54 protein-coding genes and 5 pseudogenes (1 of these 59 cut by a window edge) are annotated in these 57,226 nt (G+C 64.8%); 28 read left to right on the forward strand and 31 right to left on the reverse strand.

Features of this window, described 5'->3' with window-relative positions:
- Positions 1-700, reverse strand: a 700-nt coding sequence (locus AB0H00_RS27530; protein WP_357271920.1) for an FAD-dependent monooxygenase, incomplete at its 3' end; no start/stop codon positions are given.
- On the opposite strand from AB0H00_RS27530, the gene AB0H00_RS27535 reads away from it, so the two are divergent.
- The gene (locus tag AB0H00_RS27535; RefSeq protein ID WP_357272053.1) at positions 591-914 is read left to right on the forward strand and encodes a hypothetical protein; all 324 of its coding nucleotides are present in this window, start codon (positions 591-593) and stop codon (positions 912-914) included. The genes AB0H00_RS27530 and AB0H00_RS27535 overlap by 110 nt on opposite strands.
- 87 nt (positions 915-1,001) lie before the next feature.
- Here AB0H00_RS27535 and AB0H00_RS27540 read toward each other — a convergent pair whose 3' ends face one another.
- Positions 1,002-1,790, reverse strand: coding sequence for an SDR family oxidoreductase (locus AB0H00_RS27540; protein ID WP_357271923.1), 789 nt, complete (start codon positions 1,788-1,790; stop codon positions 1,002-1,004).
- A gap of 73 nt (positions 1,791-1,863) precedes the next feature.
- Between AB0H00_RS27540 and AB0H00_RS27545 the strand changes: the two genes are divergently transcribed.
- Positions 1,864-2,478: a helix-turn-helix domain-containing protein gene (locus AB0H00_RS27545; RefSeq protein WP_357271926.1), complete on the forward strand. Its 615-nt coding sequence runs from the start codon at positions 1,864-1,866 to the stop codon at positions 2,476-2,478.
- A gap of 135 nt (positions 2,479-2,613) precedes the next feature.
- On the opposite strand, the gene AB0H00_RS27550 is transcribed toward AB0H00_RS27545, so the two are convergent.
- A complete protein-coding gene (locus AB0H00_RS27550; protein WP_357272045.1) occupies positions 2,614-2,952 on the reverse strand; it encodes a hypothetical protein in 339 nt (112 codons plus the stop codon).
- Between AB0H00_RS27550 and AB0H00_RS27555 the strand changes: the two genes are divergently transcribed.
- Complete coding sequence (locus AB0H00_RS27555) at positions 2,869-3,321, forward strand: hypothetical protein (protein ID WP_357272055.1); 453 nt, start codon at positions 2,869-2,871, stop codon at positions 3,319-3,321. The two genes, AB0H00_RS27550 and AB0H00_RS27555, sit on opposite strands and share 84 nt — an antisense overlap.
- A gap of 260 nt (positions 3,322-3,581) precedes the next feature.
- Entirely contained in the window at positions 3,582-3,797 is a 216-nt protein-coding gene (locus AB0H00_RS27560; RefSeq protein WP_357271928.1) for a hypothetical protein, read from the forward strand.
- A 204-nt stretch (positions 3,798-4,001) separates the two neighbouring features.
- Here AB0H00_RS27560 and AB0H00_RS27565 read toward each other — a convergent pair whose 3' ends face one another.
- A complete protein-coding gene (locus tag AB0H00_RS27565) occupies positions 4,002-5,225 on the reverse strand; it encodes an FAD-dependent monooxygenase (RefSeq protein WP_357271930.1) in 1,224 nt (407 codons plus the stop codon).
- Between the two features lie 36 nt (positions 5,226-5,261).
- Here AB0H00_RS27565 and AB0H00_RS27570 point away from each other — a divergent pair, with 36 nt between their 5' ends.
- Together AB0H00_RS27570 and AB0H00_RS27575 are read left to right on the forward strand one after the other, a co-directional pair.
- Complete coding sequence (locus tag AB0H00_RS27570; protein WP_357271932.1) at positions 5,262-5,876, forward strand: hypothetical protein; 615 nt, start codon at positions 5,262-5,264, stop codon at positions 5,874-5,876.
- Positions 5,877-6,552: 676 nt separating this feature from the next.
- Positions 6,553-8,358: an acyl-CoA dehydrogenase family protein gene (locus AB0H00_RS27575; RefSeq protein WP_357271934.1), complete on the forward strand. Its 1,806-nt coding sequence runs from the start codon at positions 6,553-6,555 to the stop codon at positions 8,356-8,358.
- 435 nt (positions 8,359-8,793) lie between these two features.
- On the opposite strand, the gene AB0H00_RS27580 is transcribed toward AB0H00_RS27575, so the two are convergent.
- Positions 8,794-9,318, reverse strand: coding sequence for an alpha/beta hydrolase (locus AB0H00_RS27580; RefSeq protein ID WP_357271936.1), 525 nt, complete (start codon positions 9,316-9,318; stop codon positions 8,794-8,796).
- 423 nt (positions 9,319-9,741) lie between these two features.
- Positions 9,742-10,197: pseudogene (locus AB0H00_RS27585) on the reverse strand (cytochrome P450); the annotation flags it as partial.
- A gap of 631 nt (positions 10,198-10,828) precedes the next feature.
- Between AB0H00_RS27585 and AB0H00_RS27590 the strand changes: the two are divergent.
- Together AB0H00_RS27590 and AB0H00_RS27595 are read left to right on the forward strand one after the other, a co-directional pair.
- Positions 10,829-11,998, forward strand: a complete 1,170-nt coding sequence (locus AB0H00_RS27590; RefSeq protein ID WP_357271939.1) for a cytochrome P450 — start codon at positions 10,829-10,831, stop codon at positions 11,996-11,998.
- Positions 11,997-12,077, forward strand: a pseudogene (locus AB0H00_RS27595) (hypothetical protein); the annotation flags it as partial. The gene AB0H00_RS27590 and the pseudogene AB0H00_RS27595, both read left to right, overlap by 2 nt.
- A 304-nt stretch (positions 12,078-12,381) precedes the next feature.
- Here the strand turns inward: AB0H00_RS27595 and AB0H00_RS27600 are convergent.
- Positions 12,382-12,885: a GNAT family N-acetyltransferase gene (locus AB0H00_RS27600; RefSeq protein ID WP_357271941.1), complete on the reverse strand. Its 504-nt coding sequence runs from the start codon at positions 12,883-12,885 to the stop codon at positions 12,382-12,384.
- Positions 12,886-13,234: 349 nt separating this feature from the next.
- Here AB0H00_RS27600 and AB0H00_RS27605 point away from each other — a divergent pair, with 349 nt between their 5' ends.
- The 3 genes from AB0H00_RS27605 (at position 13,235) to AB0H00_RS27615 (ending at position 15,852) form a co-directional block, all read left to right on the forward strand.
- Positions 13,235-13,870, forward strand: coding sequence for an LLM class flavin-dependent oxidoreductase (locus AB0H00_RS27605; protein ID WP_357271943.1), 636 nt, complete (start codon positions 13,235-13,237; stop codon positions 13,868-13,870).
- On the forward strand, positions 13,801-15,195 hold the full coding sequence (locus AB0H00_RS27610) for a choice-of-anchor P family protein (RefSeq protein WP_357271946.1): 1,395 nt from the start codon (positions 13,801-13,803) through the stop codon (positions 15,193-15,195). The genes AB0H00_RS27605 and AB0H00_RS27610 overlap by 70 nt, the downstream gene beginning before the upstream one ends.
- A gap of 456 nt (positions 15,196-15,651) precedes the next feature.
- The gene (locus AB0H00_RS27615; protein WP_357271948.1) at positions 15,652-15,852 is read left to right on the forward strand and encodes a hypothetical protein; all 201 of its coding nucleotides are present in this window, start codon (positions 15,652-15,654) and stop codon (positions 15,850-15,852) included.
- A gap of 772 nt (positions 15,853-16,624) precedes the next feature.
- On the opposite strand, the gene AB0H00_RS27620 is transcribed toward AB0H00_RS27615, so the two are convergent.
- The gene (locus tag AB0H00_RS27620) at positions 16,625-17,839 is read right to left on the reverse strand and encodes a lipase family protein (protein WP_357271950.1); all 1,215 of its coding nucleotides are present in this window, start codon (positions 17,837-17,839) and stop codon (positions 16,625-16,627) included.
- Between the two features lie 615 nt (positions 17,840-18,454).
- Between AB0H00_RS27620 and AB0H00_RS27625 the strand changes: the two genes are divergently transcribed.
- From AB0H00_RS27625 to AB0H00_RS27635, 3 genes are all read left to right on the forward strand, one after another.
- Positions 18,455-19,906 (forward strand): alpha/beta fold hydrolase, encoded by a 1,452-nt coding sequence (locus tag AB0H00_RS27625; RefSeq protein ID WP_357271954.1) that lies wholly within the window; start codon positions 18,455-18,457, stop codon positions 19,904-19,906.
- Positions 19,907-20,519: 613 nt separating this feature from the next.
- Entirely contained in the window at positions 20,520-22,496 is a 1,977-nt protein-coding gene (locus tag AB0H00_RS27630) for a neutral/alkaline ceramidase (RefSeq protein ID WP_357271957.1), read from the forward strand.
- A gap of 500 nt (positions 22,497-22,996) precedes the next feature.
- Positions 22,997-23,266: an HAD family phosphatase gene (locus AB0H00_RS27635; protein WP_357271959.1), complete on the forward strand. Its 270-nt coding sequence runs from the start codon at positions 22,997-22,999 to the stop codon at positions 23,264-23,266.
- Positions 23,267-23,269: 3 nt separating this feature from the next.
- Here AB0H00_RS27635 and AB0H00_RS27640 read toward each other — a convergent pair whose 3' ends face one another.
- Positions 23,270-23,800, reverse strand: a complete 531-nt coding sequence (locus AB0H00_RS27640; protein ID WP_357271961.1) for a hypothetical protein — start codon at positions 23,798-23,800, stop codon at positions 23,270-23,272.
- A 188-nt stretch (positions 23,801-23,988) separates the two neighbouring features.
- On the opposite strand from AB0H00_RS27640, the gene AB0H00_RS27645 reads away from it, so the two are divergent.
- A complete protein-coding gene (locus tag AB0H00_RS27645) occupies positions 23,989-24,126 on the forward strand; it encodes a hypothetical protein (RefSeq protein WP_357272057.1) in 138 nt (45 codons plus the stop codon).
- Positions 24,127-24,163: 37 nt separating this feature from the next.
- Here the strand turns inward: AB0H00_RS27645 and AB0H00_RS27650 are convergent.
- The 5 genes and pseudogenes from AB0H00_RS27650 to AB0H00_RS27670 form a co-directional block, all read right to left on the reverse strand.
- Positions 24,164-24,375, reverse strand: a pseudogene (locus AB0H00_RS27650) (IS1634 family transposase); the annotation flags it as partial.
- Positions 24,376-24,650: 275 nt separating this feature from the next.
- Complete coding sequence (locus AB0H00_RS27655) at positions 24,651-25,388, reverse strand: HAD-IA family hydrolase (protein WP_357271963.1); 738 nt, start codon at positions 25,386-25,388, stop codon at positions 24,651-24,653.
- Positions 25,295-26,263 carry a BadF/BadG/BcrA/BcrD ATPase family protein gene (locus AB0H00_RS27660; protein WP_357272046.1) on the reverse strand — a complete coding sequence of 323 codons (969 nt, stop codon included), beginning with the start codon at positions 26,261-26,263 and terminating at the stop codon, positions 25,295-25,297. The genes AB0H00_RS27655 and AB0H00_RS27660 overlap by 94 nt, the downstream gene beginning before the upstream one ends.
- Positions 26,260-27,567: a class I SAM-dependent methyltransferase gene (locus tag AB0H00_RS27665; RefSeq protein WP_357271966.1), complete on the reverse strand. Its 1,308-nt coding sequence runs from the start codon at positions 27,565-27,567 to the stop codon at positions 26,260-26,262. Before AB0H00_RS27665 ends, AB0H00_RS27660 begins: the two co-directional genes overlap by 4 nt.
- On the reverse strand, positions 27,567-28,472 hold the full coding sequence (locus AB0H00_RS27670) for an NAD(P)-dependent oxidoreductase (RefSeq protein WP_357271968.1): 906 nt from the start codon (positions 28,470-28,472) through the stop codon (positions 27,567-27,569). The genes AB0H00_RS27665 and AB0H00_RS27670 overlap by 1 nt, the downstream gene beginning before the upstream one ends.
- Before the next feature lie 148 nt (positions 28,473-28,620).
- Between AB0H00_RS27670 and AB0H00_RS27675 the strand changes: the two genes are divergently transcribed.
- Positions 28,621-29,841: a glycosyltransferase family 4 protein gene (locus AB0H00_RS27675; RefSeq protein WP_357271970.1), complete on the forward strand. Its 1,221-nt coding sequence runs from the start codon at positions 28,621-28,623 to the stop codon at positions 29,839-29,841.
- A 592-nt stretch (positions 29,842-30,433) separates the two neighbouring features.
- On the opposite strand, the gene AB0H00_RS27680 is transcribed toward AB0H00_RS27675, so the two are convergent.
- A complete protein-coding gene (locus tag AB0H00_RS27680; RefSeq protein ID WP_357271972.1) occupies positions 30,434-30,712 on the reverse strand; it encodes a DUF5994 family protein in 279 nt (92 codons plus the stop codon).
- Between the two features lie 368 nt (positions 30,713-31,080).
- Here AB0H00_RS27680 and AB0H00_RS27685 point away from each other — a divergent pair, with 368 nt between their 5' ends.
- Entirely contained in the window at positions 31,081-32,364 is a 1,284-nt protein-coding gene (locus AB0H00_RS27685) for an MFS transporter (RefSeq protein WP_357271974.1), read from the forward strand.
- A gap of 544 nt (positions 32,365-32,908) precedes the next feature.
- Here the strand turns inward: AB0H00_RS27685 and AB0H00_RS27690 are convergent.
- Positions 32,909-33,100, reverse strand: coding sequence for a hypothetical protein (locus AB0H00_RS27690; protein WP_357271977.1), 192 nt, complete (start codon positions 33,098-33,100; stop codon positions 32,909-32,911).
- Between the two features lie 135 nt (positions 33,101-33,235).
- Here AB0H00_RS27690 and AB0H00_RS27695 point away from each other — a divergent pair, with 135 nt between their 5' ends.
- Positions 33,236-33,379, forward strand: coding sequence for a hypothetical protein (locus AB0H00_RS27695; RefSeq protein WP_357271979.1), 144 nt, complete (start codon positions 33,236-33,238; stop codon positions 33,377-33,379).
- 576 nt (positions 33,380-33,955) lie between these two features.
- Entirely contained in the window at positions 33,956-35,536 is a 1,581-nt protein-coding gene (locus tag AB0H00_RS27700; RefSeq protein WP_357271981.1) for an IS1182 family transposase, read from the forward strand.
- 332 nt (positions 35,537-35,868) lie between these two features.
- Here AB0H00_RS27700 and AB0H00_RS27705 read toward each other — a convergent pair whose 3' ends face one another.
- From AB0H00_RS27705 to AB0H00_RS27720, 4 genes are all read right to left on the reverse strand, one after another.
- Entirely contained in the window at positions 35,869-36,213 is a 345-nt protein-coding gene (locus tag AB0H00_RS27705; protein WP_357271983.1) for a hypothetical protein, read from the reverse strand.
- Between the two features lie 184 nt (positions 36,214-36,397).
- Positions 36,398-37,759 (reverse strand): cytochrome P450, encoded by a 1,362-nt coding sequence (locus tag AB0H00_RS27710; RefSeq protein WP_357271985.1) that lies wholly within the window; start codon positions 37,757-37,759, stop codon positions 36,398-36,400.
- A gap of 80 nt (positions 37,760-37,839) precedes the next feature.
- Positions 37,840-38,910: a hypothetical protein gene (locus AB0H00_RS27715; protein WP_357271987.1), complete on the reverse strand. Its 1,071-nt coding sequence runs from the start codon at positions 38,908-38,910 to the stop codon at positions 37,840-37,842.
- Between the two features lie 30 nt (positions 38,911-38,940).
- Complete coding sequence (locus tag AB0H00_RS27720) at positions 38,941-40,026, reverse strand: polyprenyl synthetase family protein (RefSeq protein WP_357271989.1); 1,086 nt, start codon at positions 40,024-40,026, stop codon at positions 38,941-38,943.
- 670 nt (positions 40,027-40,696) lie between these two features.
- On the opposite strand from AB0H00_RS27720, the gene AB0H00_RS27725 reads away from it, so the two are divergent.
- Positions 40,697-41,758: an IS110 family transposase gene (locus AB0H00_RS27725; protein ID WP_357272048.1), complete on the forward strand. Its 1,062-nt coding sequence runs from the start codon at positions 40,697-40,699 to the stop codon at positions 41,756-41,758.
- Positions 41,759-42,239: 481 nt separating this feature from the next.
- Here AB0H00_RS27725 and AB0H00_RS27730 read toward each other — a convergent pair whose 3' ends face one another.
- Positions 42,240-42,425 carry a hypothetical protein gene (locus tag AB0H00_RS27730; RefSeq protein WP_357271991.1) on the reverse strand — a complete coding sequence of 62 codons (186 nt, stop codon included), beginning with the start codon at positions 42,423-42,425 and terminating at the stop codon, positions 42,240-42,242.
- A gap of 1,290 nt (positions 42,426-43,715) precedes the next feature.
- Between AB0H00_RS27730 and AB0H00_RS27735 the strand changes: the two are divergent.
- Together AB0H00_RS27735 and AB0H00_RS27740 are read left to right on the forward strand one after the other, a co-directional pair.
- Positions 43,716-43,961 (forward strand): annotated as a pseudogene (locus tag AB0H00_RS27735) (alpha/beta hydrolase); the annotation flags it as partial.
- A complete protein-coding gene (locus AB0H00_RS27740) occupies positions 43,958-44,206 on the forward strand; it encodes a hypothetical protein (RefSeq protein ID WP_357271993.1) in 249 nt (82 codons plus the stop codon). The pseudogene AB0H00_RS27735 and the gene AB0H00_RS27740, both read left to right, overlap by 4 nt.
- Before the next feature lie 16 nt (positions 44,207-44,222).
- Here AB0H00_RS27740 and AB0H00_RS27745 read toward each other — a convergent pair whose 3' ends face one another.
- Complete coding sequence (locus AB0H00_RS27745) at positions 44,223-44,459, reverse strand: hypothetical protein (RefSeq protein WP_357271995.1); 237 nt, start codon at positions 44,457-44,459, stop codon at positions 44,223-44,225.
- A 107-nt stretch (positions 44,460-44,566) separates the two neighbouring features.
- Between AB0H00_RS27745 and AB0H00_RS27750 the strand changes: the two genes are divergently transcribed.
- Positions 44,567-45,355, forward strand: coding sequence for a hypothetical protein (locus AB0H00_RS27750; protein WP_357271997.1), 789 nt, complete (start codon positions 44,567-44,569; stop codon positions 45,353-45,355).
- Between the two features lie 158 nt (positions 45,356-45,513).
- Here the strand turns inward: AB0H00_RS27750 and AB0H00_RS27755 are convergent, their stop codons facing one another.
- From AB0H00_RS27755 to AB0H00_RS27765, 3 genes and pseudogenes are all read right to left on the reverse strand, one after another.
- Complete coding sequence (locus AB0H00_RS27755) at positions 45,514-46,395, reverse strand: IS5 family transposase (RefSeq protein WP_357271999.1); 882 nt, start codon at positions 46,393-46,395, stop codon at positions 45,514-45,516.
- Positions 46,396-46,541: 146 nt separating this feature from the next.
- The gene (locus AB0H00_RS27760; RefSeq protein ID WP_357272001.1) at positions 46,542-46,916 is read right to left on the reverse strand and encodes a hypothetical protein; all 375 of its coding nucleotides are present in this window, start codon (positions 46,914-46,916) and stop codon (positions 46,542-46,544) included.
- A gap of 33 nt (positions 46,917-46,949) precedes the next feature.
- Positions 46,950-47,792, reverse strand: a pseudogene (locus AB0H00_RS27765) (IS5 family transposase).
- 431 nt (positions 47,793-48,223) lie between these two features.
- Between AB0H00_RS27765 and AB0H00_RS27770 the strand changes: the two are divergent.
- Positions 48,224-49,144 (forward strand): chromosome condensation regulator, encoded by a 921-nt coding sequence (locus AB0H00_RS27770; RefSeq protein WP_357272003.1) that lies wholly within the window; start codon positions 48,224-48,226, stop codon positions 49,142-49,144.
- 650 nt (positions 49,145-49,794) lie between these two features.
- On the opposite strand, the gene AB0H00_RS27775 is transcribed toward AB0H00_RS27770, so the two are convergent.
- From AB0H00_RS27775 to AB0H00_RS27785, 3 genes are all read right to left on the reverse strand, one after another.
- Entirely contained in the window at positions 49,795-50,049 is a 255-nt protein-coding gene (locus AB0H00_RS27775) for a hypothetical protein (RefSeq protein ID WP_357272005.1), read from the reverse strand.
- 924 nt (positions 50,050-50,973) lie between these two features.
- A complete protein-coding gene (locus AB0H00_RS27780; RefSeq protein ID WP_357272007.1) occupies positions 50,974-51,459 on the reverse strand; it encodes an SRPBCC domain-containing protein in 486 nt (161 codons plus the stop codon).
- A gap of 2 nt (positions 51,460-51,461) precedes the next feature.
- Positions 51,462-51,818, reverse strand: coding sequence for a metalloregulator ArsR/SmtB family transcription factor (locus AB0H00_RS27785; RefSeq protein ID WP_357272008.1), 357 nt, complete (start codon positions 51,816-51,818; stop codon positions 51,462-51,464).
- A gap of 365 nt (positions 51,819-52,183) precedes the next feature.
- On the opposite strand from AB0H00_RS27785, the gene AB0H00_RS27790 reads away from it, so the two are divergent.
- Entirely contained in the window at positions 52,184-52,372 is a 189-nt protein-coding gene (locus AB0H00_RS27790; protein ID WP_357272010.1) for a hypothetical protein, read from the forward strand.
- Positions 52,373-52,683: 311 nt separating this feature from the next.
- Positions 52,684-53,184, forward strand: coding sequence for a hypothetical protein (locus AB0H00_RS27795; protein WP_357272012.1), 501 nt, complete (start codon positions 52,684-52,686; stop codon positions 53,182-53,184).
- 300 nt (positions 53,185-53,484) lie between these two features.
- Here the strand turns inward: AB0H00_RS27795 and AB0H00_RS27800 are convergent, their stop codons facing one another.
- The 3 genes from AB0H00_RS27800 to AB0H00_RS27810 all read right to left on the reverse strand — a co-directional run bounded on the left by AB0H00_RS27800 (position 53,485) and on the right by AB0H00_RS27810 (position 55,803).
- On the reverse strand, positions 53,485-53,847 hold the full coding sequence (locus AB0H00_RS27800) for a transposase (protein WP_357272014.1): 363 nt from the start codon (positions 53,845-53,847) through the stop codon (positions 53,485-53,487).
- A gap of 59 nt (positions 53,848-53,906) precedes the next feature.
- Positions 53,907-55,103 (reverse strand): ISL3 family transposase, encoded by a 1,197-nt coding sequence (locus AB0H00_RS27805; RefSeq protein WP_357272016.1) that lies wholly within the window; start codon positions 55,101-55,103, stop codon positions 53,907-53,909.
- 67 nt (positions 55,104-55,170) lie between these two features.
- Positions 55,171-55,803, reverse strand: a complete 633-nt coding sequence (locus AB0H00_RS27810) for a TetR/AcrR family transcriptional regulator C-terminal domain-containing protein (RefSeq protein WP_357272018.1) — start codon at positions 55,801-55,803, stop codon at positions 55,171-55,173.
- Between the two features lie 75 nt (positions 55,804-55,878).
- Between AB0H00_RS27810 and AB0H00_RS27815 the strand changes: the two genes are divergently transcribed.
- Positions 55,879-56,766, forward strand: a complete 888-nt coding sequence (locus AB0H00_RS27815) for an alpha/beta fold hydrolase (RefSeq protein WP_357272020.1) — start codon at positions 55,879-55,881, stop codon at positions 56,764-56,766.
- 16 nt (positions 56,767-56,782) lie between these two features.
- Positions 56,783-57,226, forward strand: the beginning of a protein-coding gene (locus tag AB0H00_RS27820; protein ID WP_357272022.1) for an AMP-binding protein. The gene runs 1,581 nt beyond the window's last position; only the first 444 of its 2,025 coding nucleotides appear in the window; its start codon is at positions 56,783-56,785; its stop codon lies beyond the right edge, outside the window.

A 57,226-nucleotide genomic window follows, 5' to 3' on the forward strand; every position in this document is an offset into this window, starting at 1 on the left:
GAGTGCCCGCGAAGGCGTAGATCCGGTTGCCCGCCATCGGCAGGATGCCGAACTCGGCCCGATACCCGAACACCAGGCCCACCCACTCCGGCGGCCGAGCGTCGACGATCCATCGCCAGCCGGTGATCCCGGTGTGCCGGACCGCACCCGCCTCCGGCCAGATTTGGCAGCGGGTGAGACTGTGCATTCCGTCCGCCGCGACCACGAGGTCGAATTGGTTAGTGCCCTCGGCGGTTTCGATTTCTCCGGACGCGTCGACTCGGATAACCCTGGACCCGGGACGCAAACACTCCGACGGAAGCGCGTCGACCAGAACAGCGATGAGATCGGCGCGATGGACCACCACGAGATCGTCGCCGCCGATTACCTCACGCACCCGTCCCCACACCAGTTCGCGCCCATGCCGGCTACGGAGCCCGCCGATGTGGTCCGTCATGGCCTCAGCCCGGATGGGTTCGCCCACCCCGATCAGATCGAGGGCAGCTAGCACGTTCGAGGTCAGCATGACCCCGGCTTCGACCTCGGTGAACTCGGCGGCTCGCTCATAGACCGTCACCTCCCAGCCAGCCGCTCGCAACGCGATCGCCGCGGTGAGCCCGCCGATTCCGCCGCCGACTATCCCTGCGCGCCTGATACTTTTGGCCTCCGGCGCGCTCGCGCGACGAACAGGAATCCTGCTCACGCCCGAGGAAGCCCGCATCCCTGTGATCGTCGCCAGATCCGGGCAACTCGCTGACGCCATTCGCAACGAGCTTCCGGCCCAGGCATGGCGTGCGGCACTGACCGAGGAGACCGCGATCGCCATCCATCAGGCATTCCTCGCCTATGGCCCCAGCTCACTGACCGAGATCGCGCCGCAGCAGCATCGGCAGCGAAGAAGTACGAGGAAGCCTCGACTGCGGTCGGTGACCTGATCGAGCTGACGAACGCGGAGCAGATGGCGCTACTGCGTGACCCTGAACACATCCGGCGCACCTAGGGCGACGCAGGAGCAGCGCCCGCTAACGGCGGGCCATCCGGCCCATGAACCGGACGATCAGGCGGCGCGGCAGGAACTTGCTGGCGAGGGCCAGCGGGCGGCCGTTGGTGATCACCGACGGGGGCGCGGAGCGGCGGTCGAGCGTGTCGAGGGCCGTCCTGACGACGTCGGCAGGGGTGGCTCGCTTCGCGCCGTAGTCGGCCGACTGGCTACCGGCGGCGTCGAAGAACTCGGTCTGCATGGCGCCGGGGCACACGGCGAGGACACGTAGACCGGTGTCGCGGTTCTCTTCCCACAGCGATTCGGTGAAGCTGAGAACGAAGGCCTTGGTGGCGCCGTAGACGCTCATGTACGGGGTCGGCTGGAAGCCCAGCAGGCTCGCGACGTTGATCAGGACGCCGGTGTCGGCGGAGGCCAGCGGATCGATGTAGGCGCGGCTGAGGTCGACCAGCGCGCTGACGTTCAGCGCGATCATGCTCTGCAGGCGGTCTGGATCCTCGTCGGTGAGGGCGTCGTGGGTGCCGAAGCCGGCGTTGTTGACGAGTCCGGTGGCGTAAATACCGCGGGATTCGAGTTCGGCGCGCAGCGTGCGACCAGCGTCGGGCAGGCCGAGGTCGCGGGCGACGACGGTCACCGTGACGCCGTGGGCGCGGGTGAGTTCGTCGGCCAGGTTCTCGAGCCGGTCCGCTCGGCGGGCGACGAGTACGAGATCCGAGCCGCGACAGGCCAACTGGCGCGCGAATTCCGCGCCGAGCCCGGAACTCGCTCCGGTGACGATGACGGTCTGGTGGCGATAGTCAATTTTGCTCATGACATGCACTCTACGCACATTATTGCACGGCGTGCAAGTTATTACATAGCACGAAGAGATGTACCATCGGTGCATGGCTCAGAAACCGGCACCTCTTCGTGAGCAGACCCGCTCGGTGGTCCGCTCGCTACTCGCCCGAACCGCCCTCGATCTGTTCGCCGCCAAGGGGTACGACGACACGACACTCGAGGAGGTCGCCGCCGCAGCGGGTGTCTCTCGGCGAACCTTGTTCAACTACTTCCGCAACAAGGAAGACCTCGCACTCGGTGGCCTGTCCGAACAGGGCGAGCTGATCGCTGCCCGCTTCGCCGAGCGCCCGGCCGATGAGGACCCGTGGACGTCGCTGCGCGCGGCGTTCCAGGTGCTCGGGGAGATCGACATGAGTGTCGAGCGCCGGCTCGAGATGACCACGCTGCTGTTCGGCAATGAGAGCCTGCGCGCTGGGCACGCCGAGAAGCAGGCTCGCTGGCAAGACCTGCTCGCGCCGTTGATCGAGCCGCGACTGCCCGACTCCGACCGCCGCACCCTGCAGGCGCGCGCGATCGCGGCCGCGGCGATCGCCTGCCTTCAGGCAGCAACAGACGAGTGGATGCGCCTGGGCGGACGGGGCGACCAGTTCGACCTGTACGACGCGGCCGTACAGGCGATCCGCCGTCCCACCTCACAACCAGAGAAGAAGGCAACATGACCGATCGCCTGCCCGCGGCGGACCTACCGAACATGGTCGCCGCCCTCCGCGCCGAACGCGCCGAGATGCTGAACTTCACCACCAGCCTCACCGACGAGGAATAGACCGCGCCCAGCGCCGCAGCTGGATGGCGCATCACCGACGTCGTCGCCCACATCGGTGCGACGGCGCGGAACTTCTACACACCCGCCGGGCTGCGCACGACCTTCGCCGCCAGCCTCGAACAGCTGAACGAAGACCCCGTCGACCGACGGCGAGACTGGAGCCGTGCCGATGTGATGGCCGAGTACCAGCGCGCCAGCCGTCGAGCCACCACGCTCCTGGACGTCGTGAGACGCACGCCCGCCACCCGAGTGCGGGTACGGCTGGGCCGAACTCGGTCGCTACCCCATGGGTCCGCCGGTACAGCTCGGCGCTGTCGCGCAGGGACTGTGCGATGCCCTCCAGTCGAGGGTTGCCGCAGCCCGCGATCAGTGCCCGATGGAACTCGCGGTGATGTTCCGGCCATTCCTCGTTGACCGTCTCGCCGTCCGGGTGCATGGTCGGGGTTCGATCCAGGATGTGGCGGGTCGACAAGATACCCGTTTCCCAGCACTGCACGACACCCACTGGCAAGCCGCGCACTGGTATCGACGCACTCAGCACACGCGGGTGCGCCTGCCGATCCACCGCGACCTCCTTGATGACGACCCAGAAGGACAACCTCGTGCGCGGGTCCGCGACCCGCCGCTCAGCTTCGATCGGGTCCGCCGCGAATACGGCTGGCGCACAGTGGTCGAGGACTTCACCCAGGAAGTCGCGGTAGCATCCCACTGGATCAAGGAGGGGACGTCAACATGGTGACCGCGCTCGTGGCGGCATTCGCCGGCATGTTCGGTATCGCAATCGGCCGGTTCTGGGACACCCGAGCGGAGTCGGCGCGTTGACGTCGAGATCAGCGCGCCACCAGCTATCTTCGGATTGCCGAAGCCTACTGGGGCATCCTGCGTGAGCAGGACGGGATCGCAGGCGCGAGTATTACTCAGCATCCGAGAGACCCCCGAAATTGGGCGCTACTGAGTCCCAGCGGGTTAGCTGCCCTGGATCAAGGGAACGGCGCATTCATGTCCGTTCTGGTGCACGGATCGCCCGGCGTCGCCCACGCCGCCAAGCTTGTCGACGACCTCATTGATGTTTGCGGAACCAAAGCCGCGACCGCACATCATGATTGGGACTCATGGACAGCTGAGATCAGACCCCTCGAGGAGTCCTTTCAGAAGCTGCTGGCGGCGGCCATTCGAAACGATCTCGAACTCCAGCCCCACACTTCGGCGTTCTAGCTCGCCTCCTGCGTCGATCAGTGGAGCCATCGCAGGACCGCGACCGGATCCTTCAGACCGTGGCATCACCGGATGGTCTGAGCCACAGCAGGTCTCACCTGCAGGCCCACCGCGCCGGTTCGGTCAGCACGGTGTGCGGCATGAGCGGACGTAGTCCGGCGGGCCTACCGCAGCGTCGTCCCTGTCGACACGTCGATGTGACGTCTACGGCTTGGCCGACGAGGTGATCGGCGGTTCGGCCGGGGCCCCGGAGTCCGGCACCCCTGCGAAGTCGGGCAGCTCGATGCCGTTGATCGCACGCTCGATCAGCTCGAGATCCCATTCGACGTCGGGCTCGGTGCCCGGCTCGACCTGCGGCGCGGGGACGGTGAGGCTACGAGCGTGCAACCGGCCGATCTCCTGGTTGGCCTCGACGAACGAGCGCATCCGCCGCTCGTAGCCGGCGAACCCGGCCTGCGGGTCCCATCCGGCGGCGGCCAGCTCTCCGGCCAGCAGGTAGGCGCCGACAAGGGCCAGCCCGGTGCCCTGCCCGGACATCGGCGACGAGCTGAACGCCGCGTCCCCGAGCAGCCCCACCCGCCCGTTCGACCAGCGGTCCATCACCACCTGGGCGACCTGGTCGAGGTAGAAGTCCGGGGTGTCGTCCAGGTGCGCGAGGATGTGCGGGGTCAACCAGCCCATGCCGGCCATCCGCTCGCGCAGCAGGCGCTTCTGGGCCTCGACGTCGCGGTAGTCGACGTCGAAGTCCCCCGAGGGGAAGGAGAACATGGCCATCGCCCGGGTGGCGTCCTGGATGGGCCGCAGGCCGGCGGAGCGCCCGGACTCGTGATAGTCGATCAGCCAGCGGTCCAGCCCGAACTCGTTGGGCACACTGTAGAAGGCCAGCACGTGCCCGAGATGGCGGACAAACCGCTCCCGCGGCCCGAAGACCATCGCTCGCAGCGCCGAGTGCAGCCCGTCCGCCCCGACCACCAGGTCGAAGCGCCGCCGGTCGCCGCCTTCGAAGGTCACGTCGACCCCGTCCGCGTCCTGGGTGAGCTCGGCGATCCGGTCGCCGAAGATGTACTCGACACCGTCGCGGGTGTCGTCGTGGAGCACCCGGGACAGGTCCCCGCGCAGGATCTCGATCTCCGCGATGTACCCATCGCCGCCGTCGTCGTCCGCGCGGAAGATCTCCAGCACGTTCCCATCCGCGTCCACGGTGTGTGCGCCGGCGGTCTCGGTGCAGGCCGCGCGCACCGCTTTGTCCAGCCCCATCCGCCGGATGACCTCCTTGGTCACCCCGCGCGCGTCCACCGCCTGCCCACCGGGACGCAGCTCGGGGGCCCGCTCCACCACGGTCACCTCGGCCCCTCGCCGGTGCAGCCAGTGCGCCAGCGCGGGCCCCGCGATGCTCGCCCCCGCCACCAGCACCCTGGGACTGCTCACTGCGCCCCCCTGCTCACCCGTCCGGACCGTTTGCTCGTGCGCAGGTTTGTCGACGCTCATCATTGCCTCCATGTGGTTCCTTCCGCACTGGAACAGTCCCAGCACAGGCCCACCGCTGTCGGTGTATCCAGCGGTATCGACGGCGGATCCACACAAAATTCATCGGTGCAGCCGAGATCGTGTCCACGCTCCTGCGAACACCCTGAACTCGGCTACTTAAGACTGGTGCCAGGGCGAATCGGCGTCGAGGTCGCGGTGGCAGGCCTGGCTGCCTTCCTGGCCGTCGATGAAGCGGTGCTGATCGTGGTCGGCTCCGCCAAGGTGGTTGCACCAGTCATGGTGACAGCAAGCGAGGGAAACCAGCGGCTGGTCGACGTGGTGGCCGTTGTTCATGCCCAGAAGATCGAGGACGGCAGGACGGTGCTGGACGTGTCGGCATCGACTGCTGCCGTCGGCATCATCGCCGCTCCGCTGCCCCTACCGCCGACGGCAGAACGTCGAGCGGGCAACCTGCGTTGTTCCGAGGCCGAAGGACTGGCTGAACCCGAACCCGAGCAACTGAATCTCAGCCCAGCCAAGCTTGCTCGTTTGCGGCTGTTGGTCAACCGCGCTCCGGCAACCAGTGGGACGACCGGCCGATGCGGTCGCTGACTGGTGTCTTTGTGGGCCGGTAGGCGATCAACCTGAGCCGGGATAGGATCTGGGTGCTCGGCGGGGTGGGCGCGGGCAATGTCGCCGGTGGGTTGGTGTTCGATGTCGCCTCGATTGCGAAGCCCGCCCCTGTGAACCCCGCCTATCATCCGTGGGCCCGGTGCGCCGGTAGCCCGATAGCCGCAGGTCGCTCGGTGTCGCAGCCCGCGACATACCGACACCCTGCGGCCGGGCGACAGCCACAGGATTCCAAGGGCCTGGATTGGTACACACGGTGCGGCCCTCGTCGCCGAAATAGTTTGTAGCAGAACATCTTTGATGAACAAAGTCGCGTCGCACTTTGCGACACAACGCATTCCAGCTGACGGGATCCGCTTACCCTACCGCTCGAATAGACCCCAAAGACCCAAAGGGCCCCTCGCCACACTCCGCACTTCGATGAGCTGGGCAGAGTGGTGATAGTCAGGCGTGCTGAGACCGTTTTCGTGCTGTGATGGGACATTCTGTGGCACAATATGTTTCGTGTCCTGACCAACCTATATGACGAGTTTACTGCCCTGGCGTCGCGAGCTGGAATGATCGCGCGCGTGACCGAGCAGGACACACGGATGGCGGAGTTGAAGACCGAGGTCGTCGAGTTGCGGCCGAGGTCGACAAATGGGTGGAAGGTTGACCTATGTCTACAAATTCAAGCGAAACTGCAAATAACCTCGCGGTTCTATTGTTCGGCAATCGACACGCCGCATCCAAGCGTTGGAACAAGTTATTTAGCGATCCAGTATTCGAGCAGAATTGGTGGGCTGCCAAGGAGCGCCCGGGGGACAGGGCTTATGAACGGTACATGTGGCTGCTCCCGTACCTGCAAGCCACCGAGATCACGTCCGATCTTTCGGAACTGGTGGCGTTACATGAGCAGGCCACTATCGTTGATCCCCATTTCGGCTCTCTGCTGACGGTGCAAGTGAACCTCGTACTGGGGACTCTGCTGGAACAACACTCGCGCGACGGCGACGTTGCGGCGGCTTTGACAGAGCTGCTGCAGGGCCAGGCGGTGGGTGCGTATGTGCTTACCGAACTCGGTCATGGCAGTGACTTGAACAACCTGGAAACAACCGCGGTGTACGACCCGTCCGATGGTGGAGGATTCGTGCTGCACACGCCGACGGACACGGCAGCGAAGTTCATGGGCACCACCGCTCCGCCGCCGCTGCCCGGCGTAGCGCGGTTCGGCATCGTCTTCGCCCGGCTGATCCTGGGCGGAGTCGACCGGGGTACATATCCGTTCCTGGTTCGGCTGACCAATGCGGATGGAACCCTTCGACCGGGCATCACCATCCGGCGCTTGCCTGAAAAGGGACTAGGGATGGACAACTCGTTGACTCGCTTCGACGGTGTGCGCGTGTCAGGCGAGTGCCTGCTGTCTCATACAGGGACCCGAATCGACGAAGATGGCGAATTGGTCTCACCTATTCCCTCCGACAACCAGGCGTGGCGCGCGATCAGTCGGGTGCGGTTGGGACGGCTATGTATATCGGCCATGGCTGCGGCCGTTTCTCGGGCCGCCCTATCTATCGCCGTGCGCCACGGTACGCAACGGGACATCGCGAGCATGGCCGGCGGCCGCGTTCCGCTATCAGAGGTTCCCGCGCATCGTGATCGGCTGTTGGATGCTGTAACCGACACCTACGTCGCCACCAGTGCCGTGCGGCTAGCCATCGACGCTTTCGAGGCAGCCACCGACGACGAACAAGCGCCACCGATCACCGACCTTGTTTCGTTGACGAAGCACTTCACAACCTCCACAGCAGTGCACGTATGCAACGAAGTGCGCGACAGACTCGGCGCTCAAGGAGTCTTCGCACACAACAAGGTCGTGGAGTATCGCGATCTCCGTGACGCTGCGGCTACTGCCGAAGGTGACAGCTACGTGATCGCGCTACAAGCCGCCTACCGACGACTATCCCTCCCCGATGAGTGGACACCAGGATGCTTGGACAACCTCCAGCCCTGCGATATTGACACCCCCGACAGCTGGCTGGAATGGATGGCCGCCCGTGAACTCTACCTTCAGCACAGAGCGCTGGAAGCATACAAGAACACCGCTAGCGACCGCCAGACACGTTGGGACAGTGCCTATCACCTGGCCCTGGCCGCGGCTGAAGCGCACCTCGTATACCGGGCAGTGAAGGCACTCGCCGACCACGCCAGTCGGCTTCCCGTCGGCCCCCGACGTGTAGTGGAGAACATCATTACCCTCTTCGGCATCCGCCAGTGCCTAGCCCATGGCGCGGCGATGCTACCTGATGGTCCGTTCCCCAAGACGTCAAGACCGTTGCCGGACATGCTGACCGAGGTGCATGACCTGCTGGCTCCGCACCTTCTCGACCTCGTCGGTGCGTTCGACATCCCTACAGGGCTCCTTCGCACGCCTTTCGAGGCAACGAACACGTTCGTAACGCAGTACACGAACACTTTGAGCTGAAACCATCCCTCGCCGTGACCATGGTCACGACGAGGGAAACTGTTGCAGCAGAAGCAATCTCGAAACGATCAAGTCCAGGGTGACAGGGCGACGTCGAGGCGGTCAGCGACTTCCGGCAGCTTCTCGCCGAGTTCATTGAGCATGCGATCATGTCGGCCAGCAACCGATTCCCCATCAGTGTGGTCGGGCCGAGGAGCATCAGCCGCTGGCCTACCACCGAATGCAACAGAGATCGCACCCACAGCCACGACGCTTTGGGGCAGACGCTCGTAAGGTTGCGACGGACCCCCGGCTGGGTCGGTCTCGCGGACCGACCCAGCCGGGGTGGGTCAGGCCACCTCAACCTGGATGGCGAAAATCGCAGGCCATCATCGAGGTGGTGACTTGAAAAGGATTGTGATGCTGCTGCAGCGGATGCCTACCTGGAGGGGTTAGTTAGGACTGGTCTGCCAGAGCGAAGAGCTTCTCCAGATGCGGCGCCACCAGATCGGCTTGTTCGAGCGCCACCGAGTGGCCGCCTCGCGGGACTGTCACATGACGGCCTCCGGTCGCTTTGGCGACGCCCTCCCCGGAAATATCCGCCGGGTAGGCCTGGTCATCGTCGCCGGCGATGCCTAGCACTGGCACGTTGCATCCGCCCAGGCGCTCGGGCAGGGCGGGCCGGTCGACGACCTGAAACGCGGCGTCGCCGATAGTCTTGTCGAGCCGCCGGAAGTTGTTCTGCCAGGCGGTGATCAGCGACTTATGGTGGGTCATGCTCCAATTGCCGAACATGATGTAGGTGACCGTGTCGAGCACATCTTGTGGCCCTTGCTCGGTCTGGATCTCGCCGGCGACGCCGTGCTCGCTGAGGTGGTCGATCAGCGGGTCGAACTCGGGGCGCCGGTATTCGATTTCGGCTGAGGACCCGAGCGTGGCGACGGAACGGACGAGGTGCGGATACAGCGCGAGCAGCCACAACGCGACCATGCCGCCCTGGCTGTTGCCGAAGTAGTCGACCTTTCCCAATCCGAGTTTTGGATGAATGCCGCGTTGTCCTCAGCGAGCTTGGGCATGGTCAACTGTTCTCGCGGGGCACGGGCGCTCTCGCCCTGTCCGCGATGGTCCAGGACGTACACCCGATGCCCGCGCCCGGCGAGACGGTGCATCAGCGGGTACAGCATGGTCCGATCCATGAACAGCGAAGGCGTGCCCACGACCGGTGGACCGTCGACCGGCCCCGCCACCGAGTATGCCAAAGTCGCCCCGTTTACCTGCACTTTTCCTGTTTCCATCAATTTCCTCCTAGGCGGTGGCCGGGTGGGTAGGTTGTGCGGGTCGTAAGGCCTGCGGTGGGTGCGCGGACAGGTCCGACGCGGGTGCGTTCGTTCGAGGGAACTGGCTTTAGGCGATGTTCAGCGGCGGCGATGCGGAAAAGACGACCGGTAGTTCGGTCAGAGCGCGGTGGAAAGCCCCCGGCCGCCACGACAATTGGTCAGCCGGGCAAGCAAGCCGCATTTCGGGCAGTGCGTCGAGCAGCTGATCGATGGCGTCCATTGCGATCTGGTACGCCAGCGACCGGGCGGGGCAGGCGTGCGGTCCAGTACTGAACGCCAGGTGTGAGCTGTTGTCGATGTAGTCCCCGTTGTGGATCGCCGGGTCGTTGTTACACGCGGTCATGCTGATGACGACCGGCTGGTGCGCGGGCAGCCAGACATTATCGATCAATATCGGCTGCCTCGGGTAGCTGACGCAGTGGTTCGCCAACGGCGGGTCGGTGAACAGCACCCTATCCAGCGCGTCACGTGTCGAGAGGCTACCGCCGACAAGGCCGCCCGCGAACCCGTCGTTGGTGAGCACTGTTCGCACCGGCATTCCCTCACCGTCGCACCGCAGCGCTGCGTCCGCGCATCGCGCCAATCACCGACAGCCAGGTGGACCAGCTGTCGGCGACCCCGCAGGGTGCGACGAGCAAGCGATTCGCATACCCGCTCCCGATCCAGGTCACCACCGAGCTGATCGGGGCGCCGAACAGAACACCTGGGACCCCGTCATCCGCGCCTGCGTCGACGGGTTCTGCGACACCACGTTCACGCCGGAGCAGGTATAGGACAACTCGTCGAGATGTATCGGCCTAGCTCATCAGTGAACTCGTGGCTTTCTAACGGGAAGAGCCCGTCGCTCAGTTTCGTCTCGAGTGGGTTTGGGCGCTGCCGGTGTATCCAGCGGCATGGCATAGCCTCACTTTCGTGAGTGTTCAAGCGAGAAATGCTGTCAGACAGGACATCTTGCCGCCATCGCCTGGCAGTAGACACACCCTTATACTGTCTCCGCACCCGAGCAAGGCACACCCGAGTTCACTCACACGCCCGTCGTATCCTGTTCCTTTCCTGGAGTCACGTCTTTGACCACACCACAGCACTCAACCCAAGCCGGCGCTTGCCCTGCCGGGCACGGATCACCGATCGACACCGACGTTCCCCGATTCGCGATGTACTCAGAGGAATTCGCCACCGACCCGCATCATGCCTACCGCGAGATGCGCCGCCAGTATGGTTCGCTGGTGCCGGTCGAGCTGTCGCCCGGTGTCCCCGCCACGCTGGTGATCGGCTACCACACCGCAGTGCGAATCTCCAACGATCCTGACCATTTCCCGGCCGACCCGCGCACCTGGCAGCAGAGCGTACCCGCCGATTGTCCGATCCTGCCCATGCTGGAGTGGCGCCCGAATGCCTTGCGCAGTGCGGGACTCGAGCACGCGCGCTACCGGCAGGCCAACGCCGCCGCCATTGACGGGATCGATCTGCACGCCCTTCACAGTGCCGTCGAGGAGGTCGCGGTCCCGCTGATCAATACGTTCTGCGAGGACGGCGCGGCCGACCTGATCAGCCAGTACGCCTTCCCGCTGACCTTTGCCGTGCTCAACTCCATTGCCGGTTGCCCGCCGGACATCGGCCAGCAGGTGGCCTACGGCATGGCCGCGATGTTCGAAGGAGTGGACGCCGACAAGGTCAACGCGATATTCGGCGGTGCGTTGTTCGACTTGATCACCCTCAAGCGGGCTGAGCCGGGCGACGACATCACCACGCGACTCTTGGCCCATCCGGCCAATCTCGCGGACGCTGAGTTGATCAATCAGCTGGTCACACTCTACGGCGCGGGGATCGAACCGCTGCAGAACCTGATGGCCAACACTCTGCTGCTTATGCTCACCGACCCCCGGTTCGCCGGAAATGTGCCCGGCGCGGCCCCTTCGACGAAGGACGCGCTCAACGAGCTGCTGTTCACCGACCCGCCGTTGGCGAACTTCAGCGTCACCTACCCGAGGCAGCCGACCCTGATCGATGGTGTCTGGTTGCCCGCGCACCAGCCGGTGGTCATCAGCATGTCGGCGTGCAACAACGACCCGGCGATCCACGACGGGGACTACACCGATAACCACTCGCATCTGGCTTGGGGTACCGGGCCGCACGCCTGCCCGGCCAAGTCCGTTGCGTACCTGGTCGCAAATAATGCGATTGATCAACTGCTCGACGCGCTCCCGGAAATACGGCTCGCTTGCTCGGCCGATCAATTGGTCTGGCGGCCAGGGGCTTTCCATCGCGCTCTGGCGACTATGCCGGTCGTTTTTCCCAAATCCCCACCGTTGACAGTTTTTTAAGGTTCCACTGCGGGTGGCGGTCATGGACTGCGTCGTGAACGGATCGGGTGAGGCACATGAGGCCGATCGCGGCGTGGCCGGGCCGGCGCGACAACCGCGCCAGAGCCTCGGCCACCGCGCGAGTGGCGATTTCGCGCGCTTGCTCCAGTGACACCATCTCGGGCTCGTCGCTGTACGTGATTTTCAGGTCCTTCATCGGCGAGCCAGCGGCAATAGGCGCTCTTGGTCATGCCGAGTCCCGCGGCGCGCACCTCGACACGCAAGTCCAGCTCCTGAGGCATTTTCACCGAGCGTGCCTTCATGCGGTCTTCGGTTCCGGCCTCGGTGTCGGGAGCTGGGGCCTCGGGTGCGCCGAGGCGTGCGTGCGCACACGTCGCCGGGCGCTACGGGTTCGCCGGTAGAGTAAGCCGCATTTCGAATTCCAGGCGCGGATCTTCGGGGGAGATGGCTCCTGCGGCGCCGGTGCGGCGGAAGCCGTGGCGGTGGTAGAGGCGTTCGGCGGTTTCGTTTCCGCCGGAGACCTCCAGGTGGATACCTGGGTAGCCGCTGGCAGTGGCCCAGTCGACGACAGAGCGGACGAGGAGGTCGGCCACACCGGTGCCGCGTGCCTCGGGGGCCACCCACATCGAGATCAGATGTGCGGCATTGTTTTCCGCGACTGCGCCGACGGTACCGAGATCGTGATCGCCTGCGGTACCGAGAAACTGGGTGCGGGCGGCGAGTAGGTCTCGCCAGTCCTGGTCGGTGCGGGCCCGTGCGTGGGCCAGCGTGGATCCGAAGGCGTAGGGGGCCTCGGCGAGGGCCAGCAGCCGGATGCGGCGGAAGCGGTGCCAGTCGTCAGGGCCGAGCTGATGGATGTGGACCGACTCGATTTCCATGGCGGTCATAATCCCCCACCGCGACTGGTTCCGACACGGCAGACATCTGCGTCGATGCAGTGAAATATCGTGGTAGACAGCATGGCTTAGAGGTGACGTCGAGGCCGATGCCCTGGAGTGCGTTTTCGCCCCACCGAGCCCCGTTGACCCGCCATTGGCCTGCGACCTGTTGCGTCTGGTGCGGCACAAGATCCTCGTTCCCCGGCGATCCGCTCTGTCTGCGTGCGGAGCCGTTGGTGCACCGTGACGAGCGCACTATGCGACTGGTGTCGCGTCGCGGCGGAGTCCCGCACCGCCGGGATTCCCGCTGCCTCCCACGCTTCCGCTGCTGGACACTGTCGTCGGGCTGACACTCGTTGTGGCGCACACTACTACGGTTAAGGTCGCCGGCGGCATCATCCTCCTGCCCCTGCGCAATGCCGTGGTGCTGGCCAAGGAGTTGACCAGCCTCGACCGAGTGGCCGACGGCAGGCTGATCGTCGGCGTCGGGCCGGGCTACGTGCCGGAGGAATTTGCCGCCGTTGGTGTCGCCATGTCCGAGCGGGCGGCCCGCACCGCCGCCAGCGCCGCCGTGTCCACCAGCACGCTGCCCGTCGCCTGCGCCAGCGACTCCTGCACTCGCTCCGGCAGTTGCGCTTCCGTCACGTCCACACCGAAATGCCAACCGTGCGCGTACCTGTCGGGGACGGCAAGCCTGATCGCTACCGACCGCCGATATCACCACGGCCCGCCGGACACACCGCGTAGCCTGAAAGGCGATCAGCCAAATGCTCACCAGCGCAGCGTTATTGCGAACGGGCTCGTCGACGGAGGGGTGCATATCGAATGTCCGAATCGACCCACAACCTCGAAGATCAGTCGGTTACACCTGTCATCAGTCGGGTTGTCAGAGCAGACGACTTCAACGACGGTGCAGGTTCCGGATTGGAGACCAAGACCGACGGCGCTGATGTCGTCGCCATCTCCGCGGGGGATAACCACGATCTGGCGCTGACCGCCGACGGCCATGTCATCGCCGCGGGCTACAAGAGGGCGTCGGAGATCCTGGCCAAGACCGAAGGCGAGCGAATTGTCGCCATCTCTGCGGGATTTCGCTACGATCTGGCGCTGACCGCCGACGGTCGGGTCGTCGGCGCAGGCGACGACCGGTACAAGCAGGTTTCCGGCATCGAAGCCGCAACCGAGGGCACGCGCATCGTCGCCATCGCCGCGGGAGACGAAACAAGCGTGGCGCTGACCGCCGAAGGTCGCATCATCGCAGTCGGAGACGACTATTTCAAGAATGTATCCGGCATCCTGGCCAAGACCGAGGGCAAGCGCATCGTCGCCATCGCCAGCGGCTTTATCACCATTTTGGCACTGACGGCCGACGGCCAGGTGGTAGCCGCAGGCGACAACGATTTCAAGCAGGTTTCCGGCATCGAGGCCGCAACCGCCGGCAAGCGCATCGTCGCCATCGCCGCGGGACCGAACCACAGCCTGGCGTTGACAGCCGACGGCGAGGTCATCGCCGTCGGCTGGGACGAAGGCGGTGAGGTTTCCGGCATCGTGGCCAACACCAAGGGCAAGCGCATTGTGGCCATCGCCGCGGGAGACGGGGAAAGCCTAGCGCTGACTGCAGGCGGACATGTCATCGCCGCGGGCCGGGGCTCCAGGCTCGTGGCCAAGACCGGCGGCAAACGTGTCACCGCCGTCTCTGTCGGACCGCATCACAGTCTGGCGCTAGTTCAACAGGTGCCGGTGATGTCCGGGCATGCGGCGGTGGCAGACCTGCCGCGGGCCACGGCGCCCCACGAACTCGCCTCCTCCGACATCGGTCGATCGGCCGCCGCGGTCTCGCAACATACCACCGCTGCCAATGGCAAGCTGACCAACGGGCATGATCAGTCGGTTCAGATAACAAGTGGCGCAAGCGAACTCTCCGGCACCGTCAGCGGCGACATCCGCACCGTGCACGGGACAGTCACCGCGGCAAACGCACAGGCCGGAACCAATGCCCCGCTGGTGGCCGCTGCCACCGCCATGGACCTCGATGTCACCGTCACCGCAGCCCACGGCGGCACTGCCACCCCTGCTGTGCGCCTGACATTTCGAGAGCTTCAGATCAATGGCCAGGCACAGCCGACGACGCCGGCGCCCAACACGACCGTCGCACTCGACGGCGGCGCCAAGGTCATACTCAACCGTCAGCAACCTTCCAGGGACGGAATAGATGTCACCGCCGTCGTCCTGTACGACAGCACTGGTGAGGTGATGCGCCTGGGGCACATCAGCGCCCACCTGCCCACTGACGACGCCCAGGCGACGTCGGAGCGATGATCCGGGATCCAGCTGCGTCAGGGTTTGGTCGAGTAGGGAGCAGTCGGTCCCGGTGGCGCTGCAATACGGCGGGGTTGAAGGCGTCGGTGTCGGGCATGGTGAAGCCGTGAAGACCTGCTAGAGGCCGATGCCTTGGAGCGCGTTGGGTCGACGATGTGCATGTACCCATAGAGGGAGGAGCTGTTCACTTTCCAGCCGCCTTGGGCGGCAATGGTTTTCGCGTCGTGCCCGGCGCGGCCGGCTTCGGTGGCCATGTCGGATCGCAGGCTGTGGCCGGTGAGGTGTTGGCCGATCTCCGCGCGGGCAGCGGTGCGGGTGATGATCTCGCCGACGGCGCGGGGGAGAGCCTGCGGGTTCCGGGGTTGCCGTGCCGGTCGATGGGCAGGAACAGCCGGCCGTCGAGGAGTTCGGCTTCGGCGGTCCAGGTGGTGACGGCGCGGATGGGCAGGTGCTGGGGTGGGCGCCGCGCGGCACGGCGACGGTGCGGGCGCCGGTCTTGCCGTAGCGGAGCCTGACCACCAGGCCCTCGTCCTCGATGGTGATGTCGTCGACGTCGAGTGCCGCGAGGTCGGAGCGGCGGGAGCCGATCGCGAACCCGAGCAGCATGACGGCGCGGTCGCGGATTCCGGCGAGAGTGTCGGGGGAGCTGGTTGCTGATGCGGCGCAGGTGGCGCAACGACCACCATGATCGGTGCGACCGAGTATTCCGCGGCGAGCCCGAAGTTCCCGGCCACGTGCGGTCCGCAATTGAGGCTGACCGTGGCGATCAACAGTGTCGCTTCGAAAGCGACGATCTTGGTGCGTTCCACTCCGTGACCGAGCCGGGCGGCGGTGGCGGCTCGAGACATGATCTCCAAGACCGGTACCGAGATCACGGCCTCGATGCCGAAGGACAGGATCCACAGCAAGCCACCATGTGGGCCCGGTCGGGCCGTCGGCGGGAAGATTGCGTCCGACATTGACCGCTGACCACAACCAGCCCCACGGCCATGACCACACGCAGCCGCAGCGAGCACCACGTCGCCTTGCGATGCAGCGTGGCCTCCTGAGCGTCGGCGCTGGTGAACCGCCGCCGACTGGCTCGTGCCCGAGCATGCCACCGGCGCTGACGGTCGTCGTGGCGGCGGATCCGCTCGATCTCGCGGCGGTCGCGGTCCTCGGCGGCGAGGTCGGCGACGAACACACGTTTGCGTTGACGGCACGCTTTACGACGCTCATACGGTTTGGAGACGTTTGTCAACAGCACGCATTCACCCAGCGGCGAGACGGGAGCCCTGGATGGTCAAGAGGCCCTCGCAGGGACAATGCCTGCACCGCCGAAACATGTCGCCAACCCTCGTAGGGCGTGGCGTCTGCCCGTCCGTAATGAATGAACAGCCGTTCACCGTGGCAACGTGACGTGTTGGCGCAGTTGAGATTGGTTCTTCTTTTACTGCACCACGCACCCCGGGGCTGGTGGGGTGCCGGCGAAGCGGTCAGCGAGGAAGTTCATGCCGCCGAATGCTTCGCCCGCGGCGGCTCCGACGTGCGTCGGGAACGGCGAGTGGATCGCGGTGAGGGTGGCGCCCTGAGCGCAGTAGGTATCCACAAGGGCGGTGTAGCCGGCGACGGGGATCTTCTCGTCGGAGACGCTGTGGTACAGATACAGTGGGGTGTCGGGGGCGGTGCCGCCGAGTTCGTTGGGCGCGGCTGCATTGCGGAAAGCGGGATGCGCCAACAAGTTCGGAACCGCGGCGAAGTCGTCGATGTGGACGTCGGGGTATTTCTGAGCCAGATCCGCACCGCAGGCGGACGTGCCTGTGGCGAGCAGCGCGCGGCGGCCCCGGTCGTTCAGCAAGTCGGCCAGCTGGGGGTCGGGTTCGTTGCGGGCCAGCCCGAGCAGGATCAGTAGCGCCCCCACGGCGCCGTCGGCGCGTTGTGCCATGGTCGGGATATCGGTGGGGACTCCGCCGGCGCTGGTGCCGACGATCCGCACCTCTGGTGCGTACTCCCGGCGCAACTGCGTGGCCCACAGCGTGGCGTAGGCTCCGCTCGAATATCCCCATGTGCCGATCGGGCTGGAGGCATCGATCCCGGCCGGCGAGAAGGACTGTGCTGCCCGGATTCCATCCAGGACTCCACGCCCGGATGTCACGCCGTCGAAGAGCCGGGATTGCGGCCCTTCGTAATCGCTGACCACGACAGCCCATCCGCGCCGCAGTGCGTCCGCGATGAACGGCGCCTCCTGCATGGTGCTCGCCATGTCGGTGATGCGTCCGCCGCGCAGCGTGGAAGACGGCGCGCACTGGCTGTCGAGACTGTTCTCGGGTATTTGGTACGACAACACCGGCCGCGGCCCGGCCGAGGCCACCGGTGGCACCAAGACCGTCGTCACGTCCAGCTGCGGTTTCTCTTCAGAATCAGTTGTGCGATAACGCAATTGCCATGCGGCCACTGGTATCGGCAGGCCGAGCAACGTGATCGTCCGCGACCCGAGCACCGCGCCGTTCGGATGCGATGCGAGATCGGTGGGTGCGGCATAGAAGGGATCGTCACGAGGTGGCTGCACCGCGGCTCGCGCGACCGGCATCGACAATGCTGCCGACAGCATGATCATGGCGAGCGCGAGGACCGCAAGCCATTGCCGACCGATCCGCCCCCACATCACTGGTTGCCAGGGCGCGCAGTCGACCGGCAGGCCGGGCGCATCGGTAGCTGTGCGGCACGCATTTTTCCGATATGTCGATAATGTATTCCCGGATTCCATCCCGCCTCCGACTATCCGACGCGCAGGGCACTGCGGGCCCGCACCGACCCGCCGCAGCGCTTTGGGTCCATATCACGGTAGCATAACTACGCCACGCTCACAGATGAAAGTTTTAACCATTTTCATCGCCGCCCAGCAAGGAGAGGAGGTCAGATGGTCCGAGCAGATACCAGCGCTGATTCTGGCCGAGATATTGCGGGCAATTCCTTGGCATACGCTGCTATCGCGCCGATCTTTTCTCCGTGCACGTCGGTGAACACCGCAAAGCATGATGTCGTAGGCTCAATCCGATGTGACCGGGGTAAACATGGGTGATGCCTCTGGAAACCACTGCTTCGCCTAGCCGGTTTCAGCAAATGGCAGTATGGTCGGCGGTTCGAGACCCCGGAAATGGCTGTGCGGCGGAAAATGATGCGTACACGGAGGTCGCGGGCAGGAGATGCGATGCCGATACAATGGATTCGATGGATCGTGCTGGGGGTCATATCGACAGCCACATTTGCCACATTGCCCATGGGACTGGCAAGCGCCGATCCGGTCGATGACATACCGGCTGGGCTGGAGTCGTTCTATCACCAGCAGCTGGACTGGAAGCCGTGTAACGACGCAGTTCTCGATGCTGCGGGGGCTCGTTGCGCGGGCGTTGTCGTACCACTCGACTACAACCGACCGGACGCACGCAAGCTGACCGTAGCGATCTCGCGCATCCCGGCCACCGACCCGGCCCGCAGACGCGGGATCATGCTGTCCAACCCCGGCGGTCCCGGCGGTCCGGGCCTGGGCATGATGGTCGACCTCCGGGATCGGCTCACACCGGATGTACGTGCCCAGTACGACCTGATCGGCATGGACCCGCGTGGTATCGGCCGATCGGACCCGATGAAATGTGCGCTGCCGCTGCCCAGCATGTTGTTCTCGGCCGGCTACGACGCTTTCGGCTACGCGCGCGACGCCACCTTGGCCGCCGCCCTCGCGGCTTCCTGCGTATTACCTGATCGCGAGAAGGCCCAGTTCATCACCACGCGCAACACCGCCCGGGACATGGATGTCATCCGAGGCGCATTCGGTGAACGCGAGGTCAACTATTACGGCGGCTCCTACGGCACCTACCTGGGCGCGGTGTACACGCAGATGTTCCCTCAGCACAGTGACCGGTTCGTGCTGGACAGCGCCATAGACCCGGACCGCTACTGGATCGGCACCTACCAGGACATGGGCGCCGTCAACGAAGCCGGGCTGGACGACTGGGCGATCTGGGCGGCCCGCCACGACGCCGACTACCACTTCGGTAGCAGCGGACCGCAGGTCCGAGCCTTTGTCGAGGACATGATTCGCCGTGCCGCCACGCATCCGATCATCGGCAACGGCTATCTCATCGATGAACACACCGTACCGGTGATGCTGCTGGCGCTGTTGTCGAATCCGCACAAGAACACCAACCTCGCCGAGGTCGTGCGGCTGATAGCCGACGCAGTGTCCGGGCTGCCCATCGACATGGAGCAGCTGAAGGCGAATATCAGCGGCCCCGTTGCGCTGGACGCCTCGGGCATGGCAGCAGTCATGTGCGGAGACAAGGCCGCACCCCGAGATCCGGCCTGGTATCGCCGCAACATCGAACGCGTCCGGGCGAGCCAACCGGTGTTCGGCGCGTTCGCCAACAACATCACCGCCTGCGCGTTCTGGCCGGAGCCCATCGAGCCACCCACCGCCGTGCACAACCCGACACCAGCCCTGATCCTGCAGGCAACCCGCGACACCCGCACCGCCTACCAGCAAGGCCTTGCACTGCACCAGGACCTGACAGCGTCACGAATGGTCACATTGGCAGACACCCGCGTTCACGGCATCCTCCGCGCCGACCTGAGCCACTGCGTGAACGACGTCGTCAACACCTACTTCCGTGACGGTATCCTCCCCGGTGCCGACCTCACCTGCCAACGCGACCCCAACTCTCTCCCCGACTAGGTTGTGTCTCCCAATGACCTGAGCCCCGAAAAGTGCCCTGGGGGACTGTGGATCTCACGGTGTTTGCGGCCGCGAGGTGATGACTAGGGCTCCCTCTACAAGCCTCCACCTGGCTGGTCAAACAACCCCACCCGGCTACAGGTCTTCGGCCCGAAGGCTGTGGTCCGGTCCAAGCGGCGCGCAGTCGTCGAGATCGGTGGCCCTTGGGGATCGATCAAACCGGATCTCGACGGATCCAGAGGCGCCACCTGAACACCGAGAACCTGATGCCGCACACGCTGCTTCTTACGCGGATCGGGGACCGACTCGAGCACCTCCAGCAGACTCCGTCTCTGCTCGCCACCGACCGCGCCGACCGCGTCGAGGTGGCGCGAAAGCATGGCGATAGGAGACGATGACACAGCAGTCACGGTGAGGCTCCGAAGATCGTGTAGGAACCTTCATGGTCGACAGTCCCGCCGCGCTTGCCACGAAACCACCCTCCATTGTCGTATGGAAATAGCGAAACCACAGTGCACACAACACAATCCGACTTCACTCTCGCTAGTTGTCGGTGTAATGAATCCGGACGGCTGCCGCGGGCCGGTGCCAACAAGACGGAAGACAGAGGTTGATGCCGGAAACGAAGTATTCGACCGACCGCCACCTGGTCGGGCGCGCCATTGCCGACATCACCGGAGAACCGGCCGAGGTCGGCATGCTCGGCTATGGCAAGGCCGATCAGAAGACCACCGGAATACACATCCGGTTGCGCGCCCGCGCTTTCGTCTTCGTGGACCCGATCTCCGATCGGCGGGTGCTGCTGGTCGTGACCGACCTCCCCCTGATCTTCTCCAGCATCACCCAGGAGGTGCTGCACCGCCTGGTTCAGCGCTTCGGCGACACCTACACCGAGTCCAACGTGATGCTCACCGCAACCCACACCCACTGCGGGCCCGGCGGCTATTCGCACCACCGGTTTTACAACAGCTCGATCGGGTTCCGCCCCAAGACCTTCGCGGCAATCGTCGACGGCATCGTCGAGGCGGTGGAGCGGGCACACGAGGATCTCGCACCGGCCACCCTGCGCCTGACACACGGCGAGCTGCGCGAGGCCAGCGTCAATCGCTCGCGTGCGGCATTCGACCGAAATCCGCAGGAGGAAAAGGATTTTTTCCCCGACGCCATCGACCCGCAGACGACCTTGCTGCGCATCGATCGCGAGGGCGAACCGGTCGGCGCCATCAACTGGTTCGCCTCGCACGGCACGTCGATGACCAACCGAAACACGCTGATCAGCGGCGACAACAAGGGATACGCGGCCTATCACTGGGAACGCGTGGTCGAGGGCGTGGACTACCTGGCGGATCCGGATCCCGACTTCGTCGCGGCATTCGCGCAGACCAACGCCGGTGATATGTCGCCCAATCTGGACGGCAGGCCCGGTCACGGCCCTACCGGCGACGAGTTCGAGAACACCCGGATCCTCGGCCTGCGCCAATACGAGGCCGCAGCGAAACTCGCCGCGGGATACATGCCTCGAATGGCCGGCAGCATCGATTACCGCTTCGTGCATGTCGATCTGTCCGCGGTGACCGTGTCCGCGGAGTTCACCGGAGACGGGCGCGAGCACCGCACCGGCAAACCTGCCGCGGGTGCGGCCGCCTTCGCCGGCGCGGGGTTCGACGGACCTACCCACTGGAAGACCTTTCACGAAGGCCGTAATCCGGGCTGGGATGTGCTGTCGCGGTTGGCGTATCGGTTCGCGCCCGCACTGCGGGATGTGCAGGCGCCCAAGGCGATCGTTGCTCCGGGCAGGCTGCTCAATCGATTAGGGCCGTACGTGCAAGAGATCGTTCCGGTGCAACTCGTCCAAATCGGCGAGCTGTATCTGCTCGGTATTCCGGGCGAGGTGACGATCACCGCCGGCCTCCGGTTGCGGCGCACCGTGGCAGCCATTCTCGGCGCCGAGCTGGCCAACGTCCTGGTCGCCGGATACACCAATGCCTATATCCATTACGTCACGACTCCCGAGGAGTACGTCGTACAGCACTACGAGGGCGCGAGCACCTTGTTCGGTCGATGGGAGCTGCCGGCCCTGCAGCAGATCGCGGCGCAGCTCGCGACCGCGATGCACGACGGCAACGCGGTACCGTCCGGTGCCGCGGCACCCGATCTGTCGGAGCTGCAGCGGCCGTCGAAAACCACACCGCCGCCAGACTTTCCGCCGGTGGGACGGAACTTCGGCGACGTGCTCACCGAGCCGGAGCCGGCGTATCGCGCCGGGGAGCAAGTGAGCGTCGAATTCGCTGGCGCGCACCCCAACAACGACCTGCATCGCGGCAAGACTTATCTCATGGTGCAGCGGCGCGACGGGGATCGCTGGCGAACGATCGCCGACGACGGCGACTGGACGACCACCTTCAGCTGGTCGCGTGGCCCCGCCCAGAGCTCGCGAGTCACCATCGTCTGGCACAGCCCCGCCGACGCGACACCCGGCAGCTACCGGATCCGGTACTTCGGCGACGCCGTGAAGCTCGGCGACGACCGCGTCCCCTTCAGCGGCACCTCACCGGAGTTCCGGATCCACGATGAGGATCACGGCAAATGACCACACCCACATCTGCGATCCGCACCGGACTCGCTCACTGGGCTTGTTGCCGACCTGTTCTCGAGACGACCGAGACCTATGTGACGTGTGCTCCCTCGGAAGCGATACGCTTCGACGTCCCTCGAGTAGAACCGCGAGTGCGACGCGCAGTAGCTGTAACCGGCCACCCAGCCAGCTCCGAACGTTGCACCGTGAGCCGGGACATACCGCAGGGCACCGGGGTACAGTCCACGATCCAGCAGTCATGCAGCCAGAAGTCGCTGGATCGTGCCAGCATCCGGATGACCCGCTTGACCAGGCCGAGTCCGGCCCGCAGGCGCTTGTTGTAGCCGGACTGCTGAGGCAGATCCGGGAACATACCCCTCGAGTGCTGCGGGCATATCGCAGCCAGTGTGTTTCGGAGGTGAATCCGAGCAAGGCCTGGGCGGGGCGACGGCGACACAGACGAGTTCGGAGCCGGTCAAAACCGGTGGACGGGTCCAGCTCGAATACTGAATGGGGTGTGGTCCTCGGAACGAAATGCTCGAGCTGCTGACGGAAGCTTGTGCCGACGGGGCAAACCGCATCCGGACGGATACCTCCATGCCGCAGCCAGGTTGGGCGTCGAGCCAGCTGGGTGCGTGGTGGTGGAGGACGCCCCGGCCGGGATCGCTGCGGCGCGAGCGGCCGGCATGCGCGTCATCGGCATCACCACGACGGTCGAGCGCGAGCGACTGGAATGTGAGTGCTGCGTCGATGATCTCACGGCCTTGACGGTGGAGGCGTGCTGACAATCAATGTTCCTCGGCGATTCGACCGTCTTTACGTCCGTAATCATCCTCCACCCGGACATTGTCGGTGCCGTCGTCGGCGGTCGACGCCTCAACGAGAACAATGTCCGTTACCGCGGCGACTCGATGCACGGCGCCCGGATCCACATGTGCCACTGAGCCGGCCGGAAACGGGATCAGCTGATTCGGCGCGTCCAGCGCAGCGCGATAATGCAGAACGGCATCCCCGTCCAGAATGAAGTACGTCTCCCGCTTGTGTTCGTGGTATTGCAGGCTGGTCCGGTGCCCCGCCCGGATGCGGACCACCTTGAAACCGAACGGACTGTCTGACTCGTGCAACCATCGTTCCTGACCCCACTGTTTGACGACGTTCTTGACACCAGGGAACGTGAGCATCCTGATCCCTGGTGCCACGACCTGCGGTGTCGCGGCCTCGTGCGGAACGTCCTCGGGAATCGGTTCCGCGATTCCCGGCGCCCGGTCGATCGGATCGGCACCCGTGCCAGTTCCTGTTTCCTGCGAGGTTTTTTCCACGCTGCCAAACCTGCCCATCCGGTATCAACGTCATGAGCCCGTGAGAATTCTCAGATGCGTATGACGTGTAAACTACGGACGTTTCAGTCCGCCTCATTCCGCTACAGCATCTCAGATCCAGGAAGGGTCCGCTACCTTTATGGCCTAAGCGGCTGCCTATCAGCGATATCGCCTTCGCCAAAGCCGCGGTGTCGGCCCGGCTGCTCGGGTTCCCGACCCGAGTCCGCCCACCGCTGACCGCAGCGTCATCCGAACAGATCCGCGAGATCCACACCGTCGTGGGCTCGCTGCTGCCGCAGCTCGCCGGTGACCCCGCGGAGCGTTGACCCGAGTCCGGGTCAGACCGCCACGATGCTGCCGGTGAAACGCCGACACCATCAGCGGGAACCCGGTCGCGTCGGTGAGCAGGCCGATGATGATCTGTGGTTCCAGGCGGCGTTCCTTGGTGAACCCGGTTCCCGGAACCCGTTACCGACGTCGGTTTCGAAATACAGGGTGCTCACGTCGTAGAGCACCAGCGACGCCGGCCCCAGCCCGGCGTGGGCCGCGCACGCGGCCGACAATGATTGGCGGAAACCTTCTTTCGCACCAGATAACCAGCAAAAGCCCAGATCAACAACCCGCCGCAAAGAGCCGCGCCGAAACGTGTCCGAAGTCAGGTCTCGCCAGGAGGAACCGGCATGATCAAGCAACGGCCGGCTTGTATCGGTTCCGGTCGAAAATCCATTGCATGTAGCAAGACTCGCTGAATCAGCGTTCTGTTCGAAAGAGAGGAATCTTCATGTCCGACAAGGCCCACAAGGACAAGGTGCTGGTATTGACTGGTCGCCGGAGGTCCACCTTCGTATTGTCAGCACGCCTCCACGGTCAAGGCCGTGAGATCATCGACGCACCACTCACATTCCAGTCGCTCGCGCTCGACCGTCGTGGTGATGCCGATGACGCGCATGCCGGCCGCTCGCGCCGCAGCGATCCCGGCCGGGGCGTCCTCCACCACCACGCACCCAGCTGGCTCGACGCCCAACCTGGCTGCGGCATGGAGGTATCCGTCCGGATGCGGTTTGCCCCGCTCGATATCGTCGGCGGTGACCAGGACTCCAGGTACCTCCAGGCCGGCGCAGCCGAGCCGGATCTCGGCCAGTCGGCGCCAAGCGGAGGTCACCACGGCCCAGCGTTCCGGGTCGAGCCGGTCCAGCAGCCGGCGCGCACCCTGGACCGCCGTGATACCGTCCCGGCAGTTCTCGCCGGCCTTGGTCAAATAAGCGAGCTCATTGGCGATGTCCAGATGCGGGGCCATGATCCGGACGGTTTCGTCGTTCCGGCGTCCATGCGATACCCGCAGCAGTTCGCCGATGTCCAGCCCGTGCCGCACACCCCAATCCCGCCACACCTGCTCGATGCACGCCTGCGAGTCGATCAGCGTGCCGTCCATGTCGAAGAGAAGTGCTTCGCAGGTAAGGGAATGACGGCGTGGCGGGGTCAGAACTTCGAGCTCTAGCACGGTGTGCCCATCAGCCAAACGTGCCTGTCCACATAGGCTCGGCTGATCGACGGCCGGTCGCCGGCTTCGGCGAGCCTGCGGGCGCACGACAGAACCTTCGCGGCGGGATCGGCGCAGACGGTCACCTGATGCGGACCGCTCGCTCGCTCGATGGCGACGCGGACAGCGGCGGCGAAGTCCGCGGAGCCGGTGACGAGACCTCCCGCGAGCACAGTGCCGTCCGCTGCGGACAGGCGCAGCAACTCGCGTATCCGCGCCGCCCCCGCGGCCAGCGCCTCAACCGCGGTGGCGATAACGGTTCCTGCGACATCGTCGCCGTCGAGCCAGCACTGGATCACCGTCGGTGCGAGACGCGCTACCTCTTGTTTGGGAAACGGGAGCGCCGCGAGTCGCCTGGCCTCGGCGGCGATGTCCCGACTCGCGCACTGAGACAGTGCCTCGGACAGGGCCGAGGGGCGACCGATGCCGTCGCGGGCCGATAACGCCGCCCGGAGGCCCTGCATGCCGATGTCGAAGGCGCTGCCCTGGTCCGCGCCGAGGTACTCGTGACTGCCCAACTGCACGACCGTTTCCCCGTCGCCACCGAGAAACCCGCTTCCGGTACCAGCGATTACGACGGCCCCTCGGTCGGTCAACGGCGGCGCGAAGAGCATGGGTACGGCGTCGTTGGAGGCCACCAGCAGCCGAGATCCCTCGGGGAGCAGTCCGCGTATCACGGAGAGTTCCCCGGCCGCGGTCTCCGCGACGATGCCCGCCGTGGCGAGCCAGCCGACCGAAACTTGTCCGTTGGTGGCGTCGGTGACGATGTCGAACGTTTCGCGCAGCCGATCCCGCGCGGCTGTCTCGCCGACCGTCGCGCGATTGATCGAACCGATCTCCCGCCGGATGTCGGGCCTGCCGGGCGCCTGAACGGAAATCCGCGTCCGCGTCCCTCCCGCGTCAATACCGTAGACGGCAGTCAGCGGCCGTTCTCCTTACCCAGTGCGGTTTCTCGCAGTTCGCCGTCGACCATCCGGACAAGCGATGGCTCCGGCAGCGGAAAGATCATGCCGCCACCGGAGTCGAGAAAGTCTCGTTCCCGCGTCAGAAAGGCGTCCCGGAAATGCCAGGGCAGCACGAAAAAGTAGTCCGGCTTCGCTTGCCGGGACTCTTCCTCGGACACCATAGGGATCTCGGTACCCACGGTCCGCAGGCCCCACTTGTCCTGGTTGCGCTCCGCCGCAAGCGGGAAATGACGATGATCCAGCCCGAAGTACTGGAGGATCGTGTTGCCCTTGGTCGACGCGCCGTAGATGTGCATGACCTTACCGTCGGAGAGTTCGCTCTCCACGAAGTCCCGGACCTCCTGCCGGATTTCGGCTATCCGGCTTGCGAACTTCCGGTAGGTATCGGCCTCGGTCAATGCCAGCGCACGCTCCGTGCAGGCCAGTTCCTCGACCCGGTCACTACCGCCGCCCGACTGCCACCGTTCATCGGTGTGCGCCCCATGCTGGATGTAGAGGCGGAAACTTCCGCCGTTGACGTCGTTCAGCTCGACGTCCTTGATTTCCAGCCCGTGCGCCCGGACCAGCCGGTCCATCACGTCGAGCGAGTAGTAGCCGACGTGCTCGTGGCAGATGTTGTCAAAGTTGTTGCCGGACAGCATCGTGGGCAGATAAGCCATCTGTACCACCCAAAGCCCGTCCGGGGCCAGGATGCGGGCGATGTCGGCAACGAAATCATGGGGCTGCTCGAGGTCGTAGAACATCGCGATCGACGTGATCACCCGCGCCCTCGCCGCCGAACCGAGAGCGCGGCTGAACGCGTCCGCGTTGAAGAATTCCGGCACGATCAGGTCGGTGCCGGCGGCAGCCTCGGGTTGAAGGTTCTCGGCGGGCTCGAAGCCCACCAGTTTCAGATCATCACGCTGGTAGCTCCGAAGCAAGGTGCCATCGTTCGCACCAATGTCGACGACGATGTCCCCGGCCACGAGTGGCACCGCTGCCTGCGCTGCGGCGGTGATGTCGGCCAGCGCCATTCGCATGGACTCGTTGGTGCCCGACCGGTACCAGTACTGCGTATACAACAGCGACGAGTCGACGGCCTGGTGTTTGAGTTGGAGGAACGCGCAGCCGCCTTCGTCCGGGTCGCAGAGTGCCAGAACCAGTGGCGCGAAAAGAGGTTCGGCTCCGTCTGCGAAATCCGACACCGCAAGCTCCCCCAGGTCAAGCACCTCGCGCAGGGCGGGCGAGCCGCAGATCCGGCAAGTGTCCCGTTCGTCAGTCATCACGCCACCAGCCTGACCGCGGTCGTCAATTCGGCAAGCCCAGTCTCGAGGTCGATTTCCGTTGTGAAGCCCTTCGCGCGGATCTTCTCGTATGACACCTCGTAGTCACGCTGATCGGGATCGGCGGCAAATTCGGCGAAGTGTAGATAACAGTTGATGCGTTCACGGATTCTATCCACGATGTCAGCCTTCGATAGGTTTAACGTCTCATCGCCCACGTTGTAGACGTCGTCGACGACGGAATCCCAGTTCCGCAGCGCGAAGGCGATCGACCTCGCCATGTCCCGGACATGAATCAGCGTCCGCCGGGAATCGCCCTGATAGACAACCAGGTTGCCGCGGTGGACGGCTTGGTGCACGAAATCGTTGACGAGTAAGTCGACGCGCATGGACGGACTCACCCCGAACGCCGTCGCGTAGCGGTAGACAACGCTGTTCCCGCCCTCCAGCACCAGTTGCTCGGCGGCCGCCTTCGATCGCCCGTACAGAGTGAGCGGGTTGAGTTCGGTCTGCTCCGTACAGATGGCGTCACGGACCTTTCCGTAGACACTTCCAGTGGAGGCGAACAGAACTCGCTGATCACGCTCCCGAAGTTCGACCAGGCGGCGGGTGGCGTCCACGTTCATCGCCCAGGCATACGCCGGCTCACGTTGACAGGCCGGGTGACCCACGATCGCCGCGAGGTGGACTACAGCATCGACGCCCTCCAGCGCGGACGCCAGCGCCTCATCGTCCAACATGTCCCGGTGGACCAACTCGAAACGGGGATGCGCACAACAGGAAAGGAGTCCCCTGCCACCGGTCCTCATGTAGTCAATTACTCTGACTTGATGTCCCTCCGCGAGAAGGAGGGGCACTAATACGGAACCAACATAACCGGCACCGCCAGTGACAAGAATACGCATGGCGTACCGCTTTCTTCTTGTTCGGTCGTGTGGCAAGGATTCAACAACCGCTTGCTTTGGATCGCAACCTCGCCACAGTGAGACATAAGATACCGAAGAAGTCGCCGCACCACCATCTTTGATTTTCGATCACACTGGAGGGTCTGCCATGGACACGAGCCGCACGAACGGTGCCTACCAAGGCGCCCGATCCCGCGTGCTGTTCGTATCGCCGGAAATGCCGTGGCCGACGGTGGGCGGCCTACGAATCCGCTGCGGAATGCTGCTTCGTCGCGCCCTCGACGAAGCAAAAGTCGATCTTGTCGTGGTCGCCCCGGACGCGGACATCGCCCGCGACACCGCCGCGGTGCCCGAACTCCCTGGCCTGAGCACCCATATCTTCGCCGACGAGTCGGCTCCCGGACCCGCTCCGGACCGCGCGTCGCGATCGGCCACCGAGCTCATGCGGCGCCTGGCCACCGAAACCGGCGGCTACGACGTCGTTCATCTGGAACGACACTTCTTGTTGCCCCTGGTCCCGCCGGAGCTGCGGTCCCGCTCCGTCGTGGTCGACTACAACATCGAGTCGCAGCTCCTGGCGCAGCGGGCGGAGACGGGCGACCTCGTGTCGGCCGCCGAAATCAACGAACTGCGTCGGCGCGAGCTGTCGGCGTGGCGAGGAGCGGGAGCGGTCGTCGCGCTCAGCCCCGAAGACGCTGAGGAGATGCACCACCGGGATCCGGCGGTGCATCCGCATCTGATCCCGAACGGCTGGGATCACCTGCCACAGGCCCCATCGCGACCGCCCGACGAGGGTCAGCTGACCTCGCCACGGCTGTTCTTCGTCGCTGACTACGACTACCCACCTAACCGAGACGCATTCGCCTGGCTGATAGCCGAGGTCTTTCCGCGAATCCGCGAGCGGGTCCCGCAAGCCCGGCTGGTGCTCGCCGGAAAGAATCTCACCCCGGAGCTGGCCCGGCTGAGCGAGGAATGCGCGGGCGCGGAGCTGCTCGGCTACGTTGACAATCTCCCGGCAGAGCTGGATCGGTCCGACATCGTGCTGTGCCCGCTGCGGATCGGCGGCGGTGTGAAGGTCAAGATGATCGAGGCGATCCGGCGATCCTGCTTGCTGGTGTCCACGACTGTCGGCGGAATCCAAGGCATACCCGAACCGCTGCGGTCGGCCGTCTGCTTCGCCGATGACGCGGACACGTTCGCTGGTCACGTGATACGGCTGTGCGCGGACCCGCAGGAAAGAAGTCGCCGGCGCGCCGAACTGAGGGCGGGTCAGTGGGCCGCGCCGACGTGGGAAGAGTCCTCGGTTCGGATGCTGCGACTGTGGTCGCGGCTTTCGGCGAAGGTTGACAGCTCGCCCTGTCAAGCCTGATGCGCGACCAGACCACACCCGGCGGGGCAGCTCGGCGCTGGAAACGGCCTCCAAAGGAGTGGTTCGCGCAATGACCACATCAGTGGAGCTAAGGGGACTCGAACCCCTATGTCCACTTTTGTAAACGTCCTGCTCATAGGCTTGGCGACCTGGGTCATTGCGGGGTCTTAACAGGTCTTTCAAGACACTCGAGTTCGTTTCGCGCCCCAACGTAGCACTTTTGTGGTGACGCCGTCATCGCGAGGTCAACGGGTCCCGGTAGGTTGAACTGGTGACGGCGTCACCATCTCTCGGCCGCGTCGGAGGGAACTGTTGGCATGTCCTGCCGTTCCCGGCCCAGCGGCCGGGCACTCGGCCCCAGAGGCACCGCCGCCCGCCGCTCGTTCACGCTAGCCGAGGCCCGCGATTTCGAATTGCTCGCTGCCCACACCAGCGGTGACCGGCACGCTCGCCTACGCCGAACTGTTCCGCCGCCGCCGAGACGGGACCACTTTCGACAAGAGTCACGTTAAGCGGTTTCGTTATGACTGAGCAGGGCGGCCGGGGCGTGCTCTACCACAGACAATTCTGCGGAGTCACCTGCTCCACGAGTTCACACAAGATCTCGATCTCGTACATGCGACCAGCTTGTTACCGACGGCTCGTTCTGCGGTGGTGGGGCGACGGCGGCCATGAGCGCGGTGCGGGCGTCGGTGCTCGACGGGATCACCTGCAGCACGATCATGTCGTCGGCTCCGCCGAGGATGTAGAGGGTGTTGCCGAGCTCGAATGGGTAGGCATCGAGTTGAACTGGGCAGCCGCTCACGATGACGCGCCTGGGCGCCGGTAGCCAGCTCAGCTGGTCGTAGACGACTTGCGGCAAAGGTCCCAATCGGATTGCCAGTACTGGGCGGATTCAACTGGTCGTCGCAACACATGACTGTTGCAGCGATCGTAGATGCTCGGGGCCACAACGCGCCATCGATGTGCCCGGTATGCCGGTTTTTCGGCTTCAGTCTCAGTCGAGGTGTGAACTCCGAGCCGGACGCGATGCCTGGCGGGTCGCCCGTATACGCGCATCGGTGTCATCGCGCACTCCCGCCCGGCGGTCTCCCGACCGCCCTACTGGTGCGTACCTCCAGTAGACGCCTTCTGTGAATCTGTCAACGTTGTAGGTCTACGCCCGCCTGAACCGGGACAGTGAGCAAGGCCATCTTCCCGCTGCTGAGAGGTGGGGTGTCCGGTGTGTATCGCTTGACCATGAGCAACTTCGTACCCGCCCGAGCTCCGGAATCACAATCCACGGCTGCTGAACCGACCGACGATGTATCGACGCTTCCGCGCAAGGATTGGCATATCCCGGCCATATTGGCGTTGACACTCGGTGGGTTCGGTATCGGTACCACCGAATTTATCGCCATGGGTTTGCTGCCGGATGTCGCACGTGCCATGACGGTGTCCGAACCCACTGCCGGGCACGCCGTTTCGGCCTATGCCCTCGGAGTGGTGGTCGGTGCTCCCCTGATCGCGGCGCTGTCCGCGAGGATGCCCCGCAAGCGGCTGCTGATCGCATTGATGATCGGATTCACTGTGGGCAATGCCGCCTCGGTGGTGGCGCCCTCGTTCGAAACGCTCGTTCTCGCCCGGTTCGTCTCCGGATTGCCGCACGGCGCCTATTTCGGGGTGGCATCGCTGGCCGCCGCCACCTTGGCTCCGGTAGGACAGCGTGCCAAAGCGGTGGCAGTCGTCATTCTGGGATTGTGCGCCGCCAACGTGGTCGGCGTGCCGGCCGCCACATGGCTCGGTCAGCACCTCGGTTGGCGTAGCGGATACGCGGTGGTCGCGGTCATCGGAGCAGCCACCGTCGTCGCCATCGCGCGATTCGTTCCCGAGCTGAACGGAATTAGGGTGACCGATCCGCACACCGAACTCGGTGCGCTCCGGCGCCCCCAGGTGCTGCTCACCTTAGCGGTGGGGGCCATCGGTTTCGGCGGCATGTTCGCCGTTTTCACCTACATCGCCACGACGCTCACCGATGTGGCCGGTATGGGGCAGGATCTGGTGCCGATCGTGCTGATGCTGTTCGGGGCGGGCATGGTCACCGGCAATATACTCGGCGGTGTGCTGGCCGATCGCGGGGTGGACCGCGCGGTGTTCGTGTCATTGCTCTCGATGGTTGTCATCCTCGCCGGATTCGTTGTCGCCGCACGTAATCCGTACACCGCCGGCATCGGCACCTTCCTGGTCGGAGCATCGAGCGCCGCGCTTGCGCCCGGATTGCAGACCCGGCTGATGGATGTGGCCCATGATGCGCAAACCTTGGCCGCCGCGCTCAATCACGCCGCACTGAATATGGCGAATGCTTCGGGCGCCTGGTTGGGCGGGTTGGTTATCGCTGCCGGGTACGGCTACACCGCACCCGCGGCGGTCGGTGCCGGACTCGCCGTCGGGGGAGTGGCGCTGTTCACGGTTACCGTGTGGCTCGCGCGCGGCGCCTTGGGGACCGGACTCCACCGGCCGATCGGGCAGCCCGGCGGGGCATGACGGCTCCACCTCGTACCCGGTCCGGTGCGGACGCCCCTGGGTGGGTTGGGAATTCGCAACTTCGGGCAAGCCGTCGCCGGATGGCGAAGGTCATGAAGGTGCGGGCCAGAAGGCGGGTTGTCGGGCCGTCGGCAAACCAATCGTCGATATCGTGCTGTTGTGCATTCGGCCAAGAGGGTTTCCCGTGCTCTCAGCCAGTTCAGGAAATCCAACGCGGCCCTTGATTGCTGGCGGACGGTCGAGAAGGCCGAGGCACGCAGGGCACCTGGCGGTGGTGCCATCGGATGTAGGTGGCGAGGACCTGGCGATCGTCGGCCGCGGCGATCGCGCTGAGCAGATCGGCCGTCCATCATCGAACTTCGGCAGTCCGGGATTGCGCTGTGGCAGAAGCCCGGTCGACATGAGAAGTTCGCGCAGGTAGCGGACGCTGTGGGAGCGTGGCAGGGCGGAGAACGGTCGGCCGAGACGATTCGAATTGTCCCTACTCGCGCGCTCGTACGCCCGGAACCACGGCTCATGCTGCGAATTTGGGATTCCCAGGCGATCAAGGCGAGTGCGAGAGTCTGTCGGCGAGGAAACGAGGTTCCTGTGACCATCCGTGGATCGTTGCCACGCCGTTGATCTCCGCGTCGGCAGCGAGCTCATGAAAGCTGCCTTGCCCAGGATCCTTGCGATGCAGCTCCGCCAAGGCGGCATGTAGGTCAGCGCGGGTGTTGATTCCCTTTGGTTCGATCATCACCCCGCCTGCTTGCACCGCCACGCTGTTCGGTTCCGTTCGGAGCATACTTCTGGTTGTGCCCTGTTTGCAGGTCGCTTCAACAGCTTCGCGCTCCGAATGCGACTGAACATGTAGTTGCCTGACCGTAGGTTCATGACACCGATCGACATCATCGCCTACATCGGCGGCACCGTCCTTGTCCTCCACGCCGCTGTCCAGGTGACCGGCGCACTGGCGGCGTTGCTGCGTTCGTGCAAGCAGGTGGTCAGCGCCGTGCGCGACCTTCGTGCCCACTGATTCACATCAAGAATTAAATGACACCAACACCGAGGAGTCGACCGGGCGAGCGTTCCGCATAAAGCCCCTTCTGATCGGCGTGGCGAGCGGGGCCGCCGTATCCCAGATTGTGAAGGCCGCAACCGACTTTCCGCAGAGCTGGAAAGACTTCCTTGATATGACTGTCCCGGGCCGACGTGCCAGTTTCTTAGGATTCTCTCGACTGAATCCGAATTGAACCACCACAGAGTTCCCCACCTGCGGTTATGCACTGATTTGGCTCGACGCCGCACCCATCCTTTCTGCATAACCGCAGGTAGAACGGGTGACGTGACGCAGTGTCTGTGTCCGGAGGGGGATACATGCGTTAACCACAGAGATCGACCTGCGGAAACGGTAGGACCAAAGCCATGGGGCCAGGTCCCTGGTGCTCCCCGGCGATGAGGATTCGCCGAACACCGCTTTCAGATCGCGGTTTCAGTGAGACGAACGCTTACGGTGCACTTAAATGCGGGAGCCTAGGCGGATGCCCGGACGGCCGCTAGGTGGTTGGTGTTTTTCATGCGGTGCGGGCCTGTCTCGAGCAGAATGCTTCGGGTGACGTTGGGGCGTGTGCCGAGTCAGGGTGATCTGCTGCGGTCGACGGTCGAGTTCTGCGCCGGGCGGGTGGGTGAGGACTCGATTTATGGTGTGTTGCACCGGGAATGTGTCCGGTTGTTCCCGGATGAGATGTTCGCTGATCTGTTCACCGATGTCGGGCGGCGGTCGGTGCCGCCGATGATCGTGGCGGTGGTGATGGTGCTGCAGCGGGTCGAGGGGCTTTCGGATCGGGAGGCGGTGGAGCGGTTCGCGTTCGATGCCCGTTGGAAGTACGCGGCCGGGGGCCTGGATTTCGACTATCCGGGGTTTGTGCACACCGTTCTGGTCGATATGCGGGCCCGGCTGGCGCGTTCGGAGCGGCCGAACCGCATCTTCGACACCGTGCTGCAAGTCGCGCACCGGGCAGGGCTGGTAGGCCGTCGCCGGGTGCTGGACTCGACCCCGTTGTATGACGCGGTGGCCACGATGGACACCATCACCCTGGTCCGGTCGGCGATCCGGGGCCTGCTCACCGCCGCCGATGCGGAGCTGGCAACGATGTTGCGGGCGCGGGTGAGCAGCGGTGACGATTACGCCAGCGCGGCCAAACCGGTGATCGATTGGGACGACGAAGCCGCCCGCGCCCAGTTGATCGATTCCCGCGCCGGTGACGCGATGGCAATGCTGGCGGTGCTCGACGGGTGTGAACTCGACGAGCCGACGGGCAGGGCCGCGCAGCTGCTGGCCACCGTGGTGGGCCAGGACATCGCCGAAGGCGATGACGGATGTTTCCGTATCGTGCGGGGTACCGCCGCGGACCGGGTGATCTCCACCGTCGATCCCGAGACCCGTCACGGGCACAAGACCTCGGCTCGCGGGTTCGACGGTTACAAGGGCCATCTCGCCGTCGATCCCGACAGCGAGATCATCGCCGCCACCACCGTCACCCCCGGCAATGCCGGTGACGCCGACGCCGCCGAGGGCCTGCTCGCCGATATCCTGCCCGCCGAAGCCGAAGCCGAAGCCGGTGGGGTGGCGGTGTTCGGTGATGCCGCTTGCGGCGCGGGTGAGTTTCTGAAGCGGTTGGACGACAACGGGATTGGCAACCGGATCAAGGGGCAGCCCTCACCGTCGGTGAAAGGGTATTTCGCCAAGGACCGCTTCACCATCGACCTGGACCGGCGGACGGTGACTTGCCCGGCAGGGGTCACCGCGACGATCGGCGCCCGCACCGGGCGTCGGACCGGCACCGCCTGTTTGGGCGTCGCCTGCACCGGGTGCCCACTGCGCGCGCAGTGCACCACCGCGGCCGGTGGCCGCACGATCACGGTCGGTGCTTTCGAGGAATACCTGGTCACCGGTCGTGAGCGCCAACGCGATCCGGCTTGGAAGGCCGACTACCGTGCCACCCGGCCCAAGGTGGAACGCAAGATCGGGCACCTGATGCGCCGCCGCCACGGCGGACGCCGCGCCCGCATGCGCGGACGAGTCGAAGTCGCCGCCGACTTCGGACTGCTCGCCGCTGCGCACAACCTCGCCCGCCTCGCCGTCCTCGGCATCGCCCACACCACAGGCGGTTGGACCGCAGCCCCCGCCTGACACCCATCCATCGAGCCCGTACGCCCGACACCATGAGCCCGAACATCAATAGCCACAACCGGATTTGTCCGACTACCGCCAGCAACCGCCGATACCGGTCGACTGATAAGCCCGCACCAACCAGCTCACGTCACCGATGAAACACACCCATTCGACACCAACCACCTAGGTCCGGTCCATCGGCGGCGCCGCGGACTCGCGAACAACGACGTCGAACCCAACGTGGGCCATGGAACTCGGGCTCGCAGGGCAAGGCATCGCCGCACTGGTCTGTGACCGCACCGAGCAGTCAGCTGCAAGTCCGCTTCAGCGTCGGATGCTCGGGTAGGAATCTACTTGCGCCAGCCGTGCTGCTCGAACAATGCACGCAACTCGCCCGGGGTAGTAGCCGTGTAGGCTGCTAGCTCGTTGCGCAAGGCTTGTGTGAGCGACGGCCACCGGCAGCTGGTTTCCGCACGCTCGAGCCCCAGTCGTTCGGGAAGACCCCACGCCACTTGCGGATCCAGCACCACCATGCTCGTCTGGTCGCGCGCAGCGAAGCCGCCGTCACCACTGCCCAGGAACACCCACACGATCACCCCGGGAAAGTCGGCGTTCTTGCGCGCCACTGTCATACCGTCGCGAGCAGCACCTTTCACCATCACCGGCAGCACCCACGCCAGATCCGTGTCGGCCACAAGGCAATCGTCTGTAAGTGTTTGTGGTGGCCGGGAGGGCATGCCGGTAGGCGTCATCAGCTGGAACGACATCCTCACCCAGCGTTTGCTCGACCAACGCGTGATGGACGCGCCACGAAACGCGGACCGATAGGTGTCGTTTGAACGATGCTGTCATTCCGCTGGTTTTCGAGCGTCTCGGATCTCACCTATCGTGCAGCAGTCCCGATCGGGCAGTTTGTGGTGTAGTACGTGCAGTAGCGTGCATCCGCAGTTGCCGAGGTTGCGCTACTACGGCGAGGGTGGGCCTGGTGTCGATGCCGGGGAGGGTCCGCAGCCGCCAGCGCGCGGCAATCGTTGCCAGGACCAGAGTTGCCTCGGTCATGGCGAAGGTGTCGCCGATACATTTGCGGGCACCGGTGGCGAACGGCACCATCGTATGACGTGGGGGGTGGTGTGGTGAGGCCGGGTCGAACCGGTCAGGGTCGAACCGATCGGGGTCGGGATACAGGTCTGGCCGGTGGTGGATCAGATACGAGCTGTAGATCACGGTGGTGCCCGCAGGCAGCCAGTGCCTGCCGAGTTGGGTGTCTTCGGTCACCGTACGCGTGGCCACCCAGAGCGGTGGACGTAAGCGCAGGACTTCGGTTAAGACCTGGCCGGTGAATGGCAGGTTAGGTAGGTCCTCGTGGCAGGCAGAGCCCCCGGCCAGAACTGTATCAACCTCAGCGTGCAGGCGAGCGGCGATATTGGGGTGCTGGTCGAGCAGGAGCAACGCCCACGCCAACACTGTGGCGGCGGTATCGGTGCCAGCGAAGAAGAACGTGAGGACATGGTCGATGACCTCGGCGTCGCTCAACTGCCCGCCGTCGCTGTCACGGGCGGTGAGCATCGTCGCGAACAGATCACCGTGATCGGTCCCCTCGGCGCGGCGCGCGGAGACGAGCTCGGCGAGTATTGTGCGCGCTTCGATAGCCGCCTGCGCGCAGGCGCGGTTGCCCAGGATCGGCCATCGTCGCAGCCACTCCGGCATCAGCACCTGCCGAATTACACCTGCAAGGATGACCTCGGCATCGTGGTGCAGCCGGTTCTGGGCCGATTCCGGGATCGCATGGTTGAACAGTGTCGCAGCGATCACCTTGCCGGCGAACGTGCGAAGTTGTGTTTTGACGTCGATGATCTGGCCGTCATGCCAGGAATCGACCATCTCGGTGAGCGTCCGGGTCATCACCGGCGCATACCCTGCGACACGGTCTGGGTGGAACGCTGGTTGTAGCAGCCGTCGCTGGCGCCGATGCTTCGCATGTGGGCAGGTCGCCAAGCCTTCGCCGGTCATGTTCCTGCCGCTGTCGTACAACGGCCCGCCTTTGTCGAAGACGCGGTCGTCGCGCAGCACCTGCCAGGTAAGGTAAGGATCGCAGACCACCACTGCGGTGAACGGCCCGAGACCGATACCCACCAGATCACCGTGCGCGGACAGAGACTCCAGGAAACGAAACGGATCGCGCAGCAGGGGCACCAGATGACCCAGGCCCGGCAACCGATGCGGTGCCACCGTGATCGGCACGGTCGTGCCTTTTCCCGAATCGCCGCGGTGAGGCTTTACCCTGCCAATCCCTCGCGGCCGGTCCCGACAAGCACGGTGGTTCATGGGAGTTGGTCCCACCACCAGGCGATGGTGGGGTATGGCAGGGGTGTGGTGGTGGTCTCGCTGGGGGCGTGTGTGCGGGTGACGGTGTAGGGGCTGTCGGTGAGAAGGTAGCGGGTGGCGGTGGCGCCGAAGGTGAGGTTGCCGCTGACCACGCGGTCGAGACCGGTAAGGTAGCGGGTCAGGGCGTGGTCGGCGGTGGGGAGCAGATGCTCGCGGAGCCGCAGGTAGCAGGTCAGCATGCGGTCGCGGATCGCGACCGCTTCGGCGGCGGCCTGGTGCAGGGTGTGGTCTGGGTGGTCGTGGCGGACCGCGTCGATCAGGTTCGCTTTGTGGACGGGAAGGTTGCGTTCACGGTGGTAGGAGTATCGGTCGTTGTCCAGTGCGGCGGCGAACATGCTGGATTCGGCGGCCGCGCGTACGGTGGGGTGGGCCCACCGCTGTTCGTCGAGCTCGATGCCCTCGACCGCATCGAGGTAGGAGGCGCAGGAATATATCCCGGCGGCGGCGCCTCGCATGGCGAGGTAGTCGTTGACTGTCAACGGGATGTCGCGTTCGCGGAGGCTGGCCTCCCAAGCCATGTGGTAGAGCCATGACCCTTGGCCTACGGTGAACCGCTGCCACTGGACCGGGGTCAGCAGGGTCCGCAGGCGACCGAATACATCGGCCAGGGCGAGGTCGGCCGTAGCGGTGGCCTCGGGGTATGAGTCGGGTGAGCGGATGATGCGTTCCCACCGGCCCAGGCGTGCAAGGATGTCACGAAGTGGCTCGGTCGTTTCGAGGACGGTGTTGGCGACCCAGGCCCATGCGTTGTAGTCGGCGAGGGCTTGCGTGAGGGCACCGGTTGCATGTGGGAACAGATGCGCGACCGACCCGGCGCCAGTCAGCGCCACCATGGTGGTGTGTTGGGTGTCGCCGTCGCCGAGGTCGAAGCGCTTGGCCCAAGCCAGGGTACGTTCGTACAACCGGTTGGCGTCGGGGTTGGTTTCTTCGACAAGGACAGGTGGGCAGTAGAACGATAGCAGGGTGGCGAACACACTGGTGGAATCGCCGGTTGGGGTCGTGGTCATGGCTTACTCCCTCCGGTCCGGGGGGTCAGGTCAGTGATCGCGGCGGGTTATGTATTGAGCCAGGTTGGTCAGTTTGGCCAGCATGGCCGGATCACAACTGTCGCTGTGCAGCGAGGTCAGGGCGGTAGTGAAATGGTGGGTGGCTTGGCGTAATGCCCAGTCGTGGCCGCCGGCCTCCTCGATCAGGGCCGCGGCTGTGTGGAGGTCCTGCTCGTCCAGAGGAGTGGGCCGCTGATACAGTGCGGCGAGTTCGTGACTAGCGGGGCAGTCGGCGGCCAGCGCGGCCACCACTGGCAGGGATTTCTTGCGGGACCGCAAATCGGAGCGCTCTGGCTTGCCAGTACGGGCGGTGGTCCCCCAGATCCCCAGCAGGTCGTCGGCGAGCTGATAGGCGAGTCCAAGGTGATGGCCCATCGTATGGAACCGTTCGATCACTGCCGGATCCGCCGCGCCGGCCAATGCCCCCAACGCGCAGGCCGCGGCAAGTAGAGCACCGGTCTTACCGGAGGCCACCGCCAGAGCATCCTCCAGTGTGACCGTGGCCTGCCCGGCCAGAGCGGCGTCTGCGTGCTCGCCGGCCACCAGATGCTGACCGGCCTGGTTCAACCACCCCACCCCTACGGTGTTCAGCGGAGCATCAGCACGGCCGAGGGTCTGGTTGGCTAGGAAGAACAACGCGTCCCCGGCCAGGATCGCCGCCGGGATCCCGAACGCAGACCACACCGCCGGTCGGGACCGACGTTGTGAGTCGCCATCGATGATGTCGTCGTGGATGAGCGAGGCATTGTGGACCAGTTCCACGGCCACCGCCGCTGAGACCGCTGCAGCACGGTCGCTACCCACCGCATCGGCGCAGGCCAGCACCAGCGCCGACCGAAACCCCTTGCCCCAGTTGCCGTCCTTGCCGAGATAAGTGCGTCCGTCGGTCGTGGCCCAGCCGAAGTGGTAGCAGGCCACATCCGCCACGGGTCGCGGCAAAGTCGCGATGGCGTCCCGCAGGGATGGGCCTACTACGGCGCGGGCCTGCTCCAGTAACTCGGTAGCCGTGAGCTCCGACGGAGCCTGCCGCTCGACACAATCGGCCAGTGCCGAGGGCGAAAGTGCGTCCGTTGTCATGGTCTGCTCCTGCAATGGCAATTCTTGGAACGATGTCGGCGAGCATTGAGCGACCTTGAACCGCACCCTCGGTGGCACCCTTCGGGCGATCGTCGACGATCGGATTCAGCGTTATCCCGTTGGTCGGATGTCGAAAGTGGTTGCTGTCCTGTCACTAAGCATGCACTGTCCTCGACTCGGTCGTCGTGGCCCACTGAGCACGACCGGAATGAAGCGGTATCTACATCCGGATCGAATGGCGGACGCTCCGCAAGAATACACTTTCACGCATCATGGGCATGCGAATACCGAATAAGTCTCCGACCGCGAGCACGGCGATCATCACGGCAATGCTGATGACAGTGGGGATCTCAGCGACCCGCTCGTCTATGTCCGCATGGGCCAAAGTGAATCGTCTGTAAGTGTTTGTGGTGGCCGGCCTGGGGCTGGCTGGCGGGGTGGTGCTGGTCCTTCGGGCCGGGCGTGACTCGTGGATCGTCTGACCCCGTTCGGGGTGTCATTCCCGGAAGTTGTCCGTTCGGCCTGGAGGCCGGCATCGACCCGGCCCACCACGATGGCTTGATCAGAAGCCTGCCCGACCGAAATCGGTTGTGGCTCCTTACAGGTTTGCCTCGTAGTGATCTCCACCCGGGCCGACGCCGGTTACGACGTCCGCCCATCGACAGGAGACATCGCATTGTCCATCGTGGCAGATCACTACCGATTCGTCGTCGGTGTCGACACCCACGCCGCCACACACAGTTACGCGATCATCGAATGCCCCTCGGGGCGGGTCACCGATGAATCGATCTTCCCGACCACCAGCGCCGGGCTCGAACGCACGATCACCTGGCTGGCGCGCCGCACCGACGGTGACGTGGACGGTGTCCCGATCGCGGCCGAGGGCACCGGTTCCTACGGGGCAATCCTGGCCGATCGTCTCGAACGGATCGGCTACCGAGTCGTCGAGGCGCCGACACCATCGTCGAAGCGGTTGCGCGACAAGGGCAAACCCTATGCGCTCGACGCGTTGACCGCAGCCCGCTCGACGTTGATCACGCAGCGGGGCAAGCGTGATCGCCGCCGCGGCCAGGTCCGGGCCGCGCTCAACGTGCTCAGCGTGGCGCGTGAGCAGATGAGCACCGACCGGACCCGCTGCGTCAACTCGCTCACCGCGTTGGTGCGCGCGCATGATCTGGATATCGACGCGCGCCGCCCGCTCAACGCGGCGCAGATCGCGACCATCGCCAGCTGGCGCAGCCGCAACGAACCACTCGGAATCGCCACCGCGAGAACTGAAGTGATCCGACAGGCCCGCCGCATCGGTGACCTCGACCATCAGCTCAAAGACAATCGTCAACGGCTCGATGCGCTCGTCGGCGAGCACGCACCGGAACTACTCGCGCTGCCCGATGTCGGCGCGGCCGTCGCCGCGGTCATCTTGACGGTCTGGTCGCACCACGGCCGGATCAAGACCGAGGCCGCACTGGCCAAAATCGCTGGAACATGCCCGATCCCAGCATCATCGGGCAACACGGTGCGTCACCGGCTCAGTCGCGGCGGCGACCACCGCCTCAACCGGGCGATCCACACCAACGTGATGACCAGGATGCGCGCCGACGACACCACCCGCGCTTACACCCGGCGACGGCTCGCCGAAGGACGCACGACCCGCGAGATCAGACGGTGTCTCAAGCGCTATGTCGCCCGACAGATTTTCCGCACCCTGCACGAACCCGCTCACACCACTTGACAAACATTCCTTACCACGGACCTGCCGGTCGGCAGCCACGGTCGCCGCTATCGCTGTCGTGGCGCGCAGAGCCGGCGTGCGGGGTGAGGGTAGGCAGGAACCGCAACGACGAGGGGACACTACTGATCCTTCCGCACGACGATTGTTCTTCCACGTCGAGGGAGCACCCCCCGCACAGTACGCCGAGGCCGAACACGAAACTGGGCGATGAGTTTGCACGATTACGCGCCGAGCAGGCGAACTCACCGCCGAACAGATAGCCGACGCTGAGCGGCTTGTCCGCTCACTGTTCGAGCGCGAACAGTAAGCCAACGCGCCGCCTCGGCTCACACCAGACTGTCTGTGTGGGTACTGGTGCCATAGTGAATCTCGAAGACGCCATCGCCCACTTCCACCGAATCACGCTTGATCCGCTCGACCCAGCGCTCTGGCCGTTGGGTTGTTTCGGCTGACCAGCACACTCCATCCAGGGGAATCCCGGTCAGATCGACCCCCGCAGATCGACGCCGACGAAACCGTTGAGCATCTGCTCCAGAAAACCCAAGTGCCCATCATTTCGGTCAGCACCTCCCGCAAATATCCGAGGTAGTTGCCGTAGCCAGATACCGGTGAGCGCAAAGACGTTTCCGACGATGCCTGCGATCAGACCGGCGAGTAGCACACTCATCCGACTTCGTTCCCTCTCCTCGGACTGGGTTGTGACAGAGATAGATGCATCCAGAAGCACGAACGTCCACTGGACAACCGAAATTCGATGCGGTCAACATAAATGGGCCTACCGACTGCTGCGTGAGGCGGCCGAGGCCCTGGCCGATATCACCACCGCCAGGGGCAGGGATAAAGGACTATTCGTCTTGAGGCGCTGGCCACGCTTCGATAGCGACATCCGCTGTAACCGCTTTAGTTAAGCTGGGCAAATCGATCTCATCAGGGTTTTGTCGGTACGCAGCCCACGCCAACTGGAGTGTCGTAGCCCATCCCCGGTGTAAACCGGTGGAGGGTAGGTATTCGATCCTTGCACTATTCCTCCCGCTACCCACGTCGGCGTGCTGCCCGTAAACGGATTGCGCCATGTCGTCGAAGCCGTTGCGGCGCAGATCGAAGCCAGCCAATCCTGGACGATTTGTGTCGATCTCGCTTTGCCGGGGTGACCAACCGCACACTCAGGCGACGAACTTTACTTGGGGCTCAGGGCGTTTCGCCAAATATTGGACGGACCGCAACAGCGGGATGGCTCCCCGCAAGCACGAATATGGCATGTCAGTGCGTTGCTGACGCCGAGATGGGCTCGGCCCGTTGTTCTTCCGTTTACCGACGCTGTCCGCTTCGGTCAGCGCGCCCAGCGGCATTATGGGACGTTAGCCAGACTCGGAGTCCCGGCCAAGCGCTTTCGGGCTATCGTAGCGCGCGAGTAGCCGATGCCGTCAGCGTCCATACTTGTCGAGGAGGTGGCCATGCCTGGCCGGGCTCCGAAGCGCAACGCCCGGCGGACGAATGCCCGTCCCGACTGGCGGGTGGCCCCTGCTGAAGGACACAGCGGCCCACCGCCGAAGTGGCCGACCGGGCGCTCGACCGCCGTGCAGCGTCAGATCTGGGAATTGTTGTGGGCGACGCCGCAAGCCGCGGCGTGGGAGGTCCCTCGGCTGGACACGGGTAGTCGCCCGCTACGCGCAAGTGTGTCCGCAGTAAAGGTTCAGTGCGGCGAACTTTTCGAACACCGGCTTGAAATCCTGACTGTCCTGATCTCGTGGGCTGTAGAAATAGTACGACGCACGGCCCTTTCGCGCGGAGCACCGACTCGTCGAACCTCGCGTGACGCCATCCTTAACGGCACCCCTGGACGAGAGGTTTTCGGCACTCCGAAGTATCAGCACCTATTCCGGGGAGTGATCGCTGGCGACGACGCTCCGGACATGGCGGTCCACCGCTTCCGGCTCCTCTACAACACGATCCGGCCCGGACGCAGCTGAAGGCGATCAAGCGGTGGGGCCGGGCGGCGTCCGTCGACTTGTCCCGAATTACTCAGCCAACCCTGATCGCCAATGGCGACAACGACCGGATGGTGCCCTCCGTGCTCTCCGAGGATCTCCACCGCCGGATCAAGGGCTCAGAGCTGATCATCTACCCCGACTCCGGTCACGGTGGCATCTTCCAGTACCACAGCGAGTTTGTTCCGGTAGCCCTCGAGTTCCTCGCCCGATGACCTCGCGGCCCAACCGGCCTTCGCGAACGCCGCCCGTCGTTGTCGCTCTGGGTGCAGTCCGCTACAGACGCACCCCAGAGCGGATCGCCGATGACATCGACGCAGGCTTCGCCGACATCGCGCCGCTGGCCCGTTTCGTGCTGGCGAACCTTGACATCGGGCACACCGACGCCCTCGAGATCGCTGATGGCCGCAGGCCCGGCGGGAACAACACATTCGGGCGCCTCATCCGCGCGGGGTCGTAGGTGTCTGCGACCTGCTTCACGAGGGATATACGGGAATGAGCCGCCATTTCACCTTGACGACGACCTTGCCTTTCGCGCGTCCCTTTTCGACGTCGAGTTCTTCGCGTAGTGCGGATACCAGGACGAAGCGCGGGGTGTGGTACTTCGCGGCGATCTCGTTGCTTCGGGTCCGGCAGGCGCTGCCGGCGGGAGCGTCGCAGTTGGGGCAGCGGTGATGTTCTACCGCGGCGGCCTGCTCGGGGGTCAGCTCCATGGACGAAAACTCTTAGAGAGCGTCTGGAAACTCAGGTCTTTGGCGGGTGGTGCGGGCTGTTCGGTGAGTGAGGCACGATGGTCTGGTCGGAAGGAAGGCCTCGCACAGTGCCGAAGCGTGCGTGGGTATCGATTGAGCGGACGTTGGATGCGAGAGGTTGGTCTGACGGCGGGGTCAGCGAGTTGGACACGGAGTCGAATGCTGAGGAGATGTGGGATCCGCAGGTCGCGCGGTGGCGTGATCCGGAGGGGGACTATGTCCTGCCGCGCGCCCTGCGGTCTTTGCCGCAGCCCTGGGACGAATGCGACTGGAGCCGGATCGTGGATCTGCCGCGCACCGACGAGCGGGTGGCCGTGGCCCGCCAGGTGGTAGCCGTGCTGCTGGAGGACTCGGAATTGGTGCCTTATGTGCCTGAGCCGCCGTCGCCTGGCCTGTTGTGGCATGTGTGGGAGGAATTCCATCAAGCCGTCGGGATGAGGATGCCCCGCACCAGTCAGGTGACGTGGGCCGGTGTGGACGAGCTGGTGCGGGAGTGGCGGGGGCGGGAGAGGCTGTACTCGTTGCAGCGGCACGTCGTGGATCACGTCGAAGTGGTGATGCTGGCGCTGATCCCGTTCCTGCGGCATGACACGGCTGACTCGGTGTTCCGCTGGCTGGCTCTCGACCCAGATCCGGATCGTTTCGCCGAGTGGGCGGTGGAGCTGACCGAGCGGTGCGTGATCGAGGACATCGGTGCCGACTCGGCCATCGAGCTCCTGGGTGCGATGGGTGGCCCGGAGGCCATGGCGGCACTGGAGCGTCTCTCGGTGAAGCCGAGTGGTCCGGCGAGTTGGGACAACGCTGAGGCTGCATTGGGGATGCTCTCCGACTTGGAGAACGGAAGAACGAGGCGGTAGCGGGACAGGGCTCACTGTCGGTGGTGACCCTGAACAGTTCGATGACGTCGATGTGAAGGGGATGGCTGGGGCAGACTCGGCGTACGCGGCGATGCATCTCGTGGAACTGCTCCAATGCGGTCGAGGTCGCTTGCGATACCGAGGGAGCATCTGGAGACTCAGCTCTGCTGGCCGGTCCTGTGAGCGAGTCGGCGGGTGAGGGTTCGGATGGCGGCGATGTAGATCATCGCTTCGTGGTGGTTGGGACGGGTTTCGTAGTCGCGGACCAGGCGCCGGTGTTTGGTCAGCCACCCAAATGTTCGTTCGACAACCCAGCGGCGGGGCAGTACCTCGAACCCGGCGGTGGTGTCGCTGCGCTTGACGATCTGAATAGCCAGCACAACAACGGATTTCGACCAAGAAACCAGGCGGCCTGCGTAGCCGCCGTCGGCGAACACCAGCGTGATGGTGGCGAAGCGGGCGCACACGGCGGCCAGCAGCCGGTGTGCGGCGTCACGGTCCTGGATGCACGCGGCGGTCACCACGACCGCCAGCAGCAGCCACGTGGTATCGGTGGCGATATGGCGCTTGCGGCCCTTGGTCTTCTTGGCGGCACCGTATCCGGCTGTGCCGGCGGCCACAGTGTCGGCGCCGCGAACGGTTTGCGAGTCGATAACAGCTGCGCTCGGTTGAGGGTTCCGCCCGGCGCATACCCGGAAGCGATCACGCAACATATCGTGGATACGTTGCCACGCAACGGCTTTCGCCCACCGTAGACAGATGTCGTAGACGGTTTTGGCTGGCGGGAAGTCGTGCGGAAGCTGCATCCAGGCGATGCCGCCACGCACCAGATAGAAGATTGCGTCCAGCACGAGCCGCCGAGGCCATTTCTCGGATCTACCGCCCCGGCCTGCGGTGTTGCCCGGCCGTGGCAGCAGCGGCTCGAGCAGCGCCCACTCGGCGTCGATTAGCGACGAGGACGGATAGAACGGGTACTTCGGCGAGTCGGCCGGCGACTTGCCGTGGGCCGGGCACGACGAACACGAGCAGGTAAGCGACACTGGCCCAGGGACTCTCGGTAGTGACGTCTTGGTGTGGAAACCTCAGTCGTACCGGGAGTCCTCTCAGATCCCACGCCTCACACGCCGAGTTCTCAGATACGCTCTAAGTGAGCGTCCGAGGACTTGGGCAGGTCTGGTCTCGGTGCTCAAAGCGTCGATAAGCAGTTGGCATTTCTGGCGTAGGCATCATCGAATAGGTCCCAGCCGTTGCGGCGGCCGACCGTGCGCGTCTGGGCCATCCAGCCCGCCTCGACAGCCGCGTCGACAAACGCCCGGACCACGCCGGGCATGTTCAGATTCAGCGAACGGTCACCGATCCAGATATCACCGGCAGCGGAAAACCCGCCGTCTGGGACATGGCGCTCCCCGTCGGGACGGAAGACCAGTGTCAGTCCTGCCACCGACCCGATTTGCCGCAGTCGCAGGACCTCCTCGCAGCCGTCTACATGTTGGTGGTAGGTCTTCCACAGGTACTGCAGCTCACCTACCGTAAGCACTCGGCGGCGGCGTACTTTCGTCACCGCGCGATGCTAATGCGGATCCCTGGATCCCGGCTATCGGTTTGTCGAGCGGGCCAATCGCCGTGACATGGTCATGATCGTGGCGATGTAGACCATGGCTTCGTGGTGCTCGGGTCGGGTTTCGTAGCCGCGGACGCAGCGGCGGTGCTTGCTGATCCAGGCGAATGTGCGTTCGGCGACCCAGCGGCGTGGCAGCACGACGAAGCCGGGATCGCCCCGTTTCACGATCGCTACGGTCGAGTTCAACACCTGCTGAGCCCAGCGCACCAACCGGCCGGAGTAGCCGGCATCCGCCCAGGTCAGGGCGATCGTGGAGAACTTGGCGCGCACGGCCGCCAGCAATGGTTGCGCGCCGTCGCGGTCCTGGGTACTGGCGGCGGTCACGACCACGGCGAGCAGCAGACCGAGGGTGTCGGTGGCGATGTGGCGTTTGCGCCCACCGACCTTTTTGCCGTTGTCCCACCCGCGGGAGCGAGTTGGCACGGTGTCCGCGCCACGCACCGATTAGGAGTCGATGATCGCTGCGGTCGGGGTGGGGTTCCGGCCAGCGCCGACCCGGATCCGGTCGCGCAGCACATCGGTGATGCGTTGCCATGCAACGGCTTTGGTCCACCGGCAGAAGATGTCGTACACCGTGGTCGGGGGTGGGAACTCGCGTGGCAATGCCCGCCAGGCGATGCCGCCACGCACCAGGTAGAAATTCGCGTCCAGCACCAGGCGGCGGGGATGCTTCTCACCACGACCGCCCTTGCCGCCGGTGTTGCCCCGCGCAGGCAACAGCGGTTCGAGCAGCGCCCACCGCTCATCGGTGCACGAAGACGGATACACCCGACACGGGACCCGCGAATCGCTGTGGGCTGGGCATGACGAATACAGGCAACTCGGCAATACTGGCACACGAACTTTTGGCAGAACACGGTCTCGACAACCAGTGATCTACCAGGAGTTCTTAATGTCCCGGCTACGCCACAACGGACCGAACATCAGTCAGCTACACCCACATTCGCCGATCCAGCACCCCCAAGCCCAGCACCACCGAATCCTCCAGCGACTTACCACCAGTCACGGCTGATGAGAGTTCTCGGACCCTCACTCAGAAGTGTCTCGCACAAGAGGCAGGTTTCGAGAGGAGTTTTGCGAATAGTGGCCTTCGGGTTTGGTGGTCGATCCGGGGCTGTCGCAGAACTGTCGTATCTGGTCATTTGTGCGAGACTCGAATCCGTCGAGTTCACCCCTCGGTAGGGATCAGCAGTTTCGACGAGGCCGAGGGCTGATCGTCCGTTACCCTGAGTGGTCGGGAGGTCAGGATGCGAGCGCGCACGTCGCCACTGGCGGCCGGAAGGCGACACTCTGTAGCTCGTTGGCGGGACGGGACGGTTGTCGCCGCGGGCGCCGAGACCGCTGACGAATGCCGTGTCGAACTGTGGAAAGACGTCATAGCCGTTGCTGCGGGCAATGTTCACACGGCGAACAACACGGGCAGGTCTCACACCGTCGGACTTCGATCCGACGGCACCTTGCTGGCGAGCGGATGGAATGGCGACGGCCAATGCGACGTGGCTGCGTGGGGAGAGGTCGTAGCAGTCGCCGCGGGCTGGCGTCGCACGCTCGGAGTCCTTACCGATGGCACGGTGCTTGCAGCCGGCAGGACCTCCGAAGGAGCGTGCGATGTGCAGCGCTGGCGCGAGGTGGTCGCTGTCTCGTGCGGCGACTGGCATTCAGTCGGTGTGAGGTCAGATGGCACAGCTGTGGCAGCGGGGAACAGCCGACGAGGGCAGTGTTCGGTTGGCGGTTGGCGGGACCTGCGCGACATCGCAGCCGGATATCTCCACACCGTCGGCCTGCAGGCCGACGGACGGGCCATCGCAACCGGAGATCGAACTACCGGAGCGTGCGACGTCGACCAGTGGGAAGACGTTGTCGCGCTGAGCGCAGGCAGTTATCACACCGTCGGGATCACGGCCTTCGGCCTCGTCCTTGCCGCCGGCGACAACAGTTTCGGACAATGCGAGGTCAGCGCCTGGCGCGACATCGTTGCCGTTTCGGCCGGCTCGGCGCACACCCTTGGGCTGCGCGCCGACGGCACGGTTCTCAGCACCGGGAACAACGCTGATGGTCAGTGTGACGTCGACACCTGGTCAGAAGTCCAGGCTTCGCAGCCTCCTTTCGCGCCAGCGTCTGGTGATCAACCGGGGCCCGACCGACAACCTCGGGTCGCGAACCCGTAGCTGGACAGTCGATTCCAGGTCGGCGAAACCCTGACATTCGCATTTGCTGCAACTCGCGATGGCTGGGTTGGGGTCGCGGTAGTGCTCGCCGAAAGTCGGGCGTATTTACGCTTCGGCGTTGGTAGGTGCGTCAGGCGCATGGGCAACCGCGACTAGCTGACGTCGTCGCGTACACGGCAACCGCTGCGCTCGTACCTGCGGAACACCCTGGACCGGAACATGTTTCGCGATCGACTTCCGGGCATCCCGTGCGTAGGCCTCATATCCGCCCAGAATTCGGCCGATGCTACGGCGACCCCTAAGCGGTTACCGCGCATAGGTTCCGACTATGTGCGGTAATCCTTATCTCGACCTGGGGAAACGACCCTTCCCGGGGTGCGACGACTCCGGAAACTATGTGCGGTAAGGCTTACCGCCAGATCTGACGGGCTTGGACCCCACGGGCCGGGGGCACCGCGGTTGCGCTCGTCGGGGAGCGGGCGCTTTTGCTGCTCCTCGCAGTGGCCTACGCGGTCGTCCATCCCGATCCGGTGCGGCGCCGTGACGCACTGCGGGTGGTCGACGCGCTGAAACAGATGTGGTGGTCCAGGCGGCCCAGCCCACCCCGGACACAGGGGGCGAGGAACATGTCTGAGAAATCTGCCTTGCGGTCAGCAGGGCGAGGTCTGGAACGGGAAGCACGACGTCGGCGACGCGGTTGTGTGCGCGGGCGCGACGGTCGAGGGCACCACGGCGGTGCTGGGGCGGTCGGGGGATCCCAGGTGGGTCAGGGTAAGCACGACCAGCAGCGCCGCCAGGCCCCACAGGATCGGCGTGGGCGAGGCGCTGCGGTAGCCGGGGTAGTACGGGGACCGGGAGCGCGGCCGTCGCGCAGGTCTTTCGGTGAAACGGATTGACCCGCGCACGTTGGTCCCGCCGATCCGTCCCCTGCGCGAATGCCCCGTAAGGTCTCATATCCCATAGCCATCGAGTATGGCTCGAGGGTCCGAAATGATCGGCCGGTCAGCGAGCCGTGACGCGCCGCGAAGCGGCCCACGCCGGCGGGTCAAATGGGAACGATACCGAGGCTCCAGGTCACCAGGTAGTCCCACTTCGAGTTTCCCTCGGGTCCGGAGAAATGCCAGGTTCTGTTGCCTGGTGAGGAATTGGCGATCGGGATGTCGATTGCCAGCTGCCCAACAGGTCGTCGTCTTGACGGGAGAGTTGCTGGGGAAGTCGGGAGTCAGGATCGCGAGTTCATTGCCCACGCTCGGGGCGGCCGTCGGGCAGCGTCCGACGATGTCACCGACTACCGTCAGGTGTTTCTGCGGGTCCCATTTCTCCTCGAGGTTGAATGCGTTGAGGCATGAGGCATGAGGCATGAGGCCGATACTCAACGTTGCCGACTCATCGACCTAGCCTTGGAAGATCACTGACTGCGACCTGTCGATCGGCACCGTCTGCCCTTCGCTCAGTCTCATGGTCGCGGTTACGACAGGCTGCCTGGAACTCTTTGCAATCGCGCCTCCACACATGTAGAGCTCGTCGGCGCCAAGTAAGGGTTCTGGTTGTGTGCATGACACGTTTAGCAACCACGCTCGTACGAAGACCGTCGCCATCTCGACATCCCTTCCATTCGATCGATCTGGACACGGCGAGGCGGTGATCGTGACGCATAGCGGTCCCGTTGCTGCGCTGAACGGCGCTGCTCGCGAGGCCCTGTGCTGCCACCCGCCCCCCGCCACCTCCACGGGGTTACGACAAGCTGCCTCCTCGGGCCGCCGTCGAGCAGCGCGAAAGCGCACTTCCCGAGTCATTCTGGACGTAATGCACGCCTGGCTGAATGCGGATCAAGAGGCGATGAGGGCATCGATCTGGTTGAGCGCGGCGCTGGCGCCCTCGACGACACCCATCTCCAGCACCTTCTGCAGTCCTTCCGCGGTTTCGTACGTGCCTACGTACCTGGCGCGGGTGCGGCCATCTTGCTCGGTGAACGTATAGATGTTCTGCGAGACCGGCAAATCCGGGTTCGGGTTGAAATCCAGGTCGGCGAACCCGTCCTCGAACGAGAAGCTGCGCGGCTCGTCGACGGCCGTGACTTTCCAGTACCCGGCGAACTTCTCGCCCTCCGGGCTGGTCATAAAGTAGGTCACCCGGCCGCCGGGGGTGAGGTTGTGGTCGACGACGGTCGCCGGGTAGGTCGGCGGGCCCCAGACCTTTTCCAACTGGCGTGGATCGGCGTAAATCTGCCAGATCCGCTCGACCGGCGCGGCGAATTCGGCGGTGATGGTCAGGGTGCGGGAGTCCAGGTCGTGCTGGACGTTGATGACGGGCATTGTTACTCCTTCTGACTGCGGTGCGGTGTGGTGTCGGATGCGATCAGCTCGTCGATACGCGCGATGCGGCCACGCCAGACCTGCTCCAGCTCGGTGAGCATGGACGCCACTGACCGCACCGCCGTCACGTTGCCGCTCGCCAGCTGCTCGCGACCGTCGCGCCGCTTGGTGAGCAGGCCGGCCTTCTGCAGGACGGCGACGTGCTTCTGCACTGCCGCGAAGCTCATGTCGTACTTCGCGGCGAGAGCGGAGACCGAGTGCTCCCCGGCCAGCACCCTGCGCATGATGTCGCGCCGGGTCCGGTCGGCGAGCGCGTGGAACAGCGCATCAGCCCTGTCCTCCTCGTCTCGCTCGGTCACCAGAAGAAAATACAACCAATTAGTTGTATGTTGTCAGGGGTCGTGTCGCACCTATGGGGCAATGCAGCCGCAATGCTCCGATCGACCTTGTGGTCCGGGATGGCGAGACCCGCAGGATCGGTATTGGCGCTGCCCAACACCACGCACACCCGCTCGCTCGGCCCCGGCCGGTACGCCGAGTGCGGAGGAGAATCGCCGCCAGCGCAGCGGCCACGTAGAACAGGTGATCCTGAAACCCGAAGCTTCGGGGTGGACCGTAGCTACCATTGGCCACTACCGCGACAACTGCGGCCTCACCGGCGTATCGGTGCCTAAGCCAGTTCCCGACGCCTACCGCACAGCTACACCCGAACGGGCTGTTGACGGTGACTCTGGAACGCACCGTGCAGACCTGGGAATTCGATACCACCCCTGTCGGCGTGCGTGAGGCGATCCTCGCCCGCCGCGGTGTCGCGCTCGGTGTCACTACCGCCTACATCCCGGGCGAACACTTCGTGGTCGTGGCGGACTTCCTCACCGCGATGCAGTCCGGGCTGATCGCCCTCGGCACATAGACCCGCGACAGCCACAACGGCCCCGGAACCCCTGGCGGGTTCCGGGGTCGCGGTAGTGCTCGCCGAAAATCGGGCGTATTTACGCCTCGGCGCCGGTAGGGGCGTCGGGTGCATGGGCAACCGCGACTAGGGCATGTCTGACAAATGTCGCGCCTGGCAATGCATGTGGACGCCATCGTCGTCATGCTCTGTTCGTGGGGCCACTGACCGACCACGGGTGTCGACGGCGGGTCCGTTCGAGAGCTTTTCGGAGGGGCGAAGTGCCCGGTCGCCCGCCCGGCAACATGAGCTTCCCTGTACACAATGGTCGGGTGAGCTTCGAACTGTGTGGTGAGGCGTCAGCCACCGATTGGCTCGTGGAGCAGGGTCTTCCGTGGGATCGACTAGTGGCGCGCGGTCCGGTCGGATATCCGCGTTATGCGCGGGTGAGGTTCATCCCCGATCCGGGCTTTTCTGGACAGAAGACGAGCGACGTCGACTTCGAACGGCACGGATTGTCGGAGAAGGAGCAGGTCGGCGTAGCGCTGGAGATCTTGTCTCGATACACGACCATGCCAGAAGAGTGCTACTTCTGCATGTGGAACGGGTGGGGCACCTCCGGCCCGTTCGCGTGTGCCGGCGCGGCGGTCGCAGAGACCCTGATCGCGGCAGCGTTGACCGCCCTCACCAGCGGCACACGGCTCGCGATCACCGGCGGCGACACTCGCCCGATCGTGACCAACGCGGCCATGCCACGGCCCTTCATCCTGCACCTCACCCCTGAAGCCCAACCGAACCTGAACGAGTTCCGGAAGGAGGTGAAACAGTCATGATCAGTTTGATCCGACGAATTATTACCAACCAGCCGATCCAGTGGTGGAGATTCTCCGGCGGCGAAGATTGGGCGGGGTAGGAGCGGGAGTAATTCGGCTCCCGACGCACCTGCGAACCCATTCGAGCGCATCCGCGCCGGGAGGCGAGTTCACCCCCTCGCTGTCCCCGACATGGTGAATCAGCATCGCTCGCCAAACCGTGTCGCCTACTGACACGACTGTCGTATCCGCAGGTCAGGGCACTGACATTTTTCGTTCTGGCACGGGAAGCGTGAATCCCAGGTGACGCGTCGTGCCAGATCAGATCGGGAGCAGGATGCGGCGGCGGAGTAGGTCGAGTTCGGCTCGCCCGAACATGCTGCGTTTCAAGTGCTTAACTCGGTTCACTTGCCCTTCAACCGGACCGCTGCTCCAGCGCAGTGTCAGTCCGGCGGTCACTGCCGCTTGGTCACGTGCGAAGCCTCTGACGAGAGAGTGCAAGGCGGGCAGCGCATCGGCTTGGACTGCTTCGATCCAGGCGGGTAACCGGTCTCCGTGTAGACCGCACATCATGTCGGCGAAGCTGTTGACGTGGCGCGCGGTGGCGTTCAGTTCGGGGCATCGGGCCAGGACTGCTTCGAATCTGGTGGCGGCATCGGCGTCGAGGTTGGCCGGGTCGGTCATGATCCATCGGGCGACGTGTCGAGGTTTCAGTGGGAGCGGGCGGGGGTCTGGCGTTTTCTTCAGAGCGGGGAGACGGCGCAGGTAGCGTTGCACTGTGCGTAGACTGCCGCGCCACCCGAGAGCGTGGAGTTCGCTATGCAGCGTAGTCGCGTTGGTGCATCCTTGGTGGTATCGCTGGTGCAGGTAGGTTTGAACGGATCGAGGCTGCTGTCTCGGTCGATGGCTTTGGTCAGCAAGTCATCCGGCGTTGCCGCGGCCGCGTAGCGTTGGATGGTACGAAAGCACAGACCCAGTTCGCGGCCGATCGCGTTGAGCGAAAGCCCCTCGGCGTGCAACTGATGTACCATGGCGTGCCGTTCGCGCATGCGGGTCACCAGGCGTTGTTCCGGGACCGGGTTGTCGAGCCCAGGTTTCATCTCTTCTGTCGGCTCGAGCTGCTCGGGGGTTCGAGCCGATGGCGAGTCGATCGGGGCATTGTCCGGGTCTTCTGGATCGTGCAAGCATCGACGGTGTGACTGGACGGTCTTTTCCACGGCCTCGGCGAGGTTGTGCCAGAGGTGCCAGCGGTCGGCGACTTGGATCGCTTGCGGTGCGCCGGTGCTGGCGCCGTCGGCATAGGCGCCGCCACGGTCTCGGCAGATGATCTCCACACCGGGATGTGCGTTCAGCCAGGTGGCGAAGGTTTTCGCGCTCCGGTCGGGCAGCACATCGATGGGGCGATGAGTGTCCATGTCCACCAGAATCGTCGCGTACACCGAGCCCCGGCGCAGCGCGAAGTCATCGACCCCGAGCACGCGTGGCGTCGTGATCGGCGGCTCGGGCACTGCTCGCACCAACCGCAGCAGTGTCGTGCGCGACACCTCGATCGCCAGTGTCCTCGCCAGCCGTGCCCCGGCGCGACCGGCCAACGCCAACCCGATCTTGGTCAGCGTCTCCACCAGGCCGACACTGAGTCGCCGACGCCGCTCGGTCAAACCCACAACCTGTTCGACGAACGTCCGATGCCGACAGCTCATGTTGCGGCAGAAGAACCGGCGAACCGTCAATCGAACGCACACCGGCTGCCCACCGACCGGCAAATCAGCCAACCGCCGCTCGTAGCGACTATGCACCGATGCCGACACCACGCCGCAAGCAGAACATTCGGCCCAGCCCGCTCGCACCCTGGCGTAGATGCCGACGCCACCGTCCTCATCCCGAACACCCTCCATCCGCACACCGGCGAGATGTGGGAACAAGACTCCAACCAAATCCACCCGATACACATATCGGAACGTAGGTCGGGCAGGATCCTGATGCCGCAACCGTTGGCGGGCGCGACGCCTACGCCCTGAGTCCTGTCAGGATTATGCGCACCCCGGCGCGAAATTCGGCTGCTGGGTCGCTCGAGACGGCGGCGTGCGCGATCTCGATGAGCTTGGGGAATTGCTCGGACGGCAAGGCTGCGATCCGGTCGGTGATCGTCGTGAGGTTTTCATCGCGCGCCACGGAGAGGGGGCCTACGAGTTCGGCTTGCGCGTATCCGGTGATGAAGCCGGACACTGCGCGGAACGCCACCAGCAATTCAGTCCCGGATCGACCGCTACGCGCGAGTGCCTGCAATAGGGCTTCGGTCGGCCGGAGTGTCGCCAGGTCGAGGCTGCGCCGGGTGAGAATCAGTGGGATCGCGTGAGGATGTGCGCGCACGGCGCGCCACATTCCCTCGGCGACGGTGAGCACCTCGTCATCCCAGTCGATGGACGGCGCGGAGTCCCAGCGTGCTTCCGCCATCACGGCCTCGGTAACGAGCTGCTCCAGGCCCTCACGTCCATCGACGTAGTTGTAGATCGTCATCGGACCGGTGCCCAGCACCGACGCGAGACTGCGCATGGTCAAGCCGGCCAGGCCTTGGTCGTCGACCAAGGCCAGTGCGGCGACCTGTAGCTGCTCGCGCGTGAATTTTCTGGGGGCGGGCATACTCCTCCTTGATTAAGTACAAGGTACGTGTTTAACTGAGCTTGTTCACGTACAACGTACCTATATCGAGGTGTCATGACCATTCGCACTACCTTCACTTCCGGCCGCGACCAGTGCGCGGTGTGGCTGACCCTGCCGGAGGGCCCAGGTCCGCATCCGGTTGTGGTGCTCGTCCACGGCGGTGGCGCAACCCACGAGATGATGCTCGCCCAGTACGAGAAGTGGTTCTCCGAAGCGGGTCTCGCGGTGGTGGCCTTCGACTTCCGCCACCTCGGAGAATCCGGTGGCCAGCCGCGCCAGCTGGTGAGTCAGCGCCGTTATGCCGAGGATGTCGACGCCGCCCTGGCCTTCGCCCGCTCCCGCCCGGAATTGGACGCACACCGGATCGCGCTGTGGGGCACCTCATTCGGCGCTAGCCACGTCTTGGCTGCAGCCGCCCGCCACGATGACCTTCGCGCCGCGGTGGTTCAGTGTCCTATCTTCAGCGGGCGTGCCGTCGTGTCACGGGCGGGGGTACGGCATCTGCTGCGGTTCACGGTTCCGATCGTTTCCGACCTGATCCGCGCCGCTCTCGGTCGGCCGCGCCGTTACGTCCAATTGGTCGGAAAGCCCGGGGATCTGGCGTTCGTGAACCAGCCCGGTGCCCTCGAAGGGTGGCAGTCGGTGACACCATCTGGTTACCGCTTCGATAACCGGATCACGGCGGCCTCGGGACTGGGCATGTTGTTCTACAACGCCGCGTCCTCCGCACCACGTGTGCGCTGCCCGCTGCTGGTGTCCGCCTGCGAGCAAGAAAATCTGATCGACCCCGCCATCGCGGGGCGGGTGGCCGCCACCGCACCACTGGCCATCCTGAAACACTACGACGCCGACCACTTCACGGTCTACCATCCGCCGGCCGTCGAGCAGATCGTTGTAGATCAGATCGACTTTCTGACCACACACCTCGCGTCGAACGCGTAACGAGAGGAGTACTTCCGTGGAGCGTATTCACGACGTCCTCCACAGGGCGGCGACCACTGCCTCGGACACTGTGGGCTGGATAGTGGACGACCGGAAAATCCGGTTCGCTGAGATGGATGCATGGTCGGACCGGGTCGCTGGCGGGTTGCTGCGGCTGGGCATCCGGCGGGGTGATCGCATCGCCGTCAACGGGCCCAACACACCCGACTGGCTCGCTGTGTACTTCGGGGCGGCCAAAATCGGCGCGGTGGTGGTCGGGCTCAGTGTCCGATACCGGGAAAACGAGTTCGCCCGTATCCTCAGCGATTCCGGGACACGTGTGGTGGTCACCGTGCCGTCCAGCGAGGACATCGACTTTCTGGGCATGCTGGCCGGCCTGCGAAATCGTCTTCCACAGCTGGAAGCCGTGGTGACCTTCGGCGCGGGCGGCGACCACGTGCTCGATGAGCTTTGGTCCACA

Origin of the sequence: Nocardia sp. NPDC023852, from assembly GCF_040639505.1 — a bacterium.
Taxonomy (GTDB): Bacteria; Actinomycetota; Actinomycetes; order Mycobacteriales; family Mycobacteriaceae; genus Nocardia.

What these genes read in the sequence shown, in the direction of transcription:
- AB0H00_RS27665 (WP_357271966.1), bottom strand. Translation starts at nt 27,567, where the DNA reads ATGACTGACGAACGGGACACTTGCCGGATCTGCGGCTCGCCCGCCCTG.
- AB0H00_RS27810 (WP_357272018.1), bottom strand. Translation starts at nt 55,803, where the DNA reads ATGCCCGCCCCCAGAAAATTCACGCGCGAGCAGCTACAGGTCGCCGCA.
- AB0H00_RS27560 (WP_357271928.1), top strand. Translation starts at nt 3,582, where the DNA reads ATGTCCGTTCTGGTGCACGGATCGCCCGGCGTCGCCCACGCCGCCAAG.
- AB0H00_RS27625 (WP_357271954.1), top strand. Translation starts at nt 18,455, where the DNA reads ATGGGACTGGCAAGCGCCGATCCGGTCGATGACATACCGGCTGGGCTG.
- AB0H00_RS27690 (WP_357271977.1), bottom strand. Translation starts at nt 33,100, where the DNA reads ATGATCGAACCAAAGGGAATCAACACCCGCGCTGACCTACATGCCGCC.
- AB0H00_RS27685 (WP_357271974.1), top strand. Translation starts at nt 31,081, where the DNA reads ATGAGCAACTTCGTACCCGCCCGAGCTCCGGAATCACAATCCACGGCT.
- AB0H00_RS27770 (WP_357272003.1), top strand. Translation starts at nt 48,224, where the DNA reads ATGCGAGCGCGCACGTCGCCACTGGCGGCCGGAAGGCGACACTCTGTA.
- AB0H00_RS27745 (WP_357271995.1), bottom strand. Translation starts at nt 44,459, where the DNA reads ATGGAGCTGACCCCCGAGCAGGCCGCCGCGGTAGAACATCACCGCTGC.
- AB0H00_RS27600 (WP_357271941.1), bottom strand. Translation starts at nt 12,885, where the DNA reads ATGACCGCCATGGAAATCGAGTCGGTCCACATCCATCAGCTCGGCCCT.
- AB0H00_RS27675 (WP_357271970.1), top strand. Translation starts at nt 28,621, where the DNA reads ATGGACACGAGCCGCACGAACGGTGCCTACCAAGGCGCCCGATCCCGC.
- AB0H00_RS27620 (WP_357271950.1), bottom strand. Translation starts at nt 17,839, where the DNA reads ATGTGGGGGCGGATCGGTCGGCAATGGCTTGCGGTCCTCGCGCTCGCC.
- AB0H00_RS27730 (WP_357271991.1), bottom strand. Translation starts at nt 42,425, where the DNA reads ATGAGTGTGCTACTCGCCGGTCTGATCGCAGGCATCGTCGGAAACGTC.
- AB0H00_RS27540 (WP_357271923.1), bottom strand. Translation starts at nt 1,790, where the DNA reads ATGAGCAAAATTGACTATCGCCACCAGACCGTCATCGTCACCGGAGCG.
- AB0H00_RS27715 (WP_357271987.1), bottom strand. Translation starts at nt 38,910, where the DNA reads ATGACCACGACCCCAACCGGCGATTCCACCAGTGTGTTCGCCACCCTG.
- AB0H00_RS27545 (WP_357271926.1), top strand. Translation starts at nt 1,864, where the DNA reads ATGGCTCAGAAACCGGCACCTCTTCGTGAGCAGACCCGCTCGGTGGTC.
- AB0H00_RS27720 (WP_357271989.1), bottom strand. Translation starts at nt 40,026, where the DNA reads ATGACAACGGACGCACTTTCGCCCTCGGCACTGGCCGATTGTGTCGAG.
- AB0H00_RS27670 (WP_357271968.1), bottom strand. Translation starts at nt 28,472, where the DNA reads ATGCGTATTCTTGTCACTGGCGGTGCCGGTTATGTTGGTTCCGTATTA.
- AB0H00_RS27575 (WP_357271934.1), top strand. Translation starts at nt 6,553, where the DNA reads ATGTCTACAAATTCAAGCGAAACTGCAAATAACCTCGCGGTTCTATTG.
- AB0H00_RS27695 (WP_357271979.1), top strand. Translation starts at nt 33,236, where the DNA reads ATGACACCGATCGACATCATCGCCTACATCGGCGGCACCGTCCTTGTC.
- AB0H00_RS27740 (WP_357271993.1), top strand. Translation starts at nt 43,958, where the DNA reads ATGACCTCGCGGCCCAACCGGCCTTCGCGAACGCCGCCCGTCGTTGTC.
- AB0H00_RS27780 (WP_357272007.1), bottom strand. Translation starts at nt 51,459, where the DNA reads ATGCCCGTCATCAACGTCCAGCACGACCTGGACTCCCGCACCCTGACC.
- AB0H00_RS27555 (WP_357272055.1), top strand. Translation starts at nt 2,869, where the DNA reads ATGGGTCCGCCGGTACAGCTCGGCGCTGTCGCGCAGGGACTGTGCGAT.
- AB0H00_RS27590 (WP_357271939.1), top strand. Translation starts at nt 10,829, where the DNA reads ATGTACTCAGAGGAATTCGCCACCGACCCGCATCATGCCTACCGCGAG.
- AB0H00_RS27630 (WP_357271957.1), top strand. Translation starts at nt 20,520, where the DNA reads ATGCCGGAAACGAAGTATTCGACCGACCGCCACCTGGTCGGGCGCGCC.
- AB0H00_RS27800 (WP_357272014.1), bottom strand. Translation starts at nt 53,847, where the DNA reads ATGACCGACCCGGCCAACCTCGACGCCGATGCCGCCACCAGATTCGAA.
- AB0H00_RS27815 (WP_357272020.1), top strand. Translation starts at nt 55,879, where the DNA reads ATGACCATTCGCACTACCTTCACTTCCGGCCGCGACCAGTGCGCGGTG.